The organism is Roseateles sp. AC306, from assembly GCF_979253795.1.
Genome location: NZ_CEEDEB010000002.1, coordinates 386,539 through 441,065, shown reverse-complemented (window position 1 = coordinate 441,065; position 54,527 = coordinate 386,539). Strand labels below are relative to the sequence as shown.

Here is a 54,527-nt window from a genome sequence, read left to right as displayed (position 1 = left end):
CGATCAGGCCCACGCTGACGGTCAGCGGGAAGCCGACCGAGAAGACGCCGATCTGAGGCGCCACGCGCGAGATCACGCCCAGCACGAGGTTGACGAACATCAACATCGTGATGAGTGGCAGTGCGATCCACAGCCCGATGGTGAAGACCTCAGCGCCCCAGCGGTGCGGCATCGCCACGCGCAGGAAGGCGAACGGCTCGGTCCCGACCGGGAAGCTGTGGAAGCTCTGCACCAGCGCGTTGATGAGCAGCAGGTGGCCGTTGATGGCGATGAACAGGAAGGCCACCATGCTGCCGAAGAAGCGCGCGCTGGCGGTGCCCTGAGCGCCCGTGCCCGGGTCGAAGAAGCCGGCGAAGTTCAGGCCCATCTGCAGGCCGATCAGTTCGCCCGCGAACTCCAGCGCCGCGAACACGAGCCGCACGGCGAAACCCATGGACAGGCCGATCAGCAGTTGCTGTGCGACAAGCAGGGTGAGCAGGGGCAGTGAATCCAGCGGTGTCGGTGGGATCTGCGGCAGCGAGGCCTGGGCCGCCACGGCGATGAAGAGCGACAGGCCGACGCGCAGGCGCAGCGGCACGGCGCGCTGGCTGAAGGTGGGCATGCCGGCGAACAGGGCCAGTGTGCGGATGAAGGGCCAGAGGAGGGGGTTGAGCCACTCGAGGAGTTGGGCTTCGGTGACGGAGAACATGGTTTTAGGTTGTCCGCCGCTGCTTTGGCTTGGTGCCAAGGCCCATGCCGGGAGTCCCGCCCGGCGGCGGGGTAACTTTCTTCTGCGGGGCCAGAAGAAAGTCACCAAAGAAGAGGCCCTGAACCGCACACGGGCGCGGCGTCGCCATGAGCGGCGCGCGAAAACATCCACCGGCGTTACGGGCAGACGCGAACCGCTGCGCTCTCGCTGCTGTCCTTGTGACGAGCTTCAGCACTCGCCACTTCACGCCGCCTAACGCCGGCTGCACGCCGGGCTTACCAGGAATTGCCGCGTCGCTGGAGCGACGCCACACGGGTGTGGCGGGGTGGCGTTGGGGTTCGCTGTGCTCACCCCAACCTACGGGGAGCCACGAGCCGTCGCGTCGCCCGAGCGACGCTGTCTTCGGTGTTTCTCGTGAGCCCGGCGTGCAGCCGCGCGTTAGGCGGGCAAGCGCTGCGATGGCTGGTGCTGGTGACAAGGACAGCAGCGAGAGCGCAGCGGCTCGCGTCTGCCCATTAGCCATTCGGCTGTCGCACGGCGCAGCTCGTGCATATGGTGCTCGTGTGCGGTTCAGGGCCTCTTCTTTGGTGACTTTCTTCTGGCCCCGCAGAAGAAAGTTACCCCGCCGCCGGGCGGGACTCCCGGCTGGGCCTGGGCGGCAAGCCGCAGCCACCGCGAAGCCCTAACCCACCACCGACGGAATCGTCATCAACGTCCGCTGGATGTACTCGACAAGCGTCGTCATCATCCACGGCCCCGCCACCATCAGCGTCACCACCGCCGCGATGACCTTGGGCACGAAGGACAGCGTCGCCTCGTTGATTTGGGTGGCCGCCTGGATCACGCTGATGACCGTGCCGACAAGCAGCACGACGATGAGGATGGGCGCGGCCACCAGCATCAGCATGTAGAGGCCTTGCTGGCCGAAAGTGAAGACTTGTTGTGCGTCCATGATCAGGTCACAAAAGAGGCAGCGAGGGAACCCAGCAGCAAGTTCCAGCCATCGGCTAGAACAAACAGCATCAGCTTGAACGGCAGCGACACGAGCACCGGCGACAGCATCATCATCCCCAGGCTCATCAGCACGCTGGCCACGATCATGTCGATGACCAGGAAGGGGATGAAGATCAAAAACGCGATCTGGAAGGCGCTCTTCAGCTCGCTGGTGACGAAAGCCGGCACCAGCACCTTGAAGGGCACGTCCTCCGGCTTCACGCTGGCATCCAGCTTGGCCAGGCGCGAGAACAGCGCCACGTCGGCCTGGCGCGTCTGCTTGAGCATGAAGCCGCGCATCGGCACCTCTGCGCGCTTCAGGGCCTCATCGAACTGGATGGTGCCGGCGCTGTAGGGCTGCCAGGCGTCGGCGTAGACCTTGTCCAGCGTCGGGCTCATGACGAAGAAGGTCAGGAACAGGCTAAGGCCGACGATGACTTGGTTGGGCGGCGCGGCCTGCGTGCCGAGCGCCTGGCGCATCAGGCTCAGCACGATGGCGATGCGCGTGAAGGCCGTCATCATCAGGAGGACCGCGGGCAGGAAGCCCAGGGCCGTGAAGAACAGCAGCGTCTGGATGGGCACCGAGTAGCTGCCCCCAGCGCCCTGGCCGATCAGCAATGGCAAGGTGGCTGGCGGTGTCTGCGCCTGCGCGAAGGCGCCTCCGGCAGCGATCAGCAAGCCGAGTGCGAGCAGAGGCTTACGGCTCATTGCCGCGCTCCTTGTTCAGCAGCTTGGCGAAGCTGGCCGGCGCGACCGGTTCGGCCTGCGGGGGCATCACATGCAAGGTGGTGATGTTCTGCGCCGTCGCGCCCAGCACCAGCCAGCGGCGGTCATCGCCCTGGCCGACCTCGACGACGAGCAGGCGCTGGTTGGGCGCGGTGGGCAACTGGGCGACAACGCGCAACACGCCCGCCGCAGCCGAGCCACCCAGCGGCGTGCGCTTGAGCAGCCACAGCGCGACCGGGATCAGCGCGACGATGCCGAGGAACCAGAGGAAGGGGAGGAGGCCGGAAGCATTCATGCCTCGGCATTTTGCGGACGGACTTGAGCGGCCGAACCCCCTATATGGCCCGGCAAACCCTTGGTTGTCCGAAGACCGCGCTGCCGGCGCGGTAAATCAAGCCGCCTTCGACAGGCGGCGCATGCGCTCCGAAGGCGTGACGATGTCCGTCAGCCGGATGCCGAACTTGTCGTTCACCACCACCACCTCGCCCTGGGCGATCAGGTAGCCGTTGACGAGCACGTCCATGGGCTCGCCGGCCAGCGCGTCCAGTTCAACGACCGAACCCTGCGCCAGTTGCAGGATGTTCTTGATCGGAATGCGGGTGCGGCCAAGTTCAACGGTCAGCTGGACGGGGATGTCCAGGATCATGTTGATGTCGTTGCCCGGGCCCATGCCGCTGGTTGGCGTGAAGTTGGCAAAGTTCGGCGTGGACACCTGCTCCGGCACCTCGGCGACTTCGGACGCGACGGATGGGGCAGGCGCGGCCTCCGCCAGCGCTGCGGCCCATTCGGCCGCCATCGCGTCTTGTTCTTCTTGGCTGGGTGAATCAGGACTCATGTTTGGCTCCCAGCCAGCTCTCTTGAGAGCCGGTCAGCATCTTGTCGATCTTGAGGGCGTAGCGCCCGTTGGACGTGCCGTAATGGCATTCGAAGACGGGCACGCCGTCCACCTTGGTCTGGATCATCGGGTCGAGGTCCAGCTCGATGAAGTCGCCCGGCTTGAAGGCGAGCAACTGCTCCACCGTGGCCGGTGCGGTGCCCAGCTCGGCGACGAGCTCCACTTCGGCGGCCTGGATCTGCGTCTTCAGCAGGTTGATCCAGCGGCGGTCGGGCTCGGTGGAGTCACCGACCGTCGTCGAATAGAGCACGTCGCGGATGGGCTCCAGCGTCGCGTACGGAATGCAGAAGTAGATGGTGCCGCTGGTCTCGCCGATCTCCAGCGTGAACGAGGTCGAAACGACGATCTCGCTGGGCGTGGCGATGTTGGCGAACTGGGGCTGCATCTCCGAGCGCTGGTATTCCAGCTCCAGCGGATAGATGCCCTTCCAGGCCTTGTGGTACTCGGTGAGGATGACCTCGACGATGCGGGTGATGACGCGCTGCTCGGTGGGCGAGAAGTCGCGGCCCTCGATGCGGGCGTGGAACTTGCCGATCCCGCCGAACAGCGAATCGATGACGGCGAACACCAGCGTCGGGTCGCAGACGATGAGGCCGCTGCCGCGCAGAGGCTTCACCGAGACGATGTTGAAGTTGGTCGGGACGACGATCTCGCGCAGGAAGGCGCTGTACTTCTGCACCTTGATGCCGCCAATGGCGACTTCCGGGCTCTTGCGGATGAAGTTGAACAGGCCGACGCGGATGTTGCGCGCGAACCGCTCGTTGATGATTTCCATCGTGGGCATGCGCCCACGAACGATGCGTTCCTGGCTGGCGAGGTTGTACTCGCGTATGCCGCCGACCTGCTCCTCTTCCTGCTCGAGCTTCTGGCTCTCGCCGGTGATGCCTTGCAGCAGCGCATCGACTTCGTCTTGCGAAAGGATCTGCTGATTCATTGCACGATGAAGTTGGAGAACAGGACCTGGGAGATCGGGTTTTCGACGGTGGCTTTCTTCTTCTTCTTTTTCTTCTTCGGCGCGTCGCCGGCGTGCTCGGCCTCGTCTTCGTCGTCGATTTCGATGCCCATGGGGCGCACCGCCTCACGCATGATGTCCTTGGCGAGCAGGTCCTTGCCCTCGCGCGTCAGCAGGTCGGCCGCGGTCTTGTGCGACAGCACCATCAGCACATTGCTGCGGATGGCGGGCATGTAGGCCTTGACCTGGTCGGCGAACTTGGGGTCCTCGACCTGCAGCGTGATGCCGATCTGCGCAAAGCGGTCCACGTCCGTGTCGGCCAGGTTGACCGTGAAGGGGTCCAGCGGCACGAAGGTGGGCGGGTGGTCGCTCTTGGGCTTGGCCTTGGCCTTGGGCGCGTGCTCCTCGGCCTGTTCGGCACCGTCCTCGCCGTCCTCGACGGGCTTCTTCTTCAGCAGCAGCAGGGCTGCGCCGCCGCCGCCCAGCACCAGGACCAGCACGGCTGCCAGGATGATGATCAGCTTTTTCTTGCTGCCGCCACCCTTGGGCGCGGCCTCTACGGCAGCCGGCGCAGTCGCCATGAGAACTCCTTGAACGTCGCGCCCTCCCCAGATGGAGGGCGGCTCGATGGCTGATTATTGACCTCGGGTCGGCCGGGCATGCGTCGATTAGGCGCAGCGCGGGCGGGCTATTCCCGCTTCAGCTTCACGCAAACGTGTCGAGCAGGCCGACGCTGCGGCGCGACGGCGCGGCGGCCGTGTTGGCCGTGCCGCCGACGCGGTCGTTGCCAGCGCGTGAACTGCGCACCGCGCCGCCCGCGTCGGGGCTGTCGTCGGCGTGATCTGCATCACGCGGCGCCTGCTGGAAGACACCGCCGCCGGACAGCGTCAGCCCCTGGCCCTGCAGCGCCGCGGCCAGGTCGGGCAGGCTTTGCTCCAGCGCCTGGCGCGTCTCGGCCTGCAGGGCGTGGAAGGAGACCTGGGCCTGGCTGCCGTCGACAACGATCTGCACGGTCACCGGGCCCATGTCGGCCGGGTTGAGCTGCAGCTCGGCATGCTGCACGCCGTCCACGGCCATCAGGCTGACGCGTGCGCCCAGCTCGGGTGCGAAGGCGGGGCCCGGCAACGGCGCCTGCACATTGGCGTAGGTCGCGGTTGCGGCGGTGTCGGGCAGGGCGGTGGGCGTGGGCAGCGCCTGGGCAAGGACGGCGGCGAAGCTCGGCGCGGCGGGTGCGGGCGCGTTGCTGGTCGGGTCACCGTCGGCCTGGCTGGTGGTGACCTGCAGCGACTCGGTCGAGGCGCGGCTGGTGGACTTGTCGGCGCGCAGGTCGGCGGGCTTGGCGGCCGCGGCCTCGGGCGAGTCGGCGGCGCGGTCATTGCCGGCCGGCGTGGTCGTCACCCCACTCAGGGCGGGGCGACCTTGGGGCGCGTCATCCGCAGCTACAGCGGCGCGGCCACGGCGGGTGTCGGGCTTGGCCGCGGCGGCCGTTGCGTCGGGCGCCGCCGCCTGCAGGCCGATGAGCTGCGTGAACTCCTTCAGCTCCGGCGTGTCGGCGGCTTCTTCCTTTTCACCAGCAACGGCGTCGGTCGCGGCCTCGGCGTCGGCCTTGCCGGCGAGCGTGGCCTTGGCGTCGGGCTTGGGCGTGCCTTCGGCGGCGCGGTTCTGTGCGCCGGGCTTGGCCGTTTGAGCGGTGGCGCGGCGCGGCGTTGCGGCGGGCGCGGCCTGCTCGGGCTCGGCCGTGTCCTCAGGCGGGTTGGGCTCGGAGGTGGTCTTTGGCGGTGGCGCGGTCTGGTCGGTCAGGAACTGCGCGAAGCTGGGGCCGCCGGCGCTGCTGGCCGGCAGGGAAGGCTGGGCGGGCGGCGGCAGCGCGGCCGGCTTTGGGGCGATGTTCTGGGCAAGCATGGGGGTGTCCGCGTCAGGCGTGCGCAAAGCGGCGCAGGTGGGCACGGGCGGCGAACTCGTCGGTGGCGCGCTGCTCGCGGCGCTGGTCCACCTTGGCGGCCTCCGCCTGGCGGCGGGCGATCAGCTGGCGCAGCGCGGCCACGCGCAGTTCAGCCTGGCGCAGCGCCTCGCGGGCGCGCACCTGGCGCTGGTCGGCGTGGTTGGCCACATGGCCTTGCGTGTCGACGGCCTGGTTCAGGCGCTGGCCGAAGCTCTGGTAGCAGCCGACGATGTCCATCGTCGTCGCCTGGGCGAAGCATTCGGTCCAGCGCTGTCGGTAGTCCTGCCGGTAGCCGGCCAGCTCGCCGTGCTGGACACGTGCCGCCAGGGCCTGGGCGCTGGCGGCATGCAAGGCCTGTGCGGCGGCGTCGCGCTCGCTTTCGGCGCGGTCCAGCAGCAGGCTCAGGGTATCGGTCGGGGATGCACTCATTCACAACTCCAGCGCAGCGCGGGGCCAGCGGCCCGTTGCTCAGTCGATATCGGCAGCCTGACCCGGAAGTTCAGGCGCCTTGGACCACGGCCTGCAATTGGCTGACGCTGGCGTGAAGAAGTGCCGGGCTGTGCATGTCCTGCTGCAGCAGCCGCGTCATGTCGGCATGCAGGCGAACGGCCGTATCCAGCTCGGGGTCGCTGCCCGGGGCATAGGCACCAAGCTGGATCAGGTCGCGGGCCTTGTTGTATTTCGCCAGAAGCTGGCGAAACCGACGCGCGGAATCGACCTGGTTTTGGGGTGCAACACTGGTCATCACCCGCGAGACGGAGCGCTCGATGTCGATGGCCGGATAGTGGCCGGCCTCGGCCAGCTCGCGGCTCAGCACGATGTGGCCGTCCAGGATGCCGCGTGCCGCGTCGGCAATCGGGTCCTGCGGGTCGTCGCCCTCGGTCAGCACCGTGTAGAAGGCGGTGATCGAGCCTTCGCCGGCCAGGCCGTTGCCGCTGCGCTCCACCAGCTGGGGCAGCTTGGCAAAGCAGCTCGGCGGATAGCCCCGCGTGGCCGGCGGCTCGCCGATGGCCAGGGCGATCTCGCGTTGCGCCATCGCGTAGCGGGTGAGGCTGTCCATCAGCAGCAGCACATGGCGGCCCTGGTCGCGGAAGTGTTCGGCGATGGCCGTGGCGTAGTGCGCGCCCTGCATGCGCATCAGCGGTGGCGCATCGGCCGGCGCTGCGACCACGACGCTGCGCTTGCGTCCCTCGTCGCCGAGGATGTCCTCGATGAACTCCTTCACCTCGCGGCCACGCTCGCCGATCAGGCCGACGACGATGACATCGGCCTGCGTGTAGCGCGCCATCATGCCCAGCAGCACCGACTTGCCGACGCCGGTGCCGGCAAACAGGCCCAGGCGCTGGCCCCGGCCGACTGTCAGCATCGAGTTGATGGCGCGCACCCCGGTGTCGAGCGGCGTGCGTACCGGGTCGCGGTCCATCGCGTTGATGGGGCGCCGCACCATGGGTTCGTTATGGATGTCGGTCAGATCGCCGCCCCGGTCCAGCGGGTGGCCGTGCGGGTCGACGACGCGACCCAGCAGGCCGTCGCCCATGGGCAGGTGCAGGCCGCGGTCCTCGCCACGCCGCCAGGGGTGAAGCGGCTGGCCGAGCTGCGGTGCCAGCGGCGGCAGGTGGCGAGGCACGACGGTGGCGCCGCTGGACAGGCCCTGCACCTCGTCGGTGGGCATCAGGTAGGCGCGGTCGCCCGAGAAGCCGACGACCTCGGCATTCACCGGCGTCGAACCCCGGCGCGGGCTGTTGCCGCTGCTGGGCATCTGGATGCGGCAGACCGAGCCCAGCGGCACCTTGATGCCGGTGGCCTCCAGCACCAGGCCGGCCACGCGCACCAGCTTGCCCTGGCATTCCAGCGGCGCGGCGTTGGCGGCCAGGGTTTCGAGGTCGGCGAGGTGGCGTTGCCAGCGCTCGGTGCGCCCCGTGCGCTCAGGCGTCGTCATCCTCGCCTCCGCGGCGGTCTTCCCAGATGGAGGCCTGGCCGATGGCCGAGACGGCTTGCTGCCAGCGGGCGGCGATGGTCGCGTCGACGCTGGCGACATCGGCATCGACCTTGACGCCGCCGCGCGCCACTTCGGCATCGGGAATGAGCTGGGCTTCGCGGGCCTGAAGTTCCGGGCCGGCGCCTTGCTGCACGAGGGGGAAGTCGTCGGGGTGGACGCGCACGCGCACATGGCGTGCCGACAGCTGCAGCGCCTCGACGGCGTCATGCGCCACGCGGGCGATCAGCTCGGGGCGTTGTGCCAGCTCGCTGCGCACGACCTGACGGGCCAACTCGACGGCGATGCGGGCTAGCGAGGTGGCCATGTCGCCCTCCAGCGCCAGCATTTCGGCGTCGAAGCTCTTCACGACCTGGCCGACCTGGGCGCTGATCTGCTGCGCGAAGCTGTGCTTGAAGGCGTCCAGCGCGGCCATGCCGTCGCGGTAGCCGTCCTGGTAGCCGGTCTGGCGGGCGGCGTGCAGCAATTCGTGCACGCTGGGCTCGGGTGGCGGCGGTGGCGGCACCGGCGCGGCGGCCGGCGCGGGTGCGGCGGGCTTGGCCTGGGCGAAGGGCGAGGAGGGCGCGTTGCCACCGAGGTTGTCGAGGTTCCAGGCCTTGGCGCCCTGAAGCTCCTCGCCGGGAATGAAGCGGGCGTAGGTGTTGCGGCGCTCGGTCTCGCGACGGTCGGGCGGCGGCACTTGCCGGGGCGGGGGACGGGTGGCCATGCAGCGACCTTAAACGAACTGGTCGTCGCCGCCGCCAGCCAGCACGATCTGCCCTTCGTCCACCAGCCGGCGCACGATCTTGAGCATTTCCTTCTGCTCGGCCTCCACCTCCGACAGCCGCACCGGGCCGCGGGTCTCGAGGTCTTCGCGCAGCGTCTCGGCGGCGCGGGAGGACATGTTGCGGAAGATCTTCTCGCGCAGCTCGGCGCTGGAGCCCTTGAGCGCGACGATGAGGCTCTCGCTCTGCACTTCCTTGAGCACGGCCTGGATGCCCTTGTCGTCGATCTTGTTCACGTCGTCGAACGTGAACATGTTGTCCATGATCTTCTGCGCCAGGTCGGAGTCGGCCTCGCGGATGTAGTCCAGCACCGAGGCCTCGACGCTGGAGCCCATCATGTTGATGATCTCGGCCGCCGTCTTGGCGCCGCCCAGCGAGCTCTTCTTCATGCGCTCGCCGCCGGCCAGGATCTGGCTCATGACCTCGTTCAGGTCCTTCAGCGCCGTCGGCTGGATGCCGTCCAGCGTGGCGATGCGGATCAGCACCTCGTTGCGGCCGCGCTCGGTGAACATCTTCAGCACGGAACTGGTCTGGTCGAAGTCCAGGTGGGCCAGGATGGCCGCAATGATCTGCGGGTGCTCGTTGCGCAGCAGCTCGGCCACGCTGGCGGCGTCCATCCACTTCAGGCTCTCGATGCTCGACACATCGCTGCCCTGCAGGATGCGGTCCAGCAGCAGGTTGGCCTTGTCCTCGCCCAGGGCCTTGCGCAGCACGGCGCGCACGTATTCGTCGGTATCGGTGACCAGCGTGCTCTGCGTCTCGGCGACGGCGTCGAACTTGTCGAGCACGGTCTCGACCTGGGCCCGCTTGATGACCTTGAGCTTGGCAATCGTCTCGCCCAGCGCCTGCACTTCCTTGGGCGACAGATGCTTGAAGACCTCGCTGGCTTCCTCTTCGCCCAGCGACATCAACAATATTGCGGCGTTCTCGATGCCTTTGTCGTCCATGGTGTGACTCTAGATCAGGCCGTCTCGCCGGACATCCAGTCGCGCATGATGTTCGCGACGGCAACCGGATTGTCACGGGCCAGCGTGCGGGCGCGTTCGAGTTTCTCGTTGTGCAGCGGCGCTTCCAGCTTGGGCATGCCACCGCCGCCAGGCAGCAGTTCGGTGTCGTCCACCACTTCGTCCACCGTCTCGGGCTTGTCTTCCGGCGGCAGCGGCGCGGCGGCCTTGATGGCGGGACGGATCATGCCGAACACGGCGATCAGCGCGATGGCGACGAAGGCCAGCGGCACGATGGCGCTGCGGGCGATGTCCAGCAGCCAGGGCTGCTTCCACATGGGCACGTCGAGCGGTTCGGTCTTGTCGACGATGAAGGGTGCGCTGATGACCTTGACCGAGTCACCACGCTCGGCATTGAAGCCCATGGCTTCCTTGACCAGGTCGGTCAGGCGGGTGATCTCGTCGGCCGACACGGGCGCGGTCGTTGTCTTGCCCTTGGCATCGGTCAGCGTGCGGTGGTTGACGACGATGGCCGCGTTCAGGCGCTTGACGCTGCCGGTCGCGCCGCGTGTCACGCGCACGGTCTTGTCGACTTCGTAGTTGGTGACCTGCTCGCGGCGGCTGTTGTTGTTGCCGGCGCCGCCCTGGGCGGTCTGCAGCGGTGCGCTCGCGCCATTGATCGGAGCGGTCGCCGGCACGGGCGGCTGGTTGGTGGCAGCACCGGGCACGCCTGTCGGCAGCGAAGCATTGCCGTTGTTGGACTCGTTGCTCTGGCTGGAGCGCACTGCCGCCGTGGCATTGGGGCCCTGGTTGGGGCGATATTCCTCGGCGGTGGCCTCGGTCTGCGAGAAGTCGACGTCGGCGGTGACGCTGGCGCGCAGGTTGTCGCGGCCGACGACCGGCTCCAGCAGTTCGAAGATGCGCTTGTTGTAGCCGGCCTCGACTTGGCTCTTGTATTGCAGCTGCTGCGTGTCCAGGCCGGTGGCGGAGTCGGCGCCGGTCTGGGAGAGCAGGGCGCCGGTCTGGTCGACGATGCTGACGGCCTTGGGCGCCAGCTCCGGCACGGCGCTGGAGACGACATGGACGATGCCGGCGATCTGGTTGCGGTCCAGCGTGCGGCCACCGCGCAGCGTCAGCACGACGGAGGCGCTGGGTTTCTGCTGCTCGCGGAAGAAGCCGTTCTGCTGCGGGATGGCCAGGTGCACGCGGGCGTCGACGACGTCCGATGTCGTCTTGATCGTGTGGGCCAGCTCGCCCTCGAGGCCACGCTGGAAGTTCAGCCGCTCGGCAAACTGGGTCTGGCCGATGGAGGACTTGTCCATCAGCTCGAAGCCGACTGCATTGCCGGCGCCGCCGCCCGCGCCACCCTTGGGCAGGCCCAGGGCCGCCAGCTTCATGCGCAGCTCGTGCACCTGGCCTGCGGGGACGAGGATGGTGCCGCCCGCTTCATGCTTGTAGGGCACGTTCATGGACGCGAGCTGACCGATGACACCGCCGCCGTCCTTGTCGGACAGGCCGGTGAAAAGCGGCCGGTAGTCGCCCTGGGACGACCACAGCGTGATGGCCAGCACGGCGCCGGCCAGGGCCAGCAGGCCGGCACCCATGGTCAGCTTGCTGCGCATGGGCAGGTCGCCGAGGCGCTGCACGAAATTCGGCGCTGCGTTGATCGGGGTGATCATCACAGGGCCGGCAGCAGCAGGGGCGCTCAGAGCGTTGTCCATCGAGGGCGAGACAGCAGGGGAGGTCGGGGATCGACCGATGGCGCAAATTATTCGGGCCGAGCCCCCTCAAGAAAGCGCCGAAGTAGCCGACCACGCCCGCGCATCTCGTTGCTTTGCACCCGTGACTTGCTGCCAAAGTGCTGACCCATGGACATGAAGCTACGCCCCTTCGACTTTGCTCAGGCCGCTGCCCGCGCGGGCCTGGCGGTCAACGGACAGCCGCTGTCCGTGAAGCCCGCGGCCACGACGGGTGCCAGCTTTGGCGACGCGATGACGCAGGCGCTGAAGAACGTCAGCGCCCAGCAGAACGAGTCGGCCCGCCTGCAACGCGAAGTGCAGCTGGACAACCCCACCGTCAGCCTGGAAGAGACCATGGTCTCGATGCAGAAGGCGCAGATCGGCTTCCAGGCCACGCTGCAGGTGAGAAACCGCCTGGTGTCGGCCTACTCCGAGATCATGAACATGCAGATCTGAGCCGGCAGGTTCAGCAAGCGCCCTTGCGCGCGTCTGCACCGCAGATTGCTGGCCGCCCAAGCGGGTTGAGGTCCAGATAGAGCTGCTGGTTTTTGTCGTTGGAGATGCCGATGCGCGTCCAGTCCAGCGCGCGGCCCATGCCGGCCTGGAAGGTGATGCTTTGGCCCGACTGGAGCAGCGTGCCCTTGTGGTCGCGGTAATTGATGCCGCCGCCCATCTCGCAACGTGGCTGTCCAGTGGCGCAGTTGCAGGGCGCCTGGCCGCTGCTGCCCCAGCACCACTGCCGCCCGCTCTGGAAACTCACGTAGATGTTGCGTCCCTCTTCCACGCTGAGGGTGCGGGCTCGGCGCAGATCCATTTCCAGCAGCTCGGCCACATGGCGCAGACGCTGGCGAGCCAGATAACTCGAATAGCTCGGCACCGCGGCCGACAGGATGATGGCCAGGACGGCCATCACAAAGGCCACCTCGATCAAGCTGAACCCTCGGTTGGGTCTGGCCGTCATGTATCCAGCTTCAACAGCCTGCGGCGCTTCTGCGTCTGGTCCACATAGACCTGCAGCGTCCGGCCGGCGTGGGCGTCGAGGTCGACGAAGGAACAACCGAGCTGCAGCATGCCGTGCACGTCGCCGGCGATGGCGCTGGCGTGGTGGGGCACGAGGGCGATGCCCAGCGCCGTGAGGCGGTCCAGCTCCAGCACGAGGCCGGTGGCAACCTGGCCGACGGCAAGGGGTTGCAAGGCAAGCTCGGCCGTTGGTTCGCCGGGGAGTGCCAGGGCGAGGCCGCCGATGCTGATGTCCAGCACACGCAGCGCGCGCCCCGGGTGCTCGCCGCCGGGGATCACCACACGTGGATAGATGCTGCCGGCGGGCTGGACGCGGAAGGCTTGGCGGCGCTGGAAGCGGTAGAGCCGCTCGGGCAGGCTGCTGCGCAGCACGGCGCCCTGTTCGCCGCTGACGAGGACCGCGTCGTCCAGCTCGAACTGCAGCTTGATGGTGCCAAGGTAGGCCACGGCGGTGATCTCGCCGCTGGCCACCAGGGCCTGGCTGATGCCTTCGGGATCGGTGCCGATCTCCAGCCCCAGCACGCCGGCTTCGCCGTCGAGGGCGCAGATGCGGCTGCTGAGGCTCTGGCCGGGCGGGCCGCTCAGCAGCACGGCCGCGTTCTCGCGTTGCAACTGCTGCAGATAAGCCGTGATCTCGGCGGCGGCGGTCACCCGCAATTGCTCGGGTGCGGTGTCAGGGGCACTCATGCGGGAATGGTAGTCGGGCAGTCAACCCTGCGCGCGTGAACGCATCACGCATTCGGGCCGAGCGCCGGGCCTGCCATGAGCCAGAGGCTCATGGCCTTCCGTAGGCACAAGCAGTCCGCAGGGACTGCTTGGCCCGCCTGGGCGAGGGGCTCAATGGACCATCCGGCTCTTGCCTTTCAGCACATGATCCAGGTCCTCCAGCCACGGTTCGGCGAGGTGGCGGATCTCGGCGTCGTTGAGCAGGATGCGCTGCATGATGCGTGTCTTCAGCTGTGACTCGCCAGTGCCGAGCTGGCTCTGGTGAGCGGCGGACTTGAGCTGCGAGATCAGCAGCACGCAGGCGCCTTCGAGCTTGACGACTTCGTCCCAGTTGCCGGTGCGGGCAGCCGAGAGCATGTCGGCGCTGGCCTGCTCGATGGCTTCGTAGTAGTTCAGCAGTTCGGAGTTCATTGCGGGAGTCACCGGTGATTCTGTGTAAGTGGGCTCAGGCGGCTCGAGCTGCGGGCGCGCCCATGGCGGCGGGCGTCTGGCTGATGCCGGCCCAGGCTTCGCGCACGGGGCTGAGCAGGCGCTGGCATTCGTCGATGGCGGCGAGGTCGCTCTTCAGGTTCGCGTGCGTCAGGCGCATGCAGACGTAGCCATAGAGCTCGCGCAGGTCGGTGGCCAGCTGGCCGGCCGACAGGTCCAGGCCGGCGCGCAGGCCTTCGTCGAGGATGCGCACGGCGCGCGTCAGCGAGCGGCCCTTGAGTTCGATGTTGCCGGCCTGGATGGCCTGGGTGGCCTGGGCCATGGCATCGAACACGCCGTCGAACAGCATGGCGACGAGGCGGTGCGGGCTGGCGGCCTGCACATCGGTCTCCAGGCCCACCTTGGCGTAGAGGGTGGCGCGCTGGTTGCGGGCAGTGAAGGGGGAAGACATATTGCCGTACATGGTGTGTGTCGCTGAAGGCGTCGTCGTGTTGACTGTTTTTCGGCCTTCCCCGGGGTGAACTTGAGCCGGGCTTCACTTGAATTGCATTGTGAACCGGGCACTTGTTTCGAAGTTCACACAGTCCACAAGTGACAACGGCGACCCGTGGGTCGCCGTGCTGCGCGTGCCGTGCTGCGGCTTATTCGTTGTTGAGCTTGTTCATCTGCATCGTCACATAGTTGGACAGGCCGTTGAGCTTGCTCATCTGCGTGTCCAGTGCCGAGTAGCGGGCGCGCAGGCGGGCCTCCGTCATCGAGGCGCGGTCTTCCAGTTCGCTGGCGCGCTTGCCGTTGTTCTCGATCTGCTTCTGCAGCCCGGTCTGGCGGCTGGTCAGGCGGCCTTCGGAATTCAGCGCGCCGTCGATGTAGCTGCGCATGCGCTGCGCAAAGCCGTCGTTGCTGCTGTTGGTGCCGTCCAGGCCCATGAAGAGCTTCTTCACGCTGTCGAGGTCGCTCAAGCCGGTGTTGAGCTTGCTGTCGGTGACCTTGATGGTGCCGTCGTTGCCAGGGTCCAGGCCCAGTTGCGCCAGGCGGCCGATGCTGCCGGCCAGCGAGGTGGTGCCGCCAATGATGCCGCGCAGCTGGTTCTGCAGGCCGATGGCCGTGGAGTCGCCCTGCAGCGGGCCGGCCGTCTTGGCGCTGGCGTCGTATTTCGTCTGCTCGCGCAGCAGCGCGTTGACGGCGTTGTAGGCGGTCGTGAAGTCAGTGATGAGCTTCTTGATCGAGTCCTTGTCCTGGCTGACGGCCACGCTGGCCGGCACGCTCGTCGTCTTGAGCAGCGTGATGTTGAGGCCGTCGATGGCCTCCTTCAACGTGTTGGATTCGGAGCTGACGTCAATGCCGTTGATCAGCGCGCGGGCGTTCTGCGCCGGCAGGGTCTGGATCAGCGAGCTGACGCCGATGCGCGGGTCGTAGCCGAGGTCGGCCAGGCCGCCGCCGGCGTCGATGCGAAAGCCGTTGGTCTCGCCGCTGGCGGTGGAACGCATCGTCAGGCGTGCGCCGTTGGCATCGTTGACGATGGAGGCGGTCACGCCGGCGTTTGCGGCATTGATCGCATCACGGATGCCGGTCAGCGTGTCCTGGCCTTCGCCGATGTTGATGGTGACGGCCGTGGCGCCGGCCTTGTCGGTGAAACCGGTGTAGGTGGGCGGGACAGCGCCGTCGGTGGCCCAGGCGCCGAGCGTGATGGTCAGGCTGCCCTGGCCGACGGTCGTCGTCGCACTCGCATAAGGCGTGCCGCTGACCAGGGTCTGGCTGCTGGCGAGGTTCTTCACTTCCACCGACACATTGCCGATGGCCGCACCCGCGCCGGCGCTGACGGACACGGCCGTGGGATCGCTGGACGTGGCGAGCGTGCCGCTCCAGGTGGTGGGCGAGGTGAGCTTGGAGGCAGCGTCGCGCAGCGCCGACAGGGTGCTTTGCACCTTGCCATAGGACGACAGCTCGGTCTTGAGCCCCTCGGTCTTCTGCGCGAGCTGGGTGATGGGGGTGCGTTCGGCAGCGACGAGCTTGCTCACCAGCGACTCGATGTCGAGGCCGCTGCCGATGCCTGCTGAGCTGATGGTTGCCATGCTGCGAATGTGGATAAGGCCGATATTCCAGAGGGATATCGGCCAGGACTTGCCGGGACTTTAGGCCCCGGAGCAAATTTTTTGCAAAAACCCTGCCGGGTTTTAGCGTTGCAGCAGCGACAGCACCTGCTGAGGCAACTGGTTGGCCTGGGCCACCATGGCGTTACCGGCCTGCTGCAGGATCTGTGCCCGGCTCATGTTGGACGTTTCCTGAGCGAAGTCGGCGTCCATGATGCGGCTGCGGGCGGCCGTCTGGTTCTCCACGGCGACCTGCAGGTTGGAGATCACCGAGTCGAAGCGGTTCTGCGTCGCACCGAAGGTGGAGCGGGCATTGTTGACCTGGGCCAGTGCAAAGTCGATGAACTTGATTGCGACGAGCGGGTCAGCCTGGTCGGCGTTGGCGCCCGTCAGTGCCGGCGGCGTGAGCGCGGTGGCGAAGTCGGGGTCGGTGGCCGGTGTCGAACCGCTGCTGCCGCTGGGGCCAAGGATGTTGATCTGGTTGCCGATGGCCGTGGCCAGGGCGCCGTCGTTGGCCGTTGCCGTCAGCGTCGTGCCCGGCGTGGTGCCGAGGACGTCATTCAGGGCAATGACGATCTGGTCGTCCGCCGTCGAATTGGCGCCCACCTGGAAGATGAACGATGTCGACGGACCGGTGAGCACTTGCGAGCCGTTGAAGGTCGTGTTGCGCACCAGGCGGCTGACTTCCGTCTGCAGCTGCACGAACTCGTTGTTCAGTGCCGTGCGGTCGTTGCCGTTGTTGGTGCCGTTGGCCGCCTGCACGGCCAGCTCGCGCATCCGTTGCAGCATGTCACCGACCTTGCCCAGCGCGCCTTCAGCGGTCTGGGCCAGCGAGATGCCGTCGTTGGCGTTTCGCGCCGCCACGGTCATGCCGCGGACTTGCGTGTTCATGCGCTCGGCGATTGCCAGCCCCGCCGCGTCGTCCTTGGCGGAGTTCACCCGCATGCCGGACGACAGACGCTGCATCGACACCGCGAGCGAGCTCTGCGAGGCGTTGAGATTGCGCTGAGCGTTCAGCGAGTTGATGTTGGTGTTGATGGTTTGTGGCATCGCGCACTCCTGGGATTCGTTCGCCGAGCCGGCTAAGCAATGCCAAGACTCGATGACCGAATTTTGCGAGTGCGTCGATGCCTCAAAAGGCCGATAAAGGCCCCAAACCACGCCCAATCAAAAGCCCCGGGCGCCCACCTTGCCTGGCGGGCGCCGCGGTTGCTCCGCGTTCAGCTGCGCAGCAGAGCCAGCACCTGCTGGGGCAGCTGGTTGGCCTGGGCCACCATGGTGTTGCCGGCCTGCTGCAGGATCTGGGCGCGGCTCAGGTTGGCGGTTTCCTGGGCGAAGTCGGCGTCCATGATGCGGCTGCGCGAGGCGCTCTGGTTCTCCACCGCGACCTGCAGGTTGGAGATGACGGCGTCGAAGCGGTTCTGCGAGGCGCCGAGCGTCGCGCGCTCACCGTTGACCTTGTCCAGCGCGATGTCGATGTTGGCGATAACGGTGTCGATGGCGGTGCCGACGGCGGTGTTGTCGATCAGTGCACGGCCCGCGCCGGTGTTGTCGGTACCCGCCACGGTCGTGATTTCCGCCGCGGTCGTCATGTCGGTGGTGACGATGTCGATGCGGTCGTTGGCGGTGGTGTTGGCGCCGACCTGGAAGGTCTGCGTGCCTGCGTCGGACGTGGCCAGCACGGCCTTGCCGTTGAAGGTGGTGCCGCCCAGCACGCGCTGGATTTCCTTGGCCAGCTCGCCGAACTCCTTGTCGAGGGAATCCTTGTCGGCGTTCGTGTTGGTGGCGTTGCGACCCTGGACAGCGAGTTCACGCATGCGCTGCAGCGCGTCGCCCACCTTGGACAGCGCGCCTTCAGCGGTCTGGGCCAACGAGATGCCGTCGTTGGCATTGCGGATGGCGACTTGGGAGCCGCGCACCTGGGCGTTCATGCGCTCGGCGATGGACAGGCCGGCTGCGTCGTCCTTGGCCGAGTTGACACGAAGGCCGGAGGACAGACGCTGCATGGAAACAGCCAGCGATGACTGATTCATCGCGGTGTTGCGCTGGGCATTCAGCGAGGCGAGGTTGGTGTTGATGACTTGGGGCATGGCTCAATCCTTTCGTTGACGGGGCGTCTGGTACGTAGTCCGCGAGTGATTCGTGAACCCGTTGAGATGCTTATCGTCGGCACGATGGATCGACTTGAATCCTTTTTGCACGGCGCCTTGAAAAACGCCCTCCGTCGTGACGGAGTGGCGTTCAAGGTGCTTGTGCTGGTGGCGTGAGGATTTCTGTCTTCAGAGTGGACAGGTCACTCAGGGCCAGCGGTGCTGGCCCGGCGTCATCGAAGCAATGACAGGACCTGCGAAGGGATCTGATTCGCCTGGGCAATCATCGCGTTGCCAGCCTGCTGCAGGATGCTGGCGCGGCTCAGGTTGGCGGTTTCCTGGGCGAAGTCGGCATCGGTGATGCGGCTCTTGGCGGCGCTCTGGTTTTCCACCGAGATCTGCAGGTTGGAGATGACCTGGTCCATGCGGTTCTGGGCGGCGCCGAGGTTGGCGCGCTCGGAGCTGACCGTGTTGATCGCGGTGTCGATGTTGCCGATGACGGTGTCGATCGTGGTGCCGGTGGCCGTGTTGTCGATCACTGCGCGACCAGCACCGGTGTTGTCGGTGCCGGCAACGGTCGTGATGTCCGCCGAGGTCGTCATGTTCGTCGTGACGACGTCGATGCGGTCGTTGCTGGTCACGTTGGCGCCGACCTGGAAGGTCTGGGTGCCGGAATCCGTGGCCAGAATGGCGCGGCCGTTGAAGGTCGTGCCGCCCAGCACGCGCTGGATTTCCTTGGACAGTTCACCGAATTCCTTGTCCAGCGAGTCCTTGTCGGCGTTGGTGTTGGTGGCGTTGCGGGCCTGCACCGCCAGTTCACGCATGCGTTGCAGCGAGTCGGTCACCTTGGCCAGCGCGCCTTCAGCCGTCTGCGACAGCGAGATGCCGTCGTTGGCGTTGCGGATGGCGACGTTGGAGCCGCGCACCTGAGCGTTGAGACGCTCGGAGATGGCGAGACCGGCGGCGTCATCCTTGGCGGAGTTGACGCGCAGACCTGAGGACAGGCGCTGCAGCGACGTGGCCAGGGAAGCCTGGGAGTTGGAGACATTGCGCTGCGCGTTCAGCGACAGCAGGTTCGTGTTGATGACCGAGGCCATGATTTGCTTCCTTTTGCTAGATATACCGGCAAGCCGCCGGACGAAGGACCCGAGTGCCCGGGTGCGGCACCCGTGCTTTTCCGCTCCAACGCGCCTGGATAAGCGCGCCTTTGCGGCGACGCCCGACGCCAGTCAACCTCTGAAGCCGTGTCACCACCCGGGAGCGGAGTCACAACACTTCGGCCTTCTAGCCGGACCACGGTACTGAGATCAGCGCCGTTGTGTTGGCTATCGGTGTGGCGGCGATGTTTCTTTAGCTCGATTTGTCAAGGCCGTGATCTTTTGAATAAAAGCCGTTGCAACGGCCTGTTCCTTGGATCGACGCCTCCGGCGAAAAGCGCGCCGGAAAGCCCCGGCTTTTCAAGGGATCGGCCGGCGGGCCGGTTCCTAAAGTGCGGTTCATCCCGGCCGAACCCCTGCGCCGGTCCGGAGTTCCGCGATGCGTGCCCAATCCAACACCGCCCAATCCACTTCGCGCACCCCGCGTACCCCGCGCGAAGGCCACCGCCCCGTCCTCGTGCCCAGCAACGATCCCAAGATGCTGCTGGCGCGTGCCCGGAACGCGGCCTTTGCCGAAGCGTCCAAGGGCAACCTCGGTGGCGGCCTGGGCATGCTCTACGACGCGCTGCAGGACGAGCCCATGAGCCATGAGCTGATGGCCGACATGGCGGCGCTGTTGCTGGCCGCCGGCAAACTGGAGCACGCAGCGGCCTATGCAGACCGCGCGCTGCAGGCCAGCCCGCTGCACGGCCCGAGCCTGTACACGCTGGCCTTCGCGCTGTCGGGTCGAGGCGAGCTTGACCGTGCCTTCGGCGTGCTGACCGAGCTGCAGCGAGGCGCCGGCCGCGACAGCCTGCAGGCCGAAGCCCCTGAACTGGTGCCGGTCGCCATGATCGAGCTGGAACGCCTGCGCCGCCTTCGCAACGCCTGATTTCGCGACGCTTTTCACACCCCGAGGCCCCGGCCAGCGCAAGCTGCCGGGGCCTCGGTGCTTCTGCCCGACGCGCGTGTAGGAATTTGGATGACACGCCCTTCCTGCCAGCGTGACAGCCGGTACCGACGCAGCCTGATATCGCAGAAGAAGGCCGGTCAACACAATCCGTTTCACTGATCCGCAACACCCCTCTACCTCTGAAACGGAAGCCAACATGAACGCCGACCAAATGCTCGCCGAGATCCGTGAAGCCAACCTGTCCTACCTGATGCTGGCCCAGAGCCTGATCCGCGCCGACCGCGAACAGGCCCTGTACCGCCTGGGTGTCAGCGAAGACACGGCGACGCTGATCGGCACGCTGAGCCCGGCGCAGATCATGAAGATCGCTTCCGGCAACACGCTGCTGTGCGCCTTCCGCATGAGCGACGACCTGGTGTGGGGCCTGCTGACCAACCACAGCAAGCCGGGCGCCAACGAAAGCGTCAGCCGCCTGCACGCTTCGATCCTCATGGCCGGCCGCCACGAGCACGCTTGAGCCTCGCTGCCAACTAACTCACAGATTCCGGAGCACCCCATGCGCGTCAAAAGTATCCTCACCGAAGCCAAGCAGATCGACCGTGCCGTTCAGCTGATCCACCTCGGTGCGCGCCTGCAGGTGCTGGAGTCCGAAACCGACCTGTCCTACGAGCGCCTGCTGCGCCTCTATAAGGAAGTGAGCGGCAGGTCGCCCAGCAAGGGCCAGTTGCCCTTCTCGACCGACTGGTTCATGACCTGGCAGCCCAACATCCATGCCAGCCTCTTCATGAACATCCATGAATACCTGAACAAGGCTGCGGAGATGGACGAGATCGACACCGTCATCAAGGCCTACCAGCTCTACCAGGAGCAGACCCAGGCCCAGGGCCTGGAAGCCATGCTGTCGGTCACGCGCGCCTGGCGCCTCGTCAAGTTCGTCGACAACGGCATGCTGACGCTGACCAAGTGCTCCAAGTGCAACGGTCATTTCGTCACCCACCCGCATGAAGTGGCGCGCCACTACGTTTGTGGCCTGTGCAACCCGCCGGCACGCGCCGGCAAGGGTCGCGCTCAAGGCTCCATCCAGATGCACTGATTACCCCGCTACGCTCGCGGGCATGTGGATCACCCGTTGGCCGCTACCGGCTCTGTTGAGCTGGCTGGCGGCCTGGTTCATTTATTCAGCATCACTTGCCGCAGGGCTCGCTTCAGGCCCTGCCTTGGCATTGGGCGCGGCCGTTGGCGCAGCCCTCGGCTGGCTGCACCCCCAGCGCTGGCGCCGCCTCATCATTGCGCTGGGCTTTCCGGTTTCCTTGCTGGCCCTGGGCTGGCAGGGCGGGCAGGGCTTGCTCGGCGGGCTGCTGTGGCTGGCGCCGCTGGCGCTGCTGTGGTGGCTCTATCCGCGCCGCAGCTGGAGTGAAGCGCCCCTTTTCCCAACGCCTCGCCACGCACTCGATGAACTGCCCAAGCTGGCGCCGCTGCCACCGGGCGCCCGCGTGCTTGACGCCGGCTGCGGCGTCGGCGATGGCCTGCGTGAACTGGTTCACATCTATCCACAGGCCCGCGTAGAAGGTGTGGAGTGGAGCCGGCCGCTGGCGTTGCTGGCGCGCTGGCGGGTTCGCCATGCCAAGGTGCGCCAGGGCGACCTCTGGGCCGACGACTGGGCGACGTTCGCCCTGGTCTATGTGTTCCAGCGGCCCGAGTCCATGCCCCGCGTCTGGGCCAAGGCTTGCGCCGAGATGGTGCCGGGCGCCTGGCTCGTCAGCCTCGATTTCGCGGTGCCTGACCTGTTGCCGACGGCCGACTGGCAATTGCCCAACGGCCAGTTCGTGTGGCTTTACCGCCTGACGGGGAATGCGGCGTCAAAGCCGCCCAATTGATGCGTTCACTTCTCGCCTCGGGCGGCATACTTTCTTCAGCCCCCCGGCACCAGGCCGATCCGGCCTGAACTCCCACCACCCCACAGCACATGTTCGTCATCATTGGCTGGGCCGTTTCGATGGTCTGCATCTTCGGCGTGTTCATCGCTCACGGCGGCAACATCGCCGTGATCCTGCACGCATTGCCGTGGGAAATGATCACCATCTTCGGCGCCGCCATCGGCGCCTTCCTGGCGAACAACCAGATGAAGGTGGTCAAGGCCACCGCCGCCGGCCTGGGCCTTTGCTTCAAGGGCAGCAAATACAGCAAGGCTCGCTACATGGAGCTGCTGGCGCTGATGTACGACATCCTGCAGAAGGCGCGCAAGGAAGGCCTGATGTCCATCGAGAAGGACGTCGAGGACCCGCACAGCTCGCCGCTGTTCCAGAAGTACACCGTCGTGGGCAACGACCACCACGTCACCGAATTCATCACCGACTACCTGCGCATGATGGTGTCGGGCAACCTGAACGCGCACGAGATCGAATCGCTCATGGACAGCGAGATCGAGACCCACCACCAGGAAGAGCACGCAGCGGTTGCAGCGTTGCAGCGCCTGGCCGGCGGCCTGCCGGCCTTCGGCATCGTCGCCGCCGTGCTGGGTGTGGTGAACACCATGGGCTCGGTCGGCCAGCCGCCGGCGGTGCTGGGCGGCATGATCGGCTCGGCGCTGGTCGGCACCTTCCTGGGCATCCTGCTGGCCTACGGCTTCGCCGAGCCTCTGGCGGGTCTTCTCGAGCAGAAGGTGGAAGACGCCGGCAAGGAATTCCAATGCATCAAGACAACGCTGCTGGCCAGCATGCAGGGCTATGCCCCGCAGGTGGCCATCGAGTTCGGCCGCAAGGTGCTGTTCTCGGGTGACCGCCCAAGCTTCACCGAGCTTGAGAGCCACGTGAAGAAGAAATGACCTGCCGAGCCTTGATCAGCGAGCCGGCGACAGCCGGCGGCGCCCCTCGCGCAGCCGCCGTCGAACTGGCTTTGCCAGGCGACTGGCGGCGCCCCCTTGGAGGGGAGGGCCGCAGGCACTCCGGGAGGGGGCTGTAAATGGCTGGGGACGCAAAGAAACTCCAGCCCATCATCATCAAGAAGGTGAAGAAGGGCGGCCATTCGGCCCATGGCGGCGCGTGGAAGATCGCCTACGCCGACTTCGTCACGGCCATGATGGCCTTCTTCCTGCTGATGTGGCTGCTCGGCTCCACCACCGAGGGCGACAAAAAGGGCATTGCCGACTTCTTCCAGTCGCCGCTGAAGGTCGCCATGACCGGCGGCTCCGGCTCGGGTGATTCGTCCAGCGTCGTCAAGGGTGGCGGCAAGGACCTCACCCGCGAGACCGGTCAGGTCAAGGAAGGCGAGAGCGCCGCCAAGCGCGCGAGCTACACGCTGCGCGCGCTGAAGGAAGAACAGCGCAAGGCCGAGAAGTCTCGGCTGGAGCAGCTGAAGACCAAGGTCGAAGAGGTGCTGGCCGAGAACCCCAAGCTAGCCGCTCTAGGCGGCCAGATCCGCCTGGACATGACCAAGGAAGGCCTGCGCATCCAGATCGTCGACGAGGGCAACCGACCGATGTTCGACAGCGGCAGTGCCATCGTGAAGCCCTATATGCGCGAGCTGCTGCGCGAGCTCGGCAACGTGCTGACCGAGGTCCCCAACCGCCTGACGGTCGAGGGCCACACCGATGCGCAGGCCTTCCCCGGTGGCGACAAGGGCTACAGCAACTGGGAGCTGTCGGCCGACCGCGCCAATGCATCTCGCCGCGAGCTGGTGGCGGGTGGCCTGTCGGAGGCTCGCATGCTGCGGGTGCAAGGCCTCGCGGCGAGCAAGCTGCTGGATGCCAAGGACCCCAACGGCGCCCTGAACCGGCGCATCAGCATCATCGTGATGAACCGTGATGCGGAGGATGCCGTGCTGAAGAACGTGGCCGAGGAACCAGAGCCCGATGCGTCAGGCGGCGAGATCGGCAAAATGCCGCAAACTCAAGCATCGACCCCGGCGCGCTAGAAACTAGACTGCGTGCTGACCTGAAATCCCGCCTGCCCCGAAGAGAGGATCGCCATGAGCGCTGACATGAAATTCCTGGTCGTTGACGACTTCTCCACCATGCGCCGCATCGTCCGTGGCCTGCTCAAAGAGATCGGCTACCAAAACTGCGAAGAGGCCGAAGACGGCGTCGAAGCGCTGAGCATGCTCAAGGGCGCCAAGTTCGATTTCGTCGTCAGCGACATCAACATGCCCAACATGACGGGCTTCGAGTTGCTAAAGGCCATCAAGGAAGACCCCAACCTCAAGCACCTGCCGGTGCTGATGGTGACCGCCGAGGCCCGCAAGGAAGACATCGTGCTGGCCGCCCAGTCGGGCGCCGCCGGCTACATCGTCAAGCCTTTCACCAAGGCGACGCTGGAAGAAAAAGTCCTGAAGATCATGCAGAAGCTGGCCGCCGCGGCCTGACAACAACAACCATCAAGGGGACTGCCATGTCGATGGATCAACTGGAGCAATTGGGCAAGGCCCAGGAGCCGCTGCTGGTCTCACCCGAGGTCTTTCAGCAGCTCGGCACCATCACCCGCACGCTGCACGACACGATGCAGCGCTTGGGTGTCATGCCCAAGCTTCAGGTGGCCACCGATGGCCTGCCCGACGCGCGCAGCCGCCTCAGCTACATCGCCGAGAAGACGGCCGCCGCGGCCGAGAAGGTGCTGAACTCGGTCGACCAGGCCAAGGCAGAGCACGCCGGCATCAGCCAGGCCACCAAGGATCTTGCCGCGGCCATCGTCGCCGACCCTGTCCGGGCGGTGGCCAGCGGTGCGGTGATGAACTTCGTCAAGGACGTCGAAGGCCGCACCCAGAGCATCGACAACCACCTGACCGACATCATGCTGGCGCAGGACTTCCATGATCTGACCGGCCAGGTGGTGGCCAAGGTCGTGAAGCTCGCCAACGACCTGGAAGACAGCCTCGTCAAGCTGCTGGTGCAGGTGGTGCCGCCCGAGCAGCGCGAAAAGGTCGACCCGACCATCCTGCAGGGCCCGGTGGTCAATGCCGAGGGGCGCACCGACGTCGTCACCAACCAGGGCGAGGTCGACGACCTCCTGGCGAGCCTGGGCTTCTAGCCCAGCAATTCGCTTCCGCGACGAAGGCCGGCTTTCAAGCCGGCTTTTTGCTTTTGGGCCGCGCACCGCGCATTCCTCCACAGCCCGCCGTCGGTGACGTGTCAGGGCTGGGAACAGGCGGTCAAGCACCCCGCTTTTCTCGCTCAAGTTTTGGGGGCCACCTCGAACAATTCGGTCCAGCGCCTCGAATGGGGCGAACCACGCCATGGCCGACCAAGACGCACAGGACCGCAACCTACCCGCCTCCCCCAAGAAGATCGAAAGATCCCGGGCGGAGGGCCAGCTGCCGCGTTCGCGCGACCTGCCGCATTTCGCCATGATGGTGGCCGGCGGGGCGGCGCTGAGCTTCGGCGGGCCGCAGATCATCGACAAGCTCAGCCGGATGATGAAGACCGGCCTGCACTTCGATGCCGCGCTGCTGGCCAGGCCTGGCTTCATGGGCGAGCGCCTCGTCGAGATGACGCTGGCGTTTGCCCTCGTCATGGGTCCGATCGCCGCCGTGCTCGTCATTGCCGGCATTGCCGCCAACCTGGCCAGCGGCGGCTGGAACTGGACGATGAAGCCCATGGCGCCCAAGTTCACGCACCTGAATCCGCTCACCGGACTGGGCCGTCTCGTCAGCGGCCAGGGCCTGGGCACGGCGCTGAAGGCGGTGCTGCTGGCCCTGGTGCTGGGCATCGTCGGCGCCATGGTGCTGAAAGACCGGCTGGCGGCCTATGTGAGCATCATGTCCGTGCCGCTGCCGTCAGCCCTGGCCTATGCCGGCCAGCAGCTGATGGGGGCGCTTGGCCTGCTGGGCATTGCGCTGGCGCTGTTTGCTGCCATTGACGTGCCGCTGCAGCGCCAGCTCTGGCTGCGCCGCATGAAGATGAGCCGCGAAGAGGTCAAGCAGGAAATGAAGGAGGTCGAGGGCAACCTCGAGGTCAAGGCCAAGATGCGCGCCATCATGCGCGAGATGGCCAAGCGCCGCATGCTGGCCGCCGTGCCGCAGGCCGACCTGGTGGTCATGAACCCGACCCACTACGCCGTGGCGCTGAAGTACGAGGAAGGCAAGATGGCCGCGCCCAAGGTCATCGCCAAGGGCGCCGACCTGCTGGCCATGAAGATCCGCGATCTGGCCAAGGAATCGAAGGTGCCGGTGCTGCAGCAGCCCGTGCTGGCCCGCGCGCTCTACGCCCACGCCAAGGTCGATCACGAGATCCCTGCCGCGCTGTTCGGCGCCGTGGCCCAGGTGCTGGCCTATGTCTACCAGCTGCGCGCCGCGCTGGCCTCGCGCAACGTCGCCAGGCCCGATGTGCCGCACCCGCACGTGCCGCCAGAACTCGACCCGCACAACAAGCCAGGCTGGGCTCCCGAGCCTGACGAGGACTTTGCCGAATGAACCCGTTGATCCACAAGCTGCAAGGCATGCTCGGCCCGCGCGCGGGCATCATCGCGGCGCTCGGCGCGCCGGTCGCCGTGCTGCTGATCCTGTCCATGATGGTGCTGCCGCTGCCGCCCTTCCTGCTGGACCTGCTGTTCACTTTCAACATCGCGATGGCCGTGATGGTGATGATGGTGGCGGCCCACATGGTGAAGCCGCTGGACTTCGCGGCCTTCCCGAGCGTGCTGCTGCTCACCACGCTGATGCGCCTGTCGCTGAACGTCGCCTCCACGCGCGTCGTGCTGCTGGAGGGACACACCGGCACCGGCGCGGCCGGCAAGGTCATCGAGGCCTTCGGCCACTTCCTGATCGGCGGCAACTTCGCGGTCGGCCTGATCGTGTTCGCCATCCTCGTCGTCATCAACTTCATCGTCGTGACGAAGGGCGCGGAGCGCATCGCCGAGGTCGGCGCGCGCTTCACGCTGGACGCGATGCCCGGCAAGCAGATGGCGGTGGACGCCGACCTGAACGCCGGCCTCATCAACGAGGCGGAGGCCAAGCGCCGCCGCGCCGAGCTGGGCGACGAGGCCGACTTCTTCGGCTCCATGGACGGTGCCAGCAAGTTCGTGCGCGGCGATGCCATCGCCGGCATGCTGATCCTGATCATCAACATCGTCGGTGGCTTCATCATCGGCATGGTCCAGCACAACCTCAGCGCCGGCCAGGCGGCCGACAGCTACATCCTGCTGGCCGTCGGTGACGCGCTGGTGGCCCAGATCCCGGCGCTGCTGATCTCGGTCGCGGCGGCCATGGTCGTGTCGCGCGTGGGCACCGACAAGGACATCGGCAGCCAGATCGGCAAGCAGGTCTTCGGCTCGGCCAAGTCGCTGGCCATCACCGCCGGCGTCATCGGTGCGCTGGGCCTGATCCCGGGCATGCCGCATCTCGTCTTCCTGCTGATCGCATCGGGCATGGGCTACCTCGCCTACTGGCTGCGCAGCAAGGAGCAGCAGCTCGAAGCCGCCAAGGCCGTCAAACCCATCATGCCCAGCAGCGAAGGCGCCGGCGAGGCGAGCTGGGAAGACCTGGTACCGGTGGACACGCTGGGCCTGGAGGTCGGTTACCGCCTCATCACGCTGGTCGACAAGAGCAAGGAGGGCGATCTGCTCTCCCGCATCAAGGGCGTGCGGCGCAAATTTGCGCAGGAAGTGGGCTTCCTGCCGCCGCCGGTGCACATCCGCGACAACCTGGAGCTGCGCCCCAGCCAGTACCGCATCTCGCTGCGCGGCGCCGTGGTGGGCGAGGCCGAGGCCTTCCCCGGCATGTGGCTGGCCATCAACCCGGGCCACGCGACGCAGAAGCTGCTGGGCACGCAGACCACCGATCCCGCCTTCGGCCTGCCGGCGGTGTGGATCGAGGAACGCCAGCGGGAGATGGCCCAAATGAGCGGGTTTACGGTGGTTGATTGCTCGACTGTCGTGGCCACCCATCTTTCACACTTGATGCAAGTGCACGCGGCCAAGTTGTTGGGTCGCGTGGAGACGCAGGCACTGGTCGAACACCTCACCAAGCAGGCGCCCCAATTGATCGAAGACGTGATTCCCAAGATGGTCAGCATTGCCTCCCTGCAACGTGTCCTCCAGCTCCTGCTGGAAGAGGGCGTGCACGTCCGAGACATGCGCTCCATCGTCGAATGCCTGGCCGAGCACGCGCCCGGCGTGACCGACCCCGCTGAACTGGCCCGCCGCATCCGCACCCACATCGCCCCGGCCATCGTGCAGCAGATCTACGGCAGCGTGAAGGAGCTGGACGTCATCGCCCTGGAGCCCGAGCTGGAGCGCCTGGTGACGCAAGCGCTGAATTCCCCACACGGTGCCGCGCTGGACCCTGGCGTTGCCGACACCCTCGCCCGCAGCGCCGCCGAAACCGCCCAGAAGCAGGAAGACCGCGGCGTGCCCGCCGCCCTGCTGGTGCCCGACCTGATCCGCGCGCCCATGGCCCGCCTGCTCAAGCGTGCTGCGCCCCGCCTCAAGGTGCTGGGTCACAGCGAGATTCCTGAGACCCACACCATCCGCATCGGCTCCATCATTGGAGGTACAGCATGAACGTCCGCAAATTCACGGCGAGAACTTCTCGCGAGGCCCTGACGCTCGTCAAACAAGCGTTCGGCCCTGACGCTGTCGTGCTGTCGAACAAATCGGTGCCGGAAGGCGTCGAGGTGCTCGCCATGGCGCCGGAAGGCATGGGCCAGATCGAGCAGATGTCCCACAGCGCGCCGCGCACCGTGGCCCGCCCGCCCGTGCAGCAGGCGCCGGCCCAGCAGGCTCAGCCGGCGTCGCGTGCGCCGTTTACCGAGCGCGCCCGGCAGGAACCCAGCTTCGGCGCGCCCGAAGTGCAGGGCGATGTGGAGCAGCTGGCGATGAGCACGCTGAGCTTCCAGGACTATGTGCGCGAGCGCGTGCTGCGCCGCCGCCAGGCCGAGATGAGCGGCCAGCCCGATCCGGTCGCCGCGCGCCCGGCCGCTGCGCCGCAGCCGCCGGCAGCAACGTCGCTGGACGCCGCCCGCGCCCAGCGCGAGCAGCGCGCCGCCGAAGCCATGGCCGCGCTGGCACCCAAGCGCGCCGCCGTGCCTGCCCAGCCACAAGCCCGCCAGGCCCGCCCCGTACCGCCGGTGCTGCGCGACGAGATCCGCATTCCCACCGCCGCCACGGCCGCAGCCACCCAGCAGCGCAACGTGCCCCAGCTCAGCGGCATCGGCGCCGAACCCCAGCCGCTGCCCGGCCAGCCCAACGCCAGCCAGCGCAACCAGATGGACATGGCCTCCGAGCTGCGCCAGATGCGCGGCCTCATCGAAGAGCGCTTTTCGTCGCTGGCCTTCATGGAGAAGCTGCAGCGCCAGCCCGTGCAGGCGCGCCTGACGCAGAAGCTGCTGGAGCTGGGCTTCAGCCCGGCCCTCGTTCGCAAGCTGGCCGAGAGCTGCCCCTCCGACTTCAAGGCCGGCTCGCCCACCGACCCGGCCGACGAGACCGCCTGGGCCGCCCACGTGCTGTCGCGCAACCTGCAGACCGACGAGGCCGCCCCGGCCATCGAGGACCGCGGTGGCGTCTTCGCGCTGATCGGCTCGACCGGCGTCGGCAAGACGACGACGACCGCCAAGCTCGCAGCCCACTTCGCCACCAAGTACGGCGCGGGCCAGCTCGGCCTCATCACGCTGGACGCCTATCGCATCGGCGCCCACGAGCAGCTGCGCGCCTATGGCCGCATCCTCGGCGTGCCGGTCCACACCGCGCACGACCGCGCCTCGCTGGACGACCTGCTGGACCTGCTGTCGAACAAGAAGCTTGTGCTGATCGACACCGCCGGCATGGCCCAGCGCGACAGCCGCACGCAGGAGCTGCTGGAGATGCTGGCCCACCCCAGCATCAAGAAGCTGCTCGTCATCAATGCCGCCCAGCAGGGCGAGACGATCGAAGACGTTGTCAGCGCCTGGAAGGCCGCCGCCTGCGAAGGCGTGGTGCTCAGCAAGCTCGACGAAGCCGTCAAGCTCGCCCCGGCGCTGGACACGCTGATCCGCCACAAGCTGAAGGTGCTGGGCGTGGCCAACGGCCAGCGCGTGCCAGAAGACTGGCACCGCCTGCCCAGCGTGGGGCTGGTGCAGCGCGCGCTCAAGGGTGCCGCCTCCGGTGCCTGGCGCATGGACAACACCGATGTGAATCTCATCTTCGCCGGTGCACCGCTGACCGACGCAGGCCTGCGCGCCATCCACTGAACACGACGATGCTCGAAGACCAAGCCCACGGTTTGCGCCGCTTGTTCGCGGCATCCAAGACGCGCTTCGTGCCCGTCGTCAGCAACCCGCGCGTCATGGGCGCCGGCGTGTTGCTCGAAGGCCTGTGCGCAGCTTTTGCCGAGCTGAACCTGCAGACGCTGGTGGTGGACGCTGGCGAGCATTCGCCGCAGCCGTCGGAGCTGGCGCAGGTGGACCTGTCCAACTGCATCGAGCGCCTGTCGCCCAAGGTGTCCTACCTTGCCGCGCGCGGGTTGCCGCTGCGTCATATCAATGCCAACGGTTCGGCCGCTGCTTTCCTGGACGCCGTGGCCGCCGCCGCGCCCGGGGCCGACGTCATCCTGCTGCACGCGCCTGCCGCCGAGCTGGCACGCATCGTCGCGCAGCGCGAGGTGCGCCCGCTGCTGCTGGCCGACACCGACCCGCACAGCGTGACGGAAGCCTATGCAGGCATGAAATGGCTCACACAACGCGCGGGGCTGATGGTCTACAGTCTCCTGATGGCCTGCCACCCCCAGCTGCGCGTGGCCACTCGCATCGCGCAACAGCTTCATTCCTGCGCCGACGGTTTCCTCGGCGCGGTGCTGCGCGATTGGGCCTGCCTCGACCCCCGTGCATCCCAACACGCGCCGCTCACGCCCGAGCTTCGCCACCTGGCTCGCGAGCTGCTGCTCGCCGCGCCCCCGGGAGCCGCGCTGGACGCCGCCTCCGACGCGACCCCGCTGCGCCCGGCGCGCATGATGTCCAACTCGTTGATCGCAGCGCATTGATCTCGTCGCCGGAGCTGACCATGTACACGCCCAAAGGCCGCCTCGACAACAGCACGCTGATCAAGCAGTACAGCCCGCTGGTCCGACGCCTGGCGCATCAGATGATCGCCAAGCTGCCGGCCAATGTGGAGCTGGACGACCTGATCCAGGTTGGCCTGATCGGCCTGACCGACGCGCTGTCGCGCTTCGACATTGAGCAGGGCGTGCAGTTCGAGACCTTCGCCACCCAGCGCATCCGCGGCGCCATGCTCGACGAGCTGCGCGGCGGCGATTGGATGAGCCGCGGCACGCGCCGCCAGCAGCGCGAGATCGAGACGGCCGTGCACAAGGTCGAGCAACGCCTGGGCCGCGCGCCGCACGAGGCCGAGATTGCCGCCGAGATGGGCCTGACGCTGGCCGACTACCAGGATCTGCTCGGCAAGGTGCGCGGCACCCAGCTCGTCTATCTGGAAGACATGTCGGGCGACGACGGCGACGACAACTATCTCGACCGCCACGTTGCTGACGACAACGCCAACCCGGTCGCCCAGCTGCAGGACCACCGCATGCGCGAGGCGCTGGTGGCGGCCATCAAGAACCTGCCCGAGCGCGAGCAGTTCGTGATGAGCATGTATTACGAGCACGACATGAATCTGAAAGAGATCGCGGCCGTGCTCAAGGTCACGGAGTCGCGTGTCTGCCAGCTGCACAGTCAGTCCATTGCAAGGTTGCGCGTTAAGCTGCGTGACTGGTGATTTGCGGGGCTGAGCCTCGCTAGAAAAGCGGGGACAAACGCATGTTCGGATGGATCAAAGGTGGAGGCTCGTCGACCGTGGTGTCGCACGAGGAGCCGGTCCGCCGCGATGACAGCGCGGCGCTGAACGTCGTCAAGCGCCTCGCCCGCTCCATCTCCACCGTCGGCAAGGATGCTGCGGAAGTGCGCGGTGCTCTTGAAGACACCCAGCGCATCGTGCAGGTGCAGGGTCAGGCCATGCAGGCCCTGGCCCAGCAACTCAACCAGATCGGCCAGGCCCAGGCAGCCATCGCCACCGCCACCGCCCAGAGTGCCGCCGCCGTGCAACGCGCGCGGGGCGCGTTGGGCGTCGTCGGTGGCGAAGTCGTAGGCATGGCCACGACGCTGGCCCAGGTGTCCGACGCGGCCGCCGAGATCACCAAGATTTCGCTTCAGACCCGGCTTGTCGCCTTCAACGCGGCCGTCGAGGCCAAGCACGCCGGCGACGCCGGCCGCGGTTTTGCCGTGGTGGCGGAGGCCGTCAAGGCGCTGGCTGGCCAGGTCGAAGGCTCGTCCAAAGCGATCATCAAGGCGATCACGAGCCTGCAGGAGCGCATCGATCGCTTCAGCACCGAGCTGACCGAGAACGGCAAGAACCCCAGTCAGATCCACGCCGCCTTCCACGAGGTCGAGCAGGACGTGCAGCGCATTGCCGCGTCCGCCGCCGAGAGCGGCCAGCAGATGAGCCTGCTCAACGAGCGCGCCCATGAGCTGGAGCGCGAGGTGTCGGAGGCCAGCCACGGCCTGAAGGTGGCCTTCGATGGCAGCGACCGTTTCCTGCGCATGTCGGAGGAGCTGATCGAGCAGATCGCCGAAAGCGGTGTCGAGGTCGACGACATGCCCTTCATCCGCGCCGCCCAGGCGGCCGCAGCGGAGATCAGCGAGCTGCTCGAAGACGCGCTGCGCAACGGCCAGATCGGCCAGGCCGACCTGTTCGACGAGAACTACCGCGCGGTCGATGGCACCAACCCGCAGCAGCACACGACGCGCTTCTGCCAGTTGACTGACAAGCTCTTCCCCGGCGTGCAGGAGAAAACGCTGGCCTTCAGCGACAAGATCGTCTTCTGCATCTCGGCCGACCGAAACGGCTACATCGCCACGCACAACCGCAAGTACTGCCAGCCCCAGCGCCCGGGCGATACGGTCTGGAACACGGCCAACAGCCGCTACCGCCGCATCTTCAACGACCGCACCGGCCTCGCGTCGGCGCGCAACACCCGGCCCTTCCTGCTGCAGACCTACCGCCGCGACATGGGCGGTGGCCGCTTCGTGCTGCTGAAGGAAGCCGCGGCGCCCATCGTCGTCAATGGCCGACATTGGGGCGGCCTGCGACTGGCGTTCAATTTTTGACGGACAGCCGGATCTCCTGATTCAGCAGTTCCAGCCAGGCTTCCGCCTGTGGGTGGTGCTTGGCGATGGCCATGAAGGTCAGCTTGATCTCCAGCGGCGGTGCCTGCCAGCGCACGTTGTCGGCCTGAAGCGGCTGCCTGGCAAGCTGGAATTCAAAGCTGGCCCGCTCCGAGAGCACCGCATCGACGCGGCCCCGGCGCAGCATTTCCACACCGGGCCGTGTGTCGACCAACTCATGCAGCTTGAAGCGTCCAGCCTGCACGGCGGGCGGCAGGTAGGAGCCGCGCTGGTAGGCCACCGTGGCGTGCGGCGGCAGTGGCGTCTTGCGATCGGCCTGCACGAAGAAGCCCAGCTGCATGCGCGCCACGGGCAGGGAGTAGCGGAAGAGCGCGTCGCGCTCCTCGTTCCGCCACAGCGTCATCAGCAGGCAGTCGCCATTCTTGGCCATGGCGAAGGCGCGTACCCAGGGTACGTGCACCGTGCTCACGGTCAGTCCGCCCGCCGCGAAAGCGCGCCGGGCCAGCGCCGTCAGGCTGCCGCCGTCCTCCAGTTCGGCGCTGACATAGGGTGGGAAGTCGGTCACGCACAGCGGCACGGCCGTCTGTGCGGAGGCAGCGCCTGCGGCGGCGGTCAGGCCTGCAAGAGCGACGGCCCGCTTCACTCGGCGATGCAAGCCCGGTTCTTGCCCGTGTGCTTGGCCTCGTAGAGCGCCACGTCGGCGCGGTCCAGCGCGGCCTCCAGCGTTTCGCCGGCCCGGTACAGCGTGACGCCGGCCGAGAAGGTCACGAAGACGTCCTTGCCCTCGTGGTTGAAGAGCGCCGACGACAGCGAGCGCTGCAGGCGCACCAGCACGGCCTGGGCCTCGTCCAGCGGCGTGTTGGGCAGCATCAGCACGAACTCCTCGCCGCCGTAGCGCGCCACCATGTCGCCGGGACGCAGGGAGGCCTGCGTGCGCTCGGCGAGCGACTTCAGCGCGATGTCGCCTGCGTGGTGGCCCAGGCTGTCGTTGAGCTTCTTGAAGTTGTCGATGTCCAGCAAGGCCAGCGCCACGCGCGTAGCATCGCGCTCGGACTTGGCCTGTTCCAGACGGAAAGCCTGGATGAGGCCGCGGCGGTTGGCCACCTGAGTGAGCTGGTCGGTGTGAACCTCATCCGACAGCCGGCGCAACTCGCCTTCCAGTTCATCCACGCGTTGTGTCAACGCGGCGGCGCGGTCGTGTTCCAAGGTCAGGCGCTGCTGTGTCTGGGCGACCAGACCTTGCACACTGCGGCTCTCCTCGACCATCTCGCGCACGGTGCCGGTCAGGCTCTCCAGCGAGTCGGCCTGCTCGATGGCCTCGGCATAGCGGCCGACGCTGGTCTGGAAGCGGTCGGTGTGCTGGCCCAATTCGCCCAGCTCGGTCAGCATGCGCTGGATCAGGCCCTTGAGGGAGTCGCGCGCCTTGGAACGCTCGTTGCGCAGCGTGCGCTGGCGCTCACGGGTGCCGCTCAGCAGTTCGGACACCGTGCGCACGCCCCGGCCCGACAGGCCTTGCGCCAGCGTCTGGTTCATCGCCTCTGCCTGGCCGCGTGCCCAGGAGTCGTCCTCGGCCAGGTCGACGAGGCTGCCGCTCAACTCGCGGCACAGGCCGCCGAGTTCGTCGAAGAGATGGCGGCGGTGGTCCAGCAAGTGGCGGGCGCGCAGGCAGAGGGCCGCCATCTGCGTGGCGCGCTCGGGGCTGGCGCCGCCGGCCTTCAGCTCGGCCTGGGCGGCGTCCAGCTCGCGCAACAGCACGTCGGCCGGTGTGGCCTCGGTCTGCGGCGACCGCAACGCATGGCGCACGGTGCTGTTGAGTTCGCTGCCAATGTCGAGCCAGTGCGAGCTGGTGTCGACGGGGGGCGGTGTGTCGCGCAGGTCGGTTCCGCTCAGCTCGCCAAAACCCGTGCTCTCACGAAATCCGGTCTCGGCAAAGGCGCTGTCGACGAAGAACTGGCTCGGCGTGCCGCCGTCGTCGTCAGTCTCCACCTCGCTGCCGTCGCCGTCCTTGTCCCAGCTGGCAATCAGCTGCGACAGGCGCTTGACGAGCTTGGTCGCATCGCTGCGGCCGAGCTCCAGCACGCGGGTGATGCCGTCCTTCTTGCGCGCCAGCGTCCAGTGCTTGCCGCCACGCTCCAGGCCGCGCACCAGGCGTTCGATGGCCTGCACCAGCGCCTCGGCCTGGGCGCCCGGGCCGGCGGTGTCGAGCAGCTTGTCCACCTGCCGCTGCAGCTCGTCGAAGCGCTGTTCGCGCAGGGACGCCTGCAGCTCCTGGCGCGGCGCGCCCGACGGCAGGGCCAGGCTGATGAGCTTGGACATCAGTTGCTGCACCCGCTCGGGCACGGCGCCGTTGGCGGCAGGTGCAGGCTCGCTGCCGGCCTCGATGGCGTAGGCGCGCGAGTAGTTTTCGGGTGTCGGTTCCAGCCGGGCCTGGGCCAGGCGTTGCAGCGCGGCCTTGGCGAGCTGCGCCGGGGGTAGCGTGGAGCGCATCGCTAGCGTTGGCCGCCGCCGCGGGTCGCGTCAGTGCTGCCGTCGGCCTGCGTGATCCAGGGCGCCTTGCGTGGCAGCACGGTCTGCGCGATCCAGCGCTCCAGTTCATCGGGCGGCAGGGCCTTGCTGAACAGGAAGCCCTGCATCAGTGAACAGCCCAGGCGGTGCAGCACCTCCATCTGCCGCAGCGTCTCCACGCCCTCGGCGATGACACGCAGGCCCAGGGCCCGCGCCAGCGCAATGATGGCGGTGACGACGGCCGAACTCTGCGGCGTGATGCCGAGGTCGCGCACGAAGGTGCGGTCGATCTTCACTTCAGAGATCGGCAGCGTGGTCAGGTAGGCGAGGGACGAATAGCCGGTGCCGAAGTCGTCGATGGAGATCTCCACGCCCACTTCGTTCAGGCGGTGCAGAGACGGGATGACGTTCTGCAGGTCCTTCATCAGGTTGTTCTCGGTGATCTCGAGCTGGATGGACCGGTGCGGCACGCCATAGGCGCTGACGCACTGGTGGATGTGCTCAACGAGATCGGTGCGCTCGAACAACCGGCTGGGCAGGTTGACGGCGATGGAGTCGGCAAAGCCGAACTGCAGCGACCACAGCTTGGCCTGGCGCGCGGCCTCCTTCAGCGCCCATTCGGACAGCGGCACGATGAGGCCGGTTTCCTCAGCCAGCGGGATGAAGTCGGCCGGCGGCACCAGCACGTTGCCGCGCTGCCAGCGCATCAGCGCCTCGGCGCCCACCATGCGGGCGGCGCGCACGTCGATCTTGGGCTGGTAGTGCAGCACGATCTCGTTGCGCTCCAGCGCCTTGTGCAGCGCGCTTTCCAGCTCCAGCTTCTGCTTGCCATGGCCGGCAAGCTGCGGCGAGTAGACGGCCGAGGCATTGCGGCCCTGGCTCTTGACGGCGTACATCGCCACGTCGGAGTTGCGCAGCAGGTCGGCCATCGTCTGGCCGTCGCGCGGGTAGATGGCAATGCCGACGCTGGCCGTGACAAAGCATTCCTGACCGCCGACGAAGATAGGCTCGCGCAGGGCGTCCAGCACGCGGTCTGCGACGCGCTCGGCGTCGCGCTCGTCCGCCACTTCGGGCAGCAGGGCCACGAACTCGTCGCCGCCCAGCCGCCCGACGGCCTCCAGGCCGCGGTGGCTGCGGTTGCCCAGGCCTTCGAGCACGCCCTCCATGATCTGGTCGGAATGGCGCACACAGCTGCGCAGGCGCCGGCCGACCTCGATGAGCAGTTCGTCGCCTGCGGCGTGGCCCAGGGTGTCGTTGATGACCTTGAAACGGTCCAGGTCGATCAGCAGCAGCCCGACCTCATGGCCGCTGCGGCGTGCGCTCTCGATGGCGCGCTCGACACGCCAGATCAGCTGGCGGCGGTTGGGCAGGCCGGTGAGGGCGTCGAAGTGGGCGAGCTGGCGGATGCGGTCTTCGGCCTGGCGGCGGTCGGTCACGTCCTGCAGGATGCCGGTATAGCCGCTGACGCCGCCTTGCTCGTTGAACTCCGGCTCAGCCTCGACGTGCACGACGCGCTGGCGGCCGTCGGGCAGCGTCAGCGGCAGGTCGGTGATGAGCACCGAGGTGTGGGCGATGACGTCGCGCAGCAGGCGCAGGAAAACGTGGCGGTCGTCGGCCGGCACCATGCGCATGACGCTGATGAAGTCCAGGCGGTCCTGCGGGCCGCGGCCGAATACGCGCAGGCCTTCGGCGGAGATGGCGAAGCTGCCGGAGAGGTCGCGCCGCCACTCGAAGCTGCCCATGCGGGCCAGATCCTGGGCGCGCGCCAGCTTGGCCTTGCTGCGCTCCAGTTCATGCCGGGTGCGCGAGCTGCGCAACAGATAGCGCAGGCGGCCGTCCAGCAGGCTCCATTGCGGAGACTTGACGAAGAAGTCAGTGGCACCGGCCTGGTAGGCGCGGTTGATGGAGGCCTCGTCATCCAGGCCGGTGAGCATCAGCACCGGCAGGGACTCGAAGCCCGGCGTGGCCCGCAGCAGCGCGCAGGTCTCGAAGCCGTCCAGTTCGGGCATCAGCGCATCCAGCACGACGACGTCGGGTGCGCGCACCGAGAGCTGGGCCAGCGCTTCGGTACCGCTGGGCGCCTCGGTGACATCGAAACCGCGCTCGCGCAGGGCCGCAGCGGTCAGCAGCAGGTTGACCTCGTCGTCGTCGACGAGCAGCACGCGGGGCCGCGATGGCAGGTCGTCGAGGGCTTGACCAGTGGGCTGCATGGGCTGGGCTTCAGAGCAGCGCGGCGAGGGCCGTGCGTACCTGTTGGATGTCTTGGAGCATAGCGTCCAACTGTTCGGAGAGGCCCTCGCTGCGACCCTCGCGGGCCAGGGTTTCGATGTCGGCGCAACGCTGCGACAGCGCCATCGCGCCCAGGCTCGCCGACGAGGACTTCAGCGTGTGGCTGACGTGACGCACGACGCCAAGGTCGAGGGCCTCGCCTTCACGGGCGCGGGCCAGGTCGGGCAGCAGGCGATCCAAGGAGCCGGAGAAAGCCGCCACGACACGCTCCAGCAGCTTGTTGCCGCCGGTCGGGTCGAGCTCGCGCAGGCGTCGGATCGCCTCGGGGTCGAGCAGGTCAGCGGGTGCAGAGGCAGTCATGAGTGGCGAGGCGCTCGGTAGCACTGCAAATGTAGCTCGGGCGGGTAGGGGGCGCTGCGCGACTAAATGCACACATTTGGCGCCGTGCACACGGTGGTGCATATGCACCTGAGCGCTCGGAAGCGCTGCCTACAATGACTTGCATGAAGAGCCTCAGTGACGACAGCGCAGCCTCGCGCCGCCTGAAGCGGCGGCTGCCGATGCGGCTGCTGGTGCTGGGTCTGGCCGGGGTCGCACTGCTGATGCTGGCACTCGGCACGCTGGTGGTGCTGGCCCTGATGCGCGTGTGGGGTGGCGAGGTTGGCCTGGTGCATGCGGCACTGGTGCTGACGGCTTTCTTCACCGGAGTCCTGGTGCTCGTCGCCGCAGCGCTTGGATGGCATGCCGGCGTGCGCCTGACCCGCCAGCGCCTGGCCGAACCGCTGCGTGAGGCGCGCCAGCAGTTGCTGATGCAGGCCCAGTTGCAACGCGACTGGCAATGGGCCACCGACGCGACGCACCGCCTCGTGCGCTGGCAGGCGCCGCAAGGCGCGCCGGCGTCGAGCTGGATGGGCGCCGGTGCGGGCACGCAGCTGCTGTGGGAACGCTTCGCGCCGGCCGAGCCAGCAGCGCAGCTGCGCGAGCGCCTGCACGCCCACCAGTCGTTTGCCGAGCTGGAGCTGGCTGCTGTCGACGGCGATGCGCATTGGTGCCTGCGCGGCCTTCCCTGCATCGACTCGCACGGTCATTTCGCAGGTTATGTCGGCACGGCACGGCCGCCCGACACAGCGGCGGCGCCTGCGGGCGCGCCGGCCCAGCCCGATCTGGCGGCCGAGCATGAGTCGTTCAGCTACACGGTCTCCCACGACCTGCGCGCGCCGTTGCGTGTCGTGGAGGGCTTTGCGCGGATCCTGAAAGAGGACTACGGCGCCCGTCTCGACCGTGTCGGCAATGACCACCTCGACCGCGTCATGAGTGCCAGCGCGCGCATGAACAGCATGATCGACGCGCTGCTGTCGCTCAGCCAGCTGTCGACGCGGCCGTTGGCGCGCCAACCGGTCAATCTGTCGCAGCAGGCCGCCTATGTGATGGAAGAACTCAAGCGCAGCGCGCCGCAGCGCGAGCTGGTGCTGGACATCGAGCCCGATCTGACGGTGCAGGGCGACCCGACGCTGCTGCGCATGGTGCTGGAGAACCTGCTGGGCAATGCCTGGAAGTACAGCGCCAAGGCACCCTGCACCGAGATCCGTTTCGGCAGCGTCCAGCAGGACGGGCGGCGCGTGCTGGTGGTGTCGGACAACGGCGCAGGCTTCGACATGCGTTTTGCCGAGCGCCTCTTCGGCGTCTTCCAGCGTCTGCACAGCGCCAGCGACTTCCCCGGCACTGGCGTCGGCCTGGCGCTGGTGCGCCGCATCGTGCGGCGGCACGGCGGCGACATCTGGGCCGAGTCAGCCGTGGGCGAAGGCTCGCGCTTTTACTTCACCTTGAGTTGAAGCCCCTCGTCCAAGGATTACCTTGGCCGGTCCCCCGAGGGGATGGCGATGCTCGCGGCTTTGAGCCCCGAGCACATCGCCAGCCCGGGCCGGCTTGGGAGCGGCCCGGCGCTCGGCCCGCAGGGGCACTACGGCCGCGAATCGTCGATCAGCGCTGCCCTGGCCGGGCCAGCAGCTCCACGGCATCGATGATGCGCCGCGCCTGCTCGGGCACGCTGTGGCCGTCGGCGGCGGCCAGGCTCAGCAGGCGGGACAGGGCCTCGTCGCGTGGCAGCGAGTAGCGGTGCATCAGCACGCCGACAGCCACGGCCGTGGGGTCGAGCAGGCCAGGTAGTTCGGACGGCGGGGCGACCGGCGCTGCAGCAGGCGCCGGAGGCACGGGGGCCGAGCGCGCGAAGGCAGCCTCCACGGCGGGCACGATCTGCGAGATGTCCAGCGGCTTGACGAGGTAGGCAACGGCGCCCAGCTCCTTGACCTTGGCCACCGTCGCCTCGTCGGCGAAGGCGGACAGGAACATGAAGGGCGTCTGCAGGAACTCGCGCAGGTAGGCGGCGACGTCGAAGCCGGTCAGGCCTTCCATGCGGATGTCGAGCAGGGCCAGCTCGGGCCGGTGCTCACGCGCGAGCAGGATGGCGTCGTCGCCGTTGTCAGCGTCTATGACCTCGAAGCCGGCCTGCGTGAGCCCGTAACTCAGCGTCGCCAGCACCAATCTGTCGTCATCGACGACCAGAATCTTGCCCTTGCTCACCGTGCCCCTCAGAAATTTGGTTTTGTCGCCGGATTGTGAACCACGCTGGGTGGAATCAGTTCCAGCCGGCAGACGACGTCCTCGCCCACCTGCTCCAGACTGAGGATGGCACTGCGCCGCGGCAGCAGCGCGCGCACCAGGCCCAGGCCCGAGACGCCGCTCTTGACGTTCTGCAGCGCGAAGCCTTCGGGCAGGCGTCCGGGGTTGACGATCTCGACCGTCACGCCGGTCGGGTCGCAGATGAGCTGGCAGCGCACCTGGGCTTCGTTGCCATGCTTGAGGGCGTTGCCCAGCAGCTCGTTGAGGCTGAGCGCGATGGGAATGGCCTCGGCCTCGGGCAGGCACCAGTCGTCCATCAGGGCGGCGCCCTCGGCCGCACTGGTGATGACGCGGCCCTGCATGCGCTGCACCGAGCCGACGATGGCGTCGAAGACGCGCTTGAGCAGCAGCGGGCCGGTGGCACCCACCTGCAGGCCGTAGACCTGGGCGATGGCCTGCACCTGGCCGACGGCCTCCTTCAGCACCCCGGCCACCTCGGGCCGGCGCACGGCGATCTGCTGCAGCAGGCCGGCCACCCCCTGCAGGTTGTTCTTGATGCGGTGGTGCACCTCGCGCACCAGCAGCTCGCGCTGCGAGATGGCGGCCTGCAGGCGGGCCTGCTCGGCGGCGCGCTGTTCGGTGACGTCGCTGGCCACCATCAGCAACAGCTCCGGCGAATCGTTGCCGGCGGCCAGGTGCAGCAGGCGCGCGTCCCAGATGCGCGTGACGTGGCCGGCCGGAACGTGGTACTCGCGCTGCACGACGGTCTGCGACGCCAGTGCCTCGCGCATGTCCTCCACCACCTTGGCGCCTTGTTCTGCGCCGAACAGCTGCACCGGCGTGCCGCCCAGCAGCGCGGCCTCCGGGCGGCCGGCCAGCGTGGCGGCGGCCTGGTTGAGCTTGACGATGCGCAGGCTCTGCGCCTCGTGCAGCGTGATGGCGAGCGGCGCGCCTTCGATGATGCGGGCCAGGGACGCCTGCGCCAGGCGGCTCTGCGCCTCGGCCTGGCGGCGGCGGTCGATGTCGAGCAGCGCGTAGGTGGTTTGCGTCTCCCCGTTCTCGCGCGGCGTCTGCACCGCGTTGCCGATGACCCAGAACTCGCGTCCGTCCCGACCGCGCAACCGGCACTCGAACACGTCGGCGCCCGGCTCGGTATGGAAGGCGTGCCCGTCGTCCTCGGGCGCGAGCACGCCCATGGGCTGCCCCAGCACGTCGTCCAGCTCGCAGCCGAACATGCGCCGCGCCGAGCGGTTCATCCACTCGATGCCTTCCGGGCCGACGGTGACGATGCCCACCAGCACCGAGTCCAGCACGGCGCGTTCGCTCTCGGCGCGCAGCAGCAGCGCGTTCTCGGCCTGGGCCTGGGCGGTCACGTCCAGCGTGACGACCGAGGTGGAGCGCCGCCCGCCGGCCAGCAGGCCCGGCGCCACGCGGGTCAGCAGCCAGCGCCGGCCCAGCTCCGGGTGGCGCACGGCATAGCGCACCTCAATGGCATCGCCCTTCTTGAGCGCACGCTGCAGGCGCTCGAACTCGGGCAGCGAGGCCGGCTCGACGATCTCGCGGTTGATGCCCTGCAGCGAGGCCACCGGCTGCTTGGCGCCGGTCTTGAAAGGCGAGCCCTTGCGATGGGGCTTGAGCCAGCCGGCCTCGGGCTGGAAGGTGGCCAGGCCCACGGCGGCCGTGTCCATCAGCGCGTCAAGCTGCTGATGGGCCAGGTCACGCTCATGCAGCGTGCTGTGGTCTTCCAGCTGGGCCAGCAGCATTGCGCGGCCGTTGTTGCGCCACAGCCGCAGCCGCGCCTGCAGCCAGCGGTGCTGGCCTTGCGGGTCGACGAACTCGGCCTCCATGACCAGGGACGGGTCCTGCAGGCGCTGGGCCGTCAACGCCGGCAGCGGCGCGCCGCGGTGCCAGCCGAGCAGGGCCTGCAGCAGATCGGGCAGATCGTTCAGGTTGCGTGGCGAGCCGGGGCAGAGGGCGTCGAAGGCGGCGTTGCGGCGCAGCAGCGCGCCACTGCTGGCGTCGGCCAGCGCCGCGGGCTGGGGCGACAGGGCCAGCCATTCGACCAGCGGCGGCTCACCGCCTTCAGCCGCGCTCAGGTGCGCGTGCAGCAGCCAGTTGGGGCGGTCGCGCAGCAGGTGCAGCGTGGCGCGCTGGCCGTCGGCGAGCTTGAGTGGTGGCGCGGGCGGGGCGAGGCGGCCGGCGTCGATGGCCCGGGCCGCCTCGCGCAGCCAGGTCTCCAGGCGATTGCCCGCGGCTTGGCGCAGCAGCCGCCAGCCTTCGGACGCGTCGCCGCCCAGCCACTCGCGTGCGGCCGGGTTGGCACGCAGCGCGGACAGGTCGGCCCGCAGCGTCAGCACCGGGTCGCTGACGAGGTCGAGCAGCGTGGCAGAGGCGGGCGAGCCGAACATGGTTCAGCCCTGCGCGAGCCGGCTCACTGGTGCACCCTTCGGCCTGCGGCCTGACCCGCCAGGCGGGAGCGAGCTTGCTTGGGGCGGCCCGGCGCGGCGCTCATTCGAGCTGGGTCGCCTTGTTCAGCGCGCGCAGCACGCAGGCGTTGATCTCACCGGCGCTCAGCATCAGCGCATCGGCGCGCTCGCGGTAGTCGAACACGCTCTCTGCCTCGATGGCGCGCACCAGTTCGAGGTAGGGCAGGAAGGGGCCGGTCTCGTCGACGAGGGCCTGGCGCACGCGCTCGGGCACGGGGATGCTCTGCAGCAGCTTGTCGAAGGGCGCCTTGAGCATGTGGTCCAGCAGCGAGAACAGGCCGCAGATGAACATCTCGTCGCGCTGCTCGCGCTCGCTCATGCCCTGGGCCAGCTCTTCCATCAGCAGGCCGCGGCGCACCGCGCCGTACATGATGGGGCGCATGCTGTGGTCCTTGCTGGCCGTCGTCAGCAGCAGGGCCAGCCAGCGCTTCAGGCGGGCATAGCCCAGCAGCATGATGGCGTGGCGGAAGCTGGACACCTCGACCGGCAGGCCGAAGGCGGCGGAATTCATGTAGCGCAGCAGCTTGAAGGCCAGGCTGGGGTCGCGCTTGAGCGTCTGCTCCAGGCGCTCGACGTCCTCACCTTCGTCGACGCGCGACATCAGCTCCATGATGACCTGCAGGTCGGCCGCGATTTCGGTCTTGGAGCCAACGGTGGGCTCGTAGGGGCCGTCCACGGTCCAGCCGATGACGCTGTGGGCACCGGCCTTGAAGGCAGCGTCCACGGCCTCGGCGCCGCGGATGCCGGCGCAGACGAGTTCGGTGCCGGCCGGCGCGCTCTGGCCGGGCTCCAGCACGACCTGCTTGAACACGGCTGCGACAGCGGCGGGCAGCGGTTCGTTGGGGAGACCCTTGAGCAGGCCGCGGTGGCCGGCGCCCTTGAGCGCGGCGATGGCCTCGGCGTGGGTGGGGTCGGCGGCGATGAAGGCGGGGACCTCGATCTGCGCGGGCTCGGCGGGTGGCTGGGCGAGCAGGGCGGTCAGCAGCCCCTCGCCCTGGGGGCTGATGACGGCGCCTCCCTTGGGGAAGGCGGCGCTCAGCGCGGCCAGCAGTTCAGCGTGGTCGGTCTTGGCGTCGGGCCGCAGCGGCACCAGCGTGAGCCGCGTGCCGGCGATGGCGCGCTGGCGGTCGATGACGGGCGAGTAGCCGAGGGCGATGCCGGTGAGGATGGCGTGATCGAGGGCGGCTGGAGTGTTGTCGGACATGGCGCGGCGCGGGGGCTGGCGGGGAATGCGGCAGTCTGCCACGCCCACCCACTGCCCGTACCGTCAAATCGTGACAGCTTCACGCGCCACCCACCCGCGGTGGCCCTTGGTATTGGGCCGAGCGCCGGGCCGCTCCCAAGCCGGCCCGTCAGGCGATGTGCGAGCGGGACCTTCCCCGCAAGCATCGCCGTCCCCTCGGGGGCTGAGGCCGGACACAGTGCGCCCAGTGGGCGCGATGTGCCTGCCGAAGCGTCGTGGCGCAAGCCGCGACGCGGTCCCAGGCCAGTCGCGCCGGCGTTCAGCGGCGCGACTGGACGAGGGGCGTCATCTTGTTCAGGTGATGTACTGGAACAGCGACATCTTCTGCACCATCGCGTAGGTCTTCAGCGCCGTTTCATAGCCGCTCTGCTGGTTCTGGAAGTCCGAGATGCCCTGCACCATGTCGAGGTCCTCCGCGGCGCTCTTCTCGGCTTCGCTGTACTGCTTGAGCGCGGCCAGGCGGGTCTCGGTGCCGTCGAGGTTGTTCAGCCGCTCGCCGACCTGGCTGCGTGCGCTTTGCAGATTGCCCATCACGGCGTCGAGGTTGCGAATGGCGACGGCGTTGCCCTGCGTGACCTGGTTGCGGGTGCGCTGTGGTGTGTTGAGGTCGACGATGGCCTTGTCCAGCGCGTCGAAGAGCTTGAGGCTGCGCGTCGAACCGGCCACCGCGAAGGCGTCGCCGTCGCTGGGCGTGCCCGACACGATCAGCGCCATGCCGTCGGCCACGATGGCCTCGCCGGGCTTGAAATTGCCGCTGGCAACGACGCCGCCGGTGTCCTGGTCGGTCAGCGAGTAGGTCTGGCTGGGCGAGGTGCCGGCCACGTCGATGCGGTAGTTATGGCCGGTCAGCAGCGCGGGGTCGACGACGCGGCCGCTGTCGATCCAGCCGGAGGCCGGCTTGCCCGACAGCGGGTTGAGTAGCGCCACGGGAGCGCCGGCCGCCGCGCTCGCGCCGGGGTCGATGAGCTGCACGGTGGGCTTGCCGGTGACGGGGTCGGGCAGGACGGCGCTGGGCGCGGTCTCGAAGCTGCCGTTGCCGCTGGACGACTGCTCCCAGGCGCTGCGGCCGTCGATGGTGAGCTGGAAACTGTCGAGGTTGCCGGTCTGGATGGTCCCGGACACGCCGACATAGGACACGCCGCCGGACTGGTCCAGGAAGGGCGGGCTGGACGAGCCCTGGCCCGAGAACAGGTAGCCGCCCGAACCATCCGGCCGGTTGGCGATGGAAAGCAGCTGGTCGCGTATGCCTTGCAGCTTGTTGGCCAGGCCCTGACGCTCGGCGTCCGAGTAAGTGGCGTTGCCGGACGCGACCATGGTCTCGCGGGCCTGCTGCAGCAGCTCGTTGGCGTCGCCCAGGGCCGACTCGGCCAGCGTCATGCTGTTGCGGCTGGCCTCCAGCGCGCGCTGGTTGGCCTCGACGCGGCCGATGGACGCCAGCGCCCGCTCGGCACGCGCGGCGCCGGTGGGGTCGTCGCTGGCCAGGGCGATGCGCTTGCCCGAGGTGAGCTGCTCCTGCTGGTTCTGCAGCGCGGTCTGGCGGCGCTGCAGGTTGGCGATGGAGGCGTCGTAGAGGTTGGCGGTAGAGAGCCTCATGACAGTCTCCAAGAATGAACAGGAAATTCAGGGCGCACCGTTCGCATAAGAGTGCACTGCCAAGCAGCACCCGCGGAACCGGCTTTGCCGGGCCGCTGGGTGCGCCCCCTTGAGGGGGAGCGCGAAGCGCTACGGGGGTGGGTCATCATCGAGCAGCGATGCGCATCAATTCGTCGAACAAGGTTTGTGCGGTCTGCAGCACTTTGGCGGCGGCCTGGTAGCTCTGCTGGAACTGCATCAGGCGCGACGCCTCCTCGTCGAGGTTGACGCCGGCCTGGCCGGCGCGGTTGCTCTCGGCGTCGGTGGCGACGGTGGTGGACACGCCGGACAGATAGGTCGCGCTCTGCACGCGCGAGCCGATCTCGCTCATGGAGCTGGCGTAGGCGTCATTGATGGTCGAGCCCGCCGTCACGCTGCCGTCGGGCAGCAACTGGCGGCCGACGAAGGCCTCGCTCTGGATGTTCAGGAAGGCCTTGGCATTGCCGTTGTTCGTCGCGGTGTAGATGGTCTTTGCCAGCGTGATCTGGTCGCCTTCGCGCGGCACGCCGTTGGTGCGCAGCTCGAAGCCCAGGTCAATGCCGGCCGCCGGCTGGTTGCCTAGGGCCTGGCCGGCGCTCCAGTTGCCGTTGAACACGCTGCCGTCGGCCAGCGTCAGCGTGTAGGGCACTGTCCGGGTGGTGGCGTCCGGCGTGCCGAAGGCGATGGTGATGGGCGCCTGGTTGGCGTCGACATTGCTGTTGACCGCGTAGACGCTGTCGATCGTGAGCGTGCCGGTGTTGTTGACGGCGGCGGAGGCGGTCAGCGGCGATGCTGCAGCGATGCCGTTGGGGCTGTCGAGCACGCGGCGCATCTCGACGGCGGCGGCGCCCACGGGTTCGATGAGGAAGCTCTCGCCTGGCACCGGGGCCGACGGGGTGAAGCTGATCTGGAAGCCGTCGATGGTGTCGCCGTCGTTGACGGTACGCACCAGGCCGTCGGTCAGCCGCGTCAGCTCGTAGCTGCCGGGCGCGCTGGAGGTGAGCTTGTAGCTGCTGGCCTGCAGCTGGCCGGCATTGACGATGGTGACCGCCGCGCCGCTGGCGAAGGCGCCACTGGCATCGCGGGTGTTGCTGGCAGCCGCCAGCACGCGCGGTGCCGCGACGTTGAAGATCTGAGCGCCCTGGCCGGGCGGGTTGGACAGGTCCAGGCCAAGGGCGTTCTGGTCGTTGACGCGGGTGCCGATGGCGGCCGCCAGCTGGCCGAGCATGTTGCGGGCGTCCTGCAGGTCCTTGTTCTGGAAGGCGAGCAGGGCACTCATGGAGCCACCGGTCAGCACGCTTTCGTCCAGTGCGCGGTTGAAACCGCCTTCGTTGAGGGACAGCACGGCGCGCTGGGCGTCGTAGGGGTCGGCCGAGACCTGCAGCGCCGAGGCCTGGTTGCCCAGCACCAGGCGCTGCCCGCCGCCGATGAAGACGCCGACAGTGTCGTCGTCGGCCGGCAGCGTCGTCACGGAGACATATTCGCCCAGCTCGGAGATCAGGCGTTCGCGCTGGTCCAGCAGGTCGTTGGGCGTGTGGCCGCTGCCGCGTGACTTGGCGACCTGCTCGTTGACGTTGGCGATCTGCTTGGCGAGCTGGTTGACCACGGTGACCGAGGCCTTGAGGTCGCTGACGACGCCGGCCTGCAGATCGGTGAGCTGCTGGCCGCCGTTGGAGAAGCGCACCGCCAGCTCGCTGGCGCGGCCCAGGGCCACCTGGCGGGCCGAGGGGTCGCTGGGGCGGCTGGTCACGTCGACCATGGCGTTGAGGAACTGGCTGGCCGCGTAGCCCAGCCCGTCGGTGCCGGGCGGGAAAACCTTTTCCATGCGCGCAAGCTGCTCGGCGCGCGTCGCGTCGGCCGAGGCGGTGGACTTGGCAGTGGAGGCTTCCTTGGTCAGGAACTCGTTGTGCGAGCGCACGACGGTCTGCACGTCCACGCCCTTGCCGAAGAAGCCCGCGCCGGTGTACTGGCCCGCCGAGGTCGTCAGCACGACGGACTGGCGCGAGTAGCCGACCGTGTTCGCGTTGGCGATGTTCTGGCCGATGGTCTGCAATGCCGCCTGGTTGGCGAACATCGCGCGGGCGCCGAGGGAGAGCAGGCTGGCCATCGTCTACGTCTCTTTTGTCGTCAGGCCAGCGTGCTCTGCACGCGCTGGGTGGTTTGAATCGTCCGGGCCAGCTTCTCGGCGTAGGCCGGGTCGGTGGCATAGCCGGCCTGCTGCAGGCCGCGCGCGAAGCCGGCGGCGTTGCCGTTCTGGGCCTGCGCCACGACCTTGGCATAGCGGTCGTTGGTGCCGATCAGGCGCGCATAGTCCTTGAAGGCTTCGTCGTAGCTGCCGTAGGCGCGGAACTTGGCCGTCACCTTGACCGCTTGGCCATTGATGACCTCGGTCGTCTTCACGTCGACGGTCTTGCCCGTCCAGCTCGGCGTGGCCTTGATGCCGAAGACGTTGTGGCTCTTCGTGCCGTCGGCGCCGGTGATCTCGCGCTTGCCCCAGCCGCTCTCGTGGGCGGCCTGGGCCACCATGAAGCTGGCCGGGATGCCGGTGGCGGCGGACGCCGACTTGGCCGCTGCGTCGTGCTTCTGGATGAAGCTCTGCACGTGGTTGGGGATGCCCTTGGTGGCCAGCGCCGGCAGGGCCTGGGCCAGGGTCGTCTGGCTGGCTTTCTTCACGCTCTCGGGCGACAGGTCCTGGATGACCATCTGGCGCTGCAGCTGCTTCTGGATGGCCTCGGACAGGCCACCGGGCAGGCCGCTCATCTTGCCGGCGAACTGGGTGTCCAGCATCTCGGTGCCAAGCTGGGTCGCGCTGTTGTCCAGCATGCCGCTGGACAGCGTGGACGCGCGCATGCTCTTCATCACCTCCTGCATGAAGAGCGACTCGAACTGTTTCGCCGTCTCGCGGATGCTGGCCTTGGGGTCGCGTGCGGCCTGGGCCTTCAGCCCATTGAGCGCATCGACGCTGCCGAGGCTCTGGCCGGAAACGGATTGGAAGCTGTTGGCCATGTCAGATCACCTCCAGCTCGGCGTTCAAAGCGCCCGCGCTCTTCATGGCCTGCAGGATGGCGAGCAGATCCTGGGGCGTGGCGCCAAGCGAGTTCAGCGCCTTGACGACGTCCGACAGCCGCGCGCCGGCCGGCAGCTGGATGAGGCTGCCCGGCTCCTGGCGGATGGAGATGTCGGCCTTCTCGGTGACCACCGTCTGACCGCTGGACAGTGCATTGGGCTGACTGATGACGGGCGTGGAACTGATGGTCACCGACAGGCTGCCGTGGGCCACGGCGCAGGACGACAGCGTGACGGCCTGGTTCATGACGATGGAGCCGGTGCGCGCATTGATGACGATGCGGGCGGCCGGCGCGGCCATGTCGATCGCGAGGTTCTCGACATCGGCCAGGAAGCCGACGCGCTCGTCCGGCGTGGCCGGGGCGCGCACGCGCACGACGCGGCCGTCCAGCGCCTGCGCGGTGCCGGCGCCCTTGGCCTTGTTGATGGCCTGGGCGACGGCGCGGGCGGTGGTGTAGTCGCTGCTGTTGAGGTCGAGCTGGATGCTGTCGCCCTGGGCCAGCGGCGTCGGCACCGAGCGCTCGACGAGCGCGCCCGCCGGGATCCGGCCGGCGCTGAGGTGGTTGATCTGCACCTTGGAGCCGCCTGCGGAGGCACCGGCACCGCCAACGACCAGGTTGCCCTGGGCGATGGCGTAGATCTGGCCATCCGCGCCGCGCAGAGGCGTGGCGATCAGCGTGCCGCCGCGCAGGCTCTTGGCATTGCCGATGGACGACACATTGATGTCCAGCTGCTGGCCGGGCTGGGCGAAGGGCGGCAGCGAGGCCGTCACCATGACGGCGGCGATATTGCGCGGCTGCATGGTCACGCCCTGGGGCAGGATGACGCCGAACTGCTGCAGCATGGCTGCCAGGCTCTGGCCCGTGAAGGGCGCCTGCGTCGTCTGGTCGCCGGTGCCGTCCAGGCCCACGACGAGGCCGTAGCCCGTCAAGGGGTTGGAGCGCACGCCGGCCACGGAGGCGACCTCCTTGATGCGAGCGGCTTGCGCCGGTGCGACAGGGGCCAGCACGACGGCCAGGGCGAGGAGGATGACTTGCAGGTACTTCACTCGGCAGATTCTGCGGATGCTTGAGCCCGCGAAGCCGCAGAAAAGGGCGGTCACGGTCTGCCTTTTCAAAACCGTCGTGGCGCCCTGTCAGCGCGTGTGGTGATTTATCACGCTGTAAGGCCGGGCCTTGCCGCGCGACCACTGGCCACCTGTGAAGTTCTGAGGCGCCCAGTCGGCACAGCGATCCCTTCCAAACCCTCTTCCATTTCTGGAGATCGAGATGAACACCCGCTATTGCCTGCTGCCCATGATCCTTGCCACTGCGCTTGCCGCTGTTTCGCTGCCCGGCCACGCCCAGAGCCTGACGCGCGAACAGGTCAAGATGGACACCGCCACGTTCCTGCATCTGATGCGCTGGGACGAGTCCACCAGCATGTGGGTGCTGAAGTCCGGCATGGAGCCGCCCAAGGGCGTGCGCCCGCGCAGCGAAGTGCTGGGCATGCTGGACCAGTTCCTGCGCATGAACGTGTATGACGACACCATCGGCTCATGGGTGCCGCAGAAGGCGCCGCGCGACATGAGCACGCTGACGCGCGAGCAGGTCAACATGGAGACGCAGCGCTTCCTGATGATGTACCGCTACGACGAGTCCCGCAGCGAGTGGGTCAGCCGCGTGCGCTGAAGCGCCGCTCGACCGCTGCGGTGCCTCGGCGCCGCCCCCTAAGTCGCCCGACCGCCCGGTCCGGCGGCTTTCTCGCTGCAAGCTTGGGCTCAGGTCGGACGTTGCGCGACGTGAGATTCTGTCAATCCCAACCCCTGCCTCCGCCGCGGTGTTGCGGGTGCCGGGATGGCAGTCCGATCTGAGCAAGCCACCTACAGGTTTTCCCGCAGATCCTGCGTCTTGCGGGCGTTTGCCGCAATTTGCCTCGTGTAACACTCACTTCGGGGGAGGCGAACGACAGGTTTCTGAATGTGTCTGTCAGTAAAGTTTTATTTGCTGATTCGCCACACTCTGTTCGCCAAACCTGCCATGCCCCCGCCCTTCGAACCGCTGACTCTGGTTCATGTCGTGTTTTCGTCTCGCATCGCGGGCGGTGAACGGCACTGCATCGACCTCGCCAACGCCCAGGCCGCCCTTGGCCACCGCGTCCACGTCATCGGTTCGGCCGGTTCCGCCGTGGCCGGCGCGCTGGCACCGAACGTGAGTTTTCATGGCCTGAAGTTGCCGCTGCTGCGTGGCTGGCGAGTCGCTGCGCTGGCGCGCCGCCTGGGCGCCGACGTCTGCCACGGCCACCTCGGCCCCGCCTGCAAGGCCGTTGCCCACGTCCGCCGTGCGTCGCGCATCGGCACGCTGCATGTGGGCTTCAAGCCCCATCACCATGGGCGCCTGGACGGCCTCGTCTGCGTCAATCGCGCCCAGCACGAGAGCCTTCCGGGTGACCGCGAAGCCCTGGCTAGCGTCATCTACAACTGGGCGCCCGAACGCGATGCCAGGGCCGCCACCCGCCACACCGATCTGCGCGCCGAGCTCGGCCTGGCGCCCGGCCAGCTGCTGGTGGGCAGCGTCGGCCGCCTGCATGTCAGCAAGGGCATGGACCTGCTGATCGCCGGCTTCATGGCCCACGCACCGACCGACGCCGTGCTCGCCATCCTGGGCGAAGGCCCCGATGAAGCCGCGTTGAAGCAACTGGCCGCCGGCGATGCACGCGTCCGCCTGCTGGGCTTTCGCAGCGATGTCGACCAGGCGCTGAAGTCATTCGACCTCTTCGTGTCACCATCGCGCGAGGAAGCCTTCCCGCTGGCCATCCTGGAGGCCATGCGTGCCGGCCGGCCGGTGCTGTCCACCGCCACGCAAGGCCCGCGCGAGATGCTGGCGGGCCAGCCCGCGCGCCTCGTGCCGGTGGGCGACGCCGACCTGCTCGGCCGTGCCATCGCCGAGGAACTCGCCCGCCTGCGCTCCGTTCCTGCTGGCGCCAGGGGCGTCAGCTACGCCACCGCCGCCTATGACCGCAGCAACGCGGTGGCCCGCACGCTCGGCTTCTATCGCGACGTGATGCTCAGCCAGGCCACCCAGGCCCAGCACTTCGACGACGAGGAAGAGGTGATCGTCGCCTAGGAGAAGGTGCGAACGGCCTCCCCACGCCCGCTCATTCCGCCGCAACGCCGCCACTCTGCGTTACAAATGCGCGCCGTAGCCCGAGCTACGGCTCCGCTTTGCGCCTTGATTGGCGCCGCCGCGACGGCCTGCTCGGTCGCGTGGAACCCATCCACACCTTCTCATGATCAAAAGGCCCCGGACCGACTTCTGGCAAGTCGGCATCGTTCCGCTTCCGGTTCAAGAAGTCGACGCACGCAGCCTGAGCGCCGTGCGCGAGCGCATCACCTGGCTGCCCGAGGCCGGCGCATGGCGCTACCTGGCCGATCCCTTCGGCCTGGTGAGGGGCGACGCGCTGCATGTCTTCGTCGAGGCTTTTGACTACCGCATCAAGCGCGCCCACATCGAGCGCCATGAATTCGCGCTGGGCGACTTGAGCTGGCGCGGCCAGGCGACGGTGCTGGACAAGCCCTTTCACCTGTCTTACCCGCAGGTCTTCGAGCACGGCGGCGAGACGTGGATGGTGCCGGAGAGCTTCCAGGCCGGCGAGATCGCCCTCTACCGCGCGAGCGATGCCTCGCTGAACCACTGGGCCCGTGAGTGCGCGCTGCTCGCTGGCGTGCCGGGGGCGGACGCTTCCCTCATCGAGCATGACGGGCGCTGGTGGATGTTCTACACGCTGGTGGGCCCGAACGCGCGTGACCAGCGCGAGCTGCACGTCGCCCACGCACCGGCGCTGACCGGGCCGTGGACGCCGCTGGCCGGCAACCCGGTGCGTGTCAGTCGCGACGGTGCCCGCCCGGCGGGCCGTCCCTTCGTCGGGCGTGACGGCGTGTTGACGCTGCCGGTGCAGGACAGCTCCACCGGTTATGGCAGCGCCACGCGGCTGCTGCGCTTCCCCATGCTGACGCCCGAGCGAGTCGTCATCGAGGCCGGCACCGAGCGACTCACCGGCGACCTCGTCAGCAGCAGCCACAGCGCCGGCCTGCACACGCTCAACGGTTGCGGCGACGCCTTCACGCTCATCGACGTGAAGCGCATCGACCGCTCGCGCGGCCGGCAGTGGCTGGACTTCAAGCGACGTTTGAAACGGCTGATGGGCGGCTGACGCAAAAGGCTTGCGATGTGTATTGTGTAAGTAATACACTGATACGCATGCCCAGCCCGCCGGCCCTCTTCGACATCCAGCCGCAGCTCGCCACGCCCATCTACCGCCAGGTGGTGGAGCAGGTGCAGCGCCTCGTCGCCGGTGGCCAATTGAACGCCGGGGATGAATTGCCCAGCGTGCGTGCCGTGGCCGAGCGGCACGCCATCAACCCCATGACCGTCAGCAAGGCCTACAGCCTGCTGGAGGCAGAAGGCCTGCTGGAGCGCCGCCGCGGCGTGGGCATGGTGGTGGCCGCTGGCGCGCAGCCTGCGCGCAAGGGGCAGGACCGCATCGCTCTGCTGGAACCCGCCCTGCAGGCGCTGGCCCGGCAGACGCAGCAGCTCGGCCTCACACCCGACCAGGTCCTCAAGGCGCTGGCGAAGGCTTTCAAGTCAACAGAACAGGACAACCCATGACCGCTGCCATCGAGGCCCGCCAGCTCAGCCTTCAACGCCGCGACGACTGGAGCTCAGCCCGCCACAGCGTGCTTGACCGCATCGACCTGTCGGTGCCGGAAGGCGCCGTGGTGGGCCTCGTCGGCCGCAACGGTGCCGGCAAGAGCACGCTGATGCGCTGCCTGCTGGGTTTGGCGACGCCCGACGAAGGCGAAGCCCGCCTGCTGGGCGAGCCAAGCCGGGCGCTGACCGACGCGGTGCGGGAGCGCCTGGGCTATGCCGCGCAGACGCCGGACCTCTTCCCTCGCCTGACCGGGGCAGAGCACCTGGACGAGATCGCCGCCGTCTACCCGAACGTGCATCTGCCCGACGCCGTCGCCCTGGCCGCCCGGCTGGACCTGCCGCTGGGGCGGCGGGCAGATGCGCTGTCGCTGGGCGACCAGCAGAAGCTCGCGGTCGTGCTGGCCTTGGCGCATGACCCCGACCTGCTGCTGCTGGACGAGCCGGTGGCCAGCCTCGACCCGATCTCGCGCCGCGACTTCATGCGGGCGCTGTTCTCGCTGCGCCGCAAGCCGGAGCCGCGCACGGTGCTCGTGTCCAGCCATTTGCTCAGCGACCTGGAACGGGTGGTGAGCCATGTGCTGTTCATGCGCGAAGGGCGGGTGCAGCTCTTCATCGAGTGGGACGAGGCGGTCGAGCATCTGCGCTGCGTGCCGGCGCGCGAGCCCGACCCGGCCGGTCTGCACTGGAGCGCCGCCCAGGGCGGGCAGTTGCTGGTGGACAGCCGGCATCGCCCGGAAGCCGCCGGCCAGCCCGGCCTGGGTATGGAAGACCTGTTGGAGGTGCTGAACACATGATCGCCATTGCCACCACGTCGATAGGGGGCGAGCCGCAGGCCTTCGGGCTGCCGCTGCTGACCCGCATGCTGCCCGGCTTGATCAGCGTTGTCGCGCTGCTGCCGGCCTCGCTGGCGCTGGAGTTCCGCGGCGCGGCGAGCGTGCTGCTGCCGTTTCTGATTG

The 54,527-nt window shown here is 67.9% G+C and carries 54 protein-coding genes (2 of these 54 only partly in view); 22 read left to right on the top strand and 32 right to left on the bottom strand.

What is annotated here, in order from left to right; all coding sequences use genetic code 11:
- The 13 genes from fliR to fliF all read right to left on the bottom strand — a co-directional run.
- Positions 1–688: the 5' portion of a flagellar biosynthetic protein FliR gene (gene fliR, locus AC0IZJ_RS06815; protein ID WP_471847977.1), read on the bottom strand. It extends 77 nt beyond the left edge of the window; only the first 688 of its 765 coding nucleotides appear in the window; it begins with the start codon at positions 686–688; its stop codon lies off the left edge, out of view.
- A 682-nt stretch (positions 689–1,370) separates the two neighbouring features.
- A complete protein-coding gene (gene fliQ, locus AC0IZJ_RS06810) occupies positions 1,371–1,640 on the bottom strand; it encodes a flagellar biosynthesis protein FliQ (protein WP_471847975.1) in 270 nt (89 codons plus the stop codon).
- Between the two features lie 2 nt (positions 1,641–1,642).
- Positions 1,643–2,389, bottom strand: coding sequence for a flagellar type III secretion system pore protein FliP (gene fliP / locus AC0IZJ_RS06805; protein WP_471847973.1), 747 nt, complete (start codon positions 2,387–2,389; stop codon positions 1,643–1,645).
- Positions 2,379–2,702 carry a FliO/MopB family protein gene (locus AC0IZJ_RS06800; protein ID WP_471847971.1) on the bottom strand — a complete coding sequence of 108 codons (324 nt, stop codon included), beginning with the start codon at positions 2,700–2,702 and terminating at the stop codon, positions 2,379–2,381. The genes fliP and AC0IZJ_RS06800 overlap by 11 nt, the downstream gene beginning before the upstream one ends.
- A gap of 96 nt (positions 2,703–2,798) precedes the next feature.
- Positions 2,799–3,242: a flagellar motor switch protein FliN gene (gene fliN, locus AC0IZJ_RS06795; RefSeq protein WP_471847969.1), complete on the bottom strand. Its 444-nt coding sequence runs from the start codon at positions 3,240–3,242 to the stop codon at positions 2,799–2,801.
- The gene (fliM, locus tag AC0IZJ_RS06790; RefSeq protein ID WP_471847967.1) at positions 3,232–4,236 is read right to left on the bottom strand and encodes a flagellar motor switch protein FliM; all 1,005 of its coding nucleotides are present in this window, start codon (positions 4,234–4,236) and stop codon (positions 3,232–3,234) included. The genes fliN and fliM overlap by 11 nt, the downstream gene beginning before the upstream one ends.
- On the bottom strand, positions 4,233–4,835 hold the full coding sequence (locus AC0IZJ_RS06785) for a flagellar basal body-associated FliL family protein (protein WP_471847965.1): 603 nt from the start codon (positions 4,833–4,835) through the stop codon (positions 4,233–4,235). The genes fliM and AC0IZJ_RS06785 overlap by 4 nt, the downstream gene beginning before the upstream one ends.
- A gap of 124 nt (positions 4,836–4,959) precedes the next feature.
- Positions 4,960–6,156 carry a flagellar hook-length control protein FliK gene (locus tag AC0IZJ_RS06780; RefSeq protein ID WP_471847963.1) on the bottom strand — a complete coding sequence of 399 codons (1,197 nt, stop codon included), beginning with the start codon at positions 6,154–6,156 and terminating at the stop codon, positions 4,960–4,962.
- 13 nt (positions 6,157–6,169) lie between these two features.
- Positions 6,170–6,625 (bottom strand): flagellar export protein FliJ, encoded by a 456-nt coding sequence (fliJ, locus tag AC0IZJ_RS06775; RefSeq protein ID WP_471847961.1) that lies wholly within the window; start codon positions 6,623–6,625, stop codon positions 6,170–6,172.
- Positions 6,626–6,695: 70 nt separating this feature from the next.
- On the bottom strand, positions 6,696–8,135 hold the full coding sequence (fliI, locus tag AC0IZJ_RS06770; RefSeq protein WP_471847959.1) for a flagellar protein export ATPase FliI: 1,440 nt from the start codon (positions 8,133–8,135) through the stop codon (positions 6,696–6,698).
- Positions 8,122–8,898 carry a FliH/SctL family protein gene (locus tag AC0IZJ_RS06765; protein WP_471847957.1) on the bottom strand — a complete coding sequence of 259 codons (777 nt, stop codon included), beginning with the start codon at positions 8,896–8,898 and terminating at the stop codon, positions 8,122–8,124. Before AC0IZJ_RS06765 ends, fliI begins: the two co-directional genes overlap by 14 nt.
- A gap of 9 nt (positions 8,899–8,907) precedes the next feature.
- The gene (gene fliG / locus AC0IZJ_RS06760; RefSeq protein ID WP_471847955.1) at positions 8,908–9,903 is read right to left on the bottom strand and encodes a flagellar motor switch protein FliG; all 996 of its coding nucleotides are present in this window, start codon (positions 9,901–9,903) and stop codon (positions 8,908–8,910) included.
- Positions 9,904–9,917: 14 nt separating this feature from the next.
- Positions 9,918–11,579 (bottom strand): flagellar basal-body MS-ring/collar protein FliF, encoded by a 1,662-nt coding sequence (gene fliF, locus AC0IZJ_RS06755; protein WP_471847953.1) that lies wholly within the window; start codon positions 11,577–11,579, stop codon positions 9,918–9,920.
- Between the two features lie 189 nt (positions 11,580–11,768).
- On the opposite strand from fliF, the gene fliE reads away from it, so the two are divergent.
- A complete protein-coding gene (gene fliE / locus AC0IZJ_RS06750) occupies positions 11,769–12,095 on the top strand; it encodes a flagellar hook-basal body complex protein FliE (RefSeq protein WP_471847951.1) in 327 nt (108 codons plus the stop codon).
- A gap of 10 nt (positions 12,096–12,105) precedes the next feature.
- Here fliE and AC0IZJ_RS06745 read toward each other — a convergent pair whose 3' ends face one another.
- From AC0IZJ_RS06745 to AC0IZJ_RS06710, 8 genes are all read right to left on the bottom strand, one after another.
- Positions 12,106–12,600, bottom strand: coding sequence for a pilus assembly FimT family protein (locus AC0IZJ_RS06745; RefSeq protein ID WP_471847949.1), 495 nt, complete (start codon positions 12,598–12,600; stop codon positions 12,106–12,108).
- Positions 12,597–13,346 (bottom strand): flagellar brake protein, encoded by a 750-nt coding sequence (locus tag AC0IZJ_RS06740; protein ID WP_471847947.1) that lies wholly within the window; start codon positions 13,344–13,346, stop codon positions 12,597–12,599. The genes AC0IZJ_RS06745 and AC0IZJ_RS06740 overlap by 4 nt, the downstream gene beginning before the upstream one ends.
- Before the next feature lie 150 nt (positions 13,347–13,496).
- Positions 13,497–13,796, bottom strand: a complete 300-nt coding sequence (locus tag AC0IZJ_RS06735; protein WP_471847945.1) for a flagellar protein FliT — start codon at positions 13,794–13,796, stop codon at positions 13,497–13,499.
- Between the two features lie 34 nt (positions 13,797–13,830).
- Positions 13,831–14,265, bottom strand: a complete 435-nt coding sequence (fliS, locus tag AC0IZJ_RS06730) for a flagellar export chaperone FliS (RefSeq protein ID WP_471847943.1) — start codon at positions 14,263–14,265, stop codon at positions 13,831–13,833.
- A gap of 190 nt (positions 14,266–14,455) precedes the next feature.
- Positions 14,456–15,886 carry a flagellar filament capping protein FliD gene (fliD, locus tag AC0IZJ_RS06725; protein ID WP_471847941.1) on the bottom strand — a complete coding sequence of 477 codons (1,431 nt, stop codon included), beginning with the start codon at positions 15,884–15,886 and terminating at the stop codon, positions 14,456–14,458.
- 102 nt (positions 15,887–15,988) lie between these two features.
- The gene (locus tag AC0IZJ_RS06720) at positions 15,989–16,954 is read right to left on the bottom strand and encodes a flagellin N-terminal helical domain-containing protein (protein WP_471847939.1); all 966 of its coding nucleotides are present in this window, start codon (positions 16,952–16,954) and stop codon (positions 15,989–15,991) included.
- A gap of 170 nt (positions 16,955–17,124) precedes the next feature.
- Positions 17,125–17,994, bottom strand: a complete 870-nt coding sequence (locus AC0IZJ_RS06715; RefSeq protein WP_471847937.1) for a flagellin N-terminal helical domain-containing protein — start codon at positions 17,992–17,994, stop codon at positions 17,125–17,127.
- Positions 17,995–18,227: 233 nt separating this feature from the next.
- Entirely contained in the window at positions 18,228–19,091 is an 864-nt protein-coding gene (locus AC0IZJ_RS06710; RefSeq protein ID WP_471847935.1) for a flagellin N-terminal helical domain-containing protein, read from the bottom strand.
- A 439-nt stretch (positions 19,092–19,530) separates the two neighbouring features.
- On the opposite strand from AC0IZJ_RS06710, the gene AC0IZJ_RS06705 reads away from it, so the two are divergent.
- The 14 genes from AC0IZJ_RS06705 (at position 19,531) to AC0IZJ_RS06640 (ending at position 33,106) form a co-directional block, all read left to right on the top strand.
- Entirely contained in the window at positions 19,531–20,022 is a 492-nt protein-coding gene (locus tag AC0IZJ_RS06705; protein ID WP_471847933.1) for a hypothetical protein, read from the top strand.
- Positions 20,023–20,239: 217 nt separating this feature from the next.
- A complete protein-coding gene (flhD, locus tag AC0IZJ_RS06700; protein ID WP_471847931.1) occupies positions 20,240–20,560 on the top strand; it encodes a flagellar transcriptional regulator FlhD in 321 nt (106 codons plus the stop codon).
- 39 nt (positions 20,561–20,599) lie between these two features.
- Positions 20,600–21,136 carry a flagellar transcriptional regulator FlhC gene (gene flhC, locus AC0IZJ_RS06695; RefSeq protein WP_471847929.1) on the top strand — a complete coding sequence of 179 codons (537 nt, stop codon included), beginning with the start codon at positions 20,600–20,602 and terminating at the stop codon, positions 21,134–21,136.
- Between the two features lie 124 nt (positions 21,137–21,260).
- A complete protein-coding gene (locus tag AC0IZJ_RS06690; protein ID WP_471847927.1) occupies positions 21,261–21,920 on the top strand; it encodes a class I SAM-dependent methyltransferase in 660 nt (219 codons plus the stop codon).
- Between the two features lie 89 nt (positions 21,921–22,009).
- A complete protein-coding gene (gene motA / locus AC0IZJ_RS06685) occupies positions 22,010–22,867 on the top strand; it encodes a flagellar motor stator protein MotA (protein WP_471847925.1) in 858 nt (285 codons plus the stop codon).
- Between the two features lie 137 nt (positions 22,868–23,004).
- The gene (motB, locus tag AC0IZJ_RS06680) at positions 23,005–23,955 is read left to right on the top strand and encodes a flagellar motor protein MotB (RefSeq protein ID WP_471847923.1); all 951 of its coding nucleotides are present in this window, start codon (positions 23,005–23,007) and stop codon (positions 23,953–23,955) included.
- Between the two features lie 54 nt (positions 23,956–24,009).
- Positions 24,010–24,402 carry a chemotaxis response regulator CheY gene (cheY, locus tag AC0IZJ_RS06675; RefSeq protein WP_471847921.1) on the top strand — a complete coding sequence of 131 codons (393 nt, stop codon included), beginning with the start codon at positions 24,010–24,012 and terminating at the stop codon, positions 24,400–24,402.
- 32 nt (positions 24,403–24,434) lie between these two features.
- Entirely contained in the window at positions 24,435–25,064 is a 630-nt protein-coding gene (locus AC0IZJ_RS06670) for a protein phosphatase CheZ (protein ID WP_471848469.1), read from the top strand.
- 205 nt (positions 25,065–25,269) lie between these two features.
- On the top strand, positions 25,270–26,445 hold the full coding sequence (gene flhB / locus AC0IZJ_RS06665; RefSeq protein ID WP_471847919.1) for a flagellar biosynthesis protein FlhB: 1,176 nt from the start codon (positions 25,270–25,272) through the stop codon (positions 26,443–26,445).
- The gene (gene flhA / locus AC0IZJ_RS06660; RefSeq protein ID WP_471847917.1) at positions 26,442–28,532 is read left to right on the top strand and encodes a flagellar biosynthesis protein FlhA; all 2,091 of its coding nucleotides are present in this window, start codon (positions 26,442–26,444) and stop codon (positions 28,530–28,532) included. Before flhB ends, flhA begins: the two co-directional genes overlap by 4 nt.
- Positions 28,529–30,196: a flagellar biosynthesis protein FlhF gene (gene flhF / locus AC0IZJ_RS06655; protein WP_471847915.1), complete on the top strand. Its 1,668-nt coding sequence runs from the start codon at positions 28,529–28,531 to the stop codon at positions 30,194–30,196. Before flhA ends, flhF begins: the two co-directional genes overlap by 4 nt.
- A gap of 8 nt (positions 30,197–30,204) precedes the next feature.
- Positions 30,205–30,984, top strand: coding sequence for a MinD/ParA family ATP-binding protein (locus tag AC0IZJ_RS06650; protein ID WP_471847913.1), 780 nt, complete (start codon positions 30,205–30,207; stop codon positions 30,982–30,984).
- 20 nt (positions 30,985–31,004) lie between these two features.
- Entirely contained in the window at positions 31,005–31,718 is a 714-nt protein-coding gene (locus tag AC0IZJ_RS06645) for an RNA polymerase sigma factor FliA (RefSeq protein ID WP_471847911.1), read from the top strand.
- A gap of 41 nt (positions 31,719–31,759) precedes the next feature.
- Positions 31,760–33,106 carry a methyl-accepting chemotaxis protein gene (locus tag AC0IZJ_RS06640; protein WP_471847909.1) on the top strand — a complete coding sequence of 449 codons (1,347 nt, stop codon included), beginning with the start codon at positions 31,760–31,762 and terminating at the stop codon, positions 33,104–33,106.
- Here the strand turns inward: AC0IZJ_RS06640 and AC0IZJ_RS06635 are convergent.
- Genes AC0IZJ_RS06635 through AC0IZJ_RS06620 form a run of 4 tightly spaced genes read right to left on the bottom strand, consistent with a single transcriptional unit; the run spans position 33,096 to position 38,218 of the window.
- Positions 33,096–33,767: a substrate-binding periplasmic protein gene (locus AC0IZJ_RS06635; protein WP_471847907.1), complete on the bottom strand. Its 672-nt coding sequence runs from the start codon at positions 33,765–33,767 to the stop codon at positions 33,096–33,098. The genes AC0IZJ_RS06640 and AC0IZJ_RS06635 overlap by 11 nt on opposite strands.
- Positions 33,764–35,611 carry a GGDEF domain-containing protein gene (locus AC0IZJ_RS06630; RefSeq protein ID WP_471847905.1) on the bottom strand — a complete coding sequence of 616 codons (1,848 nt, stop codon included), beginning with the start codon at positions 35,609–35,611 and terminating at the stop codon, positions 33,764–33,766. Before AC0IZJ_RS06630 ends, AC0IZJ_RS06635 begins: the two co-directional genes overlap by 4 nt.
- Positions 35,612–35,613: 2 nt before the next feature.
- Positions 35,614–37,839 (bottom strand): putative bifunctional diguanylate cyclase/phosphodiesterase, encoded by a 2,226-nt coding sequence (locus AC0IZJ_RS06625; protein ID WP_471847903.1) that lies wholly within the window; start codon positions 37,837–37,839, stop codon positions 35,614–35,616.
- A 10-nt stretch (positions 37,840–37,849) separates the two neighbouring features.
- Complete coding sequence (locus AC0IZJ_RS06620) at positions 37,850–38,218, bottom strand: Hpt domain-containing protein (protein ID WP_471847901.1); 369 nt, start codon at positions 38,216–38,218, stop codon at positions 37,850–37,852.
- A gap of 143 nt (positions 38,219–38,361) precedes the next feature.
- Here AC0IZJ_RS06620 and AC0IZJ_RS06615 point away from each other — a divergent pair, with 143 nt between their 5' ends.
- Positions 38,362–39,690, top strand: coding sequence for a sensor histidine kinase (locus tag AC0IZJ_RS06615; protein ID WP_471847899.1), 1,329 nt, complete (start codon positions 38,362–38,364; stop codon positions 39,688–39,690).
- A gap of 148 nt (positions 39,691–39,838) precedes the next feature.
- Here the strand turns inward: AC0IZJ_RS06615 and AC0IZJ_RS06610 are convergent, their stop codons facing one another.
- The 7 genes from AC0IZJ_RS06610 to AC0IZJ_RS06580 form a co-directional block, all read right to left on the bottom strand.
- A complete protein-coding gene (locus AC0IZJ_RS06610; protein WP_471847897.1) occupies positions 39,839–40,438 on the bottom strand; it encodes a response regulator in 600 nt (199 codons plus the stop codon).
- 8 nt (positions 40,439–40,446) lie between these two features.
- On the bottom strand, positions 40,447–42,885 hold the full coding sequence (locus AC0IZJ_RS06605) for a PAS domain-containing sensor histidine kinase (protein WP_471847895.1): 2,439 nt from the start codon (positions 42,883–42,885) through the stop codon (positions 40,447–40,449).
- A 100-nt stretch (positions 42,886–42,985) separates the two neighbouring features.
- Entirely contained in the window at positions 42,986–44,167 is a 1,182-nt protein-coding gene (locus AC0IZJ_RS06600) for an EAL and HDOD domain-containing protein (protein ID WP_471847893.1), read from the bottom strand.
- A 333-nt stretch (positions 44,168–44,500) separates the two neighbouring features.
- Positions 44,501–45,799 (bottom strand): flagellar hook-associated protein FlgL, encoded by a 1,299-nt coding sequence (flgL, locus tag AC0IZJ_RS06595; RefSeq protein WP_471847891.1) that lies wholly within the window; start codon positions 45,797–45,799, stop codon positions 44,501–44,503.
- A gap of 145 nt (positions 45,800–45,944) precedes the next feature.
- A complete protein-coding gene (gene flgK / locus AC0IZJ_RS06590; protein ID WP_471847889.1) occupies positions 45,945–47,924 on the bottom strand; it encodes a flagellar hook-associated protein FlgK in 1,980 nt (659 codons plus the stop codon).
- Between the two features lie 20 nt (positions 47,925–47,944).
- Positions 47,945–48,823, bottom strand: a complete 879-nt coding sequence (flgJ, locus tag AC0IZJ_RS06585; protein ID WP_471847887.1) for a flagellar assembly peptidoglycan hydrolase FlgJ — start codon at positions 48,821–48,823, stop codon at positions 47,945–47,947.
- A gap of 1 nt (position 48,824) precedes the next feature.
- Positions 48,825–49,931, bottom strand: coding sequence for a flagellar basal body P-ring protein FlgI (locus AC0IZJ_RS06580; protein WP_471847885.1), 1,107 nt, complete (start codon positions 49,929–49,931; stop codon positions 48,825–48,827).
- A gap of 220 nt (positions 49,932–50,151) precedes the next feature.
- Here AC0IZJ_RS06580 and AC0IZJ_RS06575 point away from each other — a divergent pair, with 220 nt between their 5' ends.
- The 6 genes from AC0IZJ_RS06575 to AC0IZJ_RS06550 form a co-directional block, all read left to right on the top strand.
- Positions 50,152–50,553, top strand: coding sequence for a hypothetical protein (locus AC0IZJ_RS06575; RefSeq protein ID WP_471847883.1), 402 nt, complete (start codon positions 50,152–50,154; stop codon positions 50,551–50,553).
- Between the two features lie 348 nt (positions 50,554–50,901).
- Entirely contained in the window at positions 50,902–51,987 is a 1,086-nt protein-coding gene (locus AC0IZJ_RS06570) for a glycosyltransferase (protein ID WP_471847881.1), read from the top strand.
- A gap of 163 nt (positions 51,988–52,150) precedes the next feature.
- A complete protein-coding gene (locus AC0IZJ_RS06565; protein WP_471847879.1) occupies positions 52,151–53,074 on the top strand; it encodes a glucosamine inositolphosphorylceramide transferase family protein in 924 nt (307 codons plus the stop codon).
- Positions 53,075–53,121: 47 nt separating this feature from the next.
- Positions 53,122–53,529 carry a GntR family transcriptional regulator gene (locus tag AC0IZJ_RS06560; protein ID WP_471847877.1) on the top strand — a complete coding sequence of 136 codons (408 nt, stop codon included), beginning with the start codon at positions 53,122–53,124 and terminating at the stop codon, positions 53,527–53,529.
- Positions 53,526–54,365 carry an ABC transporter ATP-binding protein gene (locus AC0IZJ_RS06555; RefSeq protein ID WP_471847875.1) on the top strand — a complete coding sequence of 280 codons (840 nt, stop codon included), beginning with the start codon at positions 53,526–53,528 and terminating at the stop codon, positions 54,363–54,365. Before AC0IZJ_RS06560 ends, AC0IZJ_RS06555 begins: the two co-directional genes overlap by 4 nt.
- Positions 54,362–54,527: the beginning of a hypothetical protein gene (locus AC0IZJ_RS06550; protein WP_471847873.1), read on the top strand. It continues 1,181 nt past the right edge of the window; only the first 166 of its 1,347 coding nucleotides appear in the window; the start codon lies at positions 54,362–54,364; its stop codon lies off the right edge, out of view. The genes AC0IZJ_RS06555 and AC0IZJ_RS06550 overlap by 4 nt, the downstream gene beginning before the upstream one ends.

What these genes read in the sequence shown, in the direction of transcription:
- AC0IZJ_RS06645 (WP_471847911.1), top strand. Translation starts at nt 31,005, where the DNA reads ATGTACACGCCCAAAGGCCGCCTCGACAACAGCACGCTGATCAAGCAG.
- AC0IZJ_RS06780 (WP_471847963.1), bottom strand. Translation starts at nt 6,156, where the DNA reads ATGCTTGCCCAGAACATCGCCCCAAAGCCGGCCGCGCTGCCGCCGCCC.
- AC0IZJ_RS06745 (WP_471847949.1), bottom strand. Translation starts at nt 12,600, where the DNA reads ATGACGGCCAGACCCAACCGAGGGTTCAGCTTGATCGAGGTGGCCTTT.
- flhD (WP_471847931.1), top strand. Translation starts at nt 20,240, where the DNA reads ATGAACGCCGACCAAATGCTCGCCGAGATCCGTGAAGCCAACCTGTCC.
- AC0IZJ_RS06640 (WP_471847909.1), top strand. Translation starts at nt 31,760, where the DNA reads ATGTTCGGATGGATCAAAGGTGGAGGCTCGTCGACCGTGGTGTCGCAC.
- motB (WP_471847923.1), top strand. Translation starts at nt 23,005, where the DNA reads ATGGCTGGGGACGCAAAGAAACTCCAGCCCATCATCATCAAGAAGGTG.
- AC0IZJ_RS06800 (WP_471847971.1), bottom strand. Translation starts at nt 2,702, where the DNA reads ATGAATGCTTCCGGCCTCCTCCCCTTCCTCTGGTTCCTCGGCATCGTC.
- AC0IZJ_RS06740 (WP_471847947.1), bottom strand. Translation starts at nt 13,346, where the DNA reads ATGAGTGCCCCTGACACCGCACCCGAGCAATTGCGGGTGACCGCCGCC.
- AC0IZJ_RS06560 (WP_471847877.1), top strand. Translation starts at nt 53,122, where the DNA reads ATGCCCAGCCCGCCGGCCCTCTTCGACATCCAGCCGCAGCTCGCCACG.
- AC0IZJ_RS06765 (WP_471847957.1), bottom strand. Translation starts at nt 8,898, where the DNA reads ATGGCCACCCGTCCCCCGCCCCGGCAAGTGCCGCCGCCCGACCGTCGC.
- AC0IZJ_RS06625 (WP_471847903.1), bottom strand. Translation starts at nt 37,839, where the DNA reads ATGCAGCCCACTGGTCAAGCCCTCGACGACCTGCCATCGCGGCCCCGC.
- AC0IZJ_RS06575 (WP_471847883.1), top strand. Translation starts at nt 50,152, where the DNA reads ATGAACACCCGCTATTGCCTGCTGCCCATGATCCTTGCCACTGCGCTT.
- fliE (WP_471847951.1), top strand. Translation starts at nt 11,769, where the DNA reads ATGGACATGAAGCTACGCCCCTTCGACTTTGCTCAGGCCGCTGCCCGC.
- flhB (WP_471847919.1), top strand. Translation starts at nt 25,270, where the DNA reads ATGGCCGACCAAGACGCACAGGACCGCAACCTACCCGCCTCCCCCAAG.
- flgK (WP_471847889.1), bottom strand. Translation starts at nt 47,924, where the DNA reads ATGGCCAGCCTGCTCTCCCTCGGCGCCCGCGCGATGTTCGCCAACCAG.
- AC0IZJ_RS06650 (WP_471847913.1), top strand. Translation starts at nt 30,205, where the DNA reads ATGCTCGAAGACCAAGCCCACGGTTTGCGCCGCTTGTTCGCGGCATCC.
- AC0IZJ_RS06670 (WP_471848469.1), top strand. Translation starts at nt 24,435, where the DNA reads ATGGATCAACTGGAGCAATTGGGCAAGGCCCAGGAGCCGCTGCTGGTC.
- fliG (WP_471847955.1), bottom strand. Translation starts at nt 9,903, where the DNA reads ATGGACGACAAAGGCATCGAGAACGCCGCAATATTGTTGATGTCGCTG.
- flgL (WP_471847891.1), bottom strand. Translation starts at nt 45,799, where the DNA reads ATGAGGCTCTCTACCGCCAACCTCTACGACGCCTCCATCGCCAACCTG.
- flhC (WP_471847929.1), top strand. Translation starts at nt 20,600, where the DNA reads ATGCGCGTCAAAAGTATCCTCACCGAAGCCAAGCAGATCGACCGTGCC.
- fliI (WP_471847959.1), bottom strand. Translation starts at nt 8,135, where the DNA reads ATGACGACGCCTGAGCGCACGGGGCGCACCGAGCGCTGGCAACGCCAC.
- flhA (WP_471847917.1), top strand. Translation starts at nt 26,442, where the DNA reads ATGAACCCGTTGATCCACAAGCTGCAAGGCATGCTCGGCCCGCGCGCG.
- fliF (WP_471847953.1), bottom strand. Translation starts at nt 11,579, where the DNA reads ATGATCACCCCGATCAACGCAGCGCCGAATTTCGTGCAGCGCCTCGGC.
- AC0IZJ_RS06710 (WP_471847935.1), bottom strand. Translation starts at nt 19,091, where the DNA reads ATGGCCTCGGTCATCAACACGAACCTGCTGTCGCTGAACGCGCAGCGC.
- AC0IZJ_RS06705 (WP_471847933.1), top strand. Translation starts at nt 19,531, where the DNA reads ATGCGTGCCCAATCCAACACCGCCCAATCCACTTCGCGCACCCCGCGT.
- fliM (WP_471847967.1), bottom strand. Translation starts at nt 4,236, where the DNA reads ATGAATCAGCAGATCCTTTCGCAAGACGAAGTCGATGCGCTGCTGCAA.
- AC0IZJ_RS06605 (WP_471847895.1), bottom strand. Translation starts at nt 42,885, where the DNA reads ATGTTCGGCTCGCCCGCCTCTGCCACGCTGCTCGACCTCGTCAGCGAC.
- AC0IZJ_RS06785 (WP_471847965.1), bottom strand. Translation starts at nt 4,835, where the DNA reads ATGGCGACTGCGCCGGCTGCCGTAGAGGCCGCGCCCAAGGGTGGCGGC.
- AC0IZJ_RS06555 (WP_471847875.1), top strand. Translation starts at nt 53,526, where the DNA reads ATGACCGCTGCCATCGAGGCCCGCCAGCTCAGCCTTCAACGCCGCGAC.
- AC0IZJ_RS06570 (WP_471847881.1), top strand. Translation starts at nt 50,902, where the DNA reads ATGCCCCCGCCCTTCGAACCGCTGACTCTGGTTCATGTCGTGTTTTCG.
- motA (WP_471847925.1), top strand. Translation starts at nt 22,010, where the DNA reads ATGTTCGTCATCATTGGCTGGGCCGTTTCGATGGTCTGCATCTTCGGC.
- AC0IZJ_RS06620 (WP_471847901.1), bottom strand. Translation starts at nt 38,218, where the DNA reads ATGACTGCCTCTGCACCCGCTGACCTGCTCGACCCCGAGGCGATCCGA.
- AC0IZJ_RS06600 (WP_471847893.1), bottom strand. Translation starts at nt 44,167, where the DNA reads ATGTCCGACAACACTCCAGCCGCCCTCGATCACGCCATCCTCACCGGC.
- fliN (WP_471847969.1), bottom strand. Translation starts at nt 3,242, where the DNA reads ATGAGTCCTGATTCACCCAGCCAAGAAGAACAAGACGCGATGGCGGCC.
- fliP (WP_471847973.1), bottom strand. Translation starts at nt 2,389, where the DNA reads ATGAGCCGTAAGCCTCTGCTCGCACTCGGCTTGCTGATCGCTGCCGGA.
- AC0IZJ_RS06630 (WP_471847905.1), bottom strand. Translation starts at nt 35,611, where the DNA reads ATGCGCTCCACGCTACCCCCGGCGCAGCTCGCCAAGGCCGCGCTGCAA.
- fliJ (WP_471847961.1), bottom strand. Translation starts at nt 6,625, where the DNA reads ATGAGTGCATCCCCGACCGATACCCTGAGCCTGCTGCTGGACCGCGCC.
- AC0IZJ_RS06615 (WP_471847899.1), top strand. Translation starts at nt 38,362, where the DNA reads ATGAAGAGCCTCAGTGACGACAGCGCAGCCTCGCGCCGCCTGAAGCGG.
- AC0IZJ_RS06715 (WP_471847937.1), bottom strand. Translation starts at nt 17,994, where the DNA reads ATGCCCCAAGTCATCAACACCAACCTCGCCTCGCTGAATGCCCAGCGC.
- fliD (WP_471847941.1), bottom strand. Translation starts at nt 15,886, where the DNA reads ATGGCAACCATCAGCTCAGCAGGCATCGGCAGCGGCCTCGACATCGAG.
- flhF (WP_471847915.1), top strand. Translation starts at nt 28,529, where the DNA reads ATGAACGTCCGCAAATTCACGGCGAGAACTTCTCGCGAGGCCCTGACG.
- cheY (WP_471847921.1), top strand. Translation starts at nt 24,010, where the DNA reads ATGAGCGCTGACATGAAATTCCTGGTCGTTGACGACTTCTCCACCATG.
- flgJ (WP_471847887.1), bottom strand. Translation starts at nt 48,823, where the DNA reads ATGGCCAACAGCTTCCAATCCGTTTCCGGCCAGAGCCTCGGCAGCGTC.
- AC0IZJ_RS06565 (WP_471847879.1), top strand. Translation starts at nt 52,151, where the DNA reads ATGATCAAAAGGCCCCGGACCGACTTCTGGCAAGTCGGCATCGTTCCG.
- AC0IZJ_RS06735 (WP_471847945.1), bottom strand. Translation starts at nt 13,796, where the DNA reads ATGAACTCCGAACTGCTGAACTACTACGAAGCCATCGAGCAGGCCAGC.
- fliS (WP_471847943.1), bottom strand. Translation starts at nt 14,265, where the DNA reads ATGTCTTCCCCCTTCACTGCCCGCAACCAGCGCGCCACCCTCTACGCC.
- fliQ (WP_471847975.1), bottom strand. Translation starts at nt 1,640, where the DNA reads ATGGACGCACAACAAGTCTTCACTTTCGGCCAGCAAGGCCTCTACATG.
- AC0IZJ_RS06720 (WP_471847939.1), bottom strand. Translation starts at nt 16,954, where the DNA reads ATGCCACAAACCATCAACACCAACATCAACTCGCTGAACGCTCAGCGC.